We start from the raw sequence: 56,942 nt of genomic DNA on the forward strand, positions 1-56,942 counted from the left end.
CAGGTTGTGCAACTCGACTGCGGAGTGGACGCGATCCTTCGGGTCGGTCTCGTCTGCCGGTACGAGCGCGAGCGAATCGTAGGTGCAGACCGCCGACCGCCCATCGTCGTCGATCACACACTCCTGCGGCGGTCGGGTGAACGTCACCTTCTCCGGCAGTCGCAACGTGACCCGGACGCCGCTGACCGCCTTCTCGCCCTGGTTGACGATGCGGTACCGCACCGCGCCGGTCTCGCCCGGGTTCAACGTTCCGGTGGGTTCGAGTTTGCCGCCGGCACCGACGCGTACCGACTGCTTGACGTCCGGCGCCACCACCGCCAGGTCGGCCTCGGCATCGTCGACGAGGGCGAGCTTGAACTCCCTCCGGTCGGTGATCCGCTCCGCGCTCTCGCCCCACATCATGCTGACCTCGACGTGGAATTTGCCTTCGAAGGGCTCCGGCCTCCCCGTGGTGTAGATGTCGATGGGGATGTCGGCCGTTCCGCCGGGGGCTGGCCGCAGGTCAGGACGAGCGTGCTGATAGATGGTGCAGTACCAACCGTCGAAGTCGCCGTCGCACTCGCCGGAGCCCGCGGTCTGAGTTGCCCACTTGAGGTAAGCCTTGTCGATCCAGTAGTCCTCCGGTGTGAGAACAGGCCGAACGCGGAACTCGACAACGCTCGGGGTCTCGTCGGTCAGGTTGGTCACCTTCAGGTAGGCCCTCTTCGTCCTGACCCCCGACGTGATCGTCGTGCCGGTCATGTCGAAGGTGAAGCTCGGCTCCGGCTCCGCTGCGAGGGTGGGAGCTGCGGGGACCGCGACCCCGGCAAGCAGAAGCAGCGCGGCAGCGGCTGTCCGGGACAGCCATCGACGGCGAACGGCCACGGCGGGATCCTTCGGGTGTGCAGACGGTGTGGTTGAGGACACTATCCGCAATGAGCCCGCGAGGGTACTACCCCGTTCAGCCGGAGCGTGCCACCCGGAAGCCCACGTCGTCGACGGTGAAGGTCGGATGGCTGCGGCGGCGTACCGAGGCGCGGCAACTCCAGTGCTCGTCGAACCAGCCACCGCCGCGCAGCACCCGGTAGCTGCCGTAGACCTCCGCGTCGTAGAGGTCCCAGCACCAGTCCCACACGTTGCCCAACATGTCGTACAGGCCCCAGGCGTTGGGCAATCGGCCGCCGACCTCGTGAATGCTCCCGTCGGAGTTGTCGCGGTACCAGGCGATCTCATCGAGCGGCCCGTATCGCGGACCGGTGGCGCCGGCCCGGCAGGCGTACTCCCACTCCGCCTCGGTGGGCAGCCGGTAGCCGTCGGCGGAGCGGTCCCAGTCGACCCGCTCGCCGTCGACCCGGTACGCCGGCCGCAGCCCCTCGCGTTCCGAGCGGGCGTTGCAGTAGCGGATCGCGTCCCACCAGGAGACGCTCTCGACGGGTAGCCGGTCACCGGCGGAGGCACTGGGGCGTTCGCCGGTGACCTGCGCGTACTCGACCTGGGTCACCGGATACGCGGCGAGCCGGTACGCCCCGACCTCCACCGCCCAGCGACGCTGGGTCCGTCGATCGGAGAGCAGCACCCGCCCGGCGGAAATGGACACCATCACCCGGGCAGTGTCGATGACGTCCGCCACGTTCCCTCGCACGGGGCAACGCCACGAGGGCGACCGATGTAAAACTCCCGGTGCTAGGTCGTAGGTCGCTACACGCACGTCGGAGGAGTGAGCGGTGCGCTGGCGCAGTTTCGTCGCGGTCGGGGACAGCTTCACCGAGGGCCTGGACGACGCCTACCCGGACGGCAGCTTCCGGGGCTGGGCCGATCTGGTGGCGACCCGGCTCGCCGCCGAGGTCGGCCCGGACTTCACGTACGCCAATCTGGCCATCCGGGGACGGACCTTCCCCAGCGTGGTGGCCGAACAGGCCCCCGCGGCGCTGGCGATGAAGCCCGACCTGATCAGCTTCGCGGCGGGCGGCAACGACGTGCTGCGCCGTAGCTTCGACCCGGACGCCCTGGTCAGCCGCTTCGACGAGGTGGTCGGTCGGTTGCGCAGCGGGGGTGCCGACGTATTGCTGTTCCGGTTCGCCGACGTGATGGCGCGACTGCCCGGGCAGCGGCTGATCGCGCCCCGGGTGGCCCTGCTCAACCGGGCCGTCGGGGAGACCGCCGAGCGGCACGGTGCCATCCTGGTCGACCTGTACGCCGACGACACGTACCTGAACCCGCTGCTCTGGAGCACCGACCGGCTGCACCTGTCCCCGGCCGGGCACCGCCGGGTCGCCGGTCAGGTGCTGACCGCCCTCGGGGTCGGCTGCGACGAGGAGTGGCTGCTGGTGCCGCCGCACCCGGAACCGACCCCCTGGCTCTCCGCCCGCACCGCCGACCTGCGCTGGGCCGGCAAGCACCTGGCCCCCTGGCTCAAGCGCCGCCTCACCGGCCGCTCCTCCGGCGACACCCGAACCGCCAAACGCCCCACCCTCACCCCCCTAACCGACTAACCCCACCCACCCCCACCCCACCTCTTCTCGTTGATCATGAAGTTGTTGCCCAATTTATAGATCGAACAAGGCAATAACCTCATGATCAACGGGGCGGCGGGGTGGATCGGGTGGGGGAGGTCAGTGGAGGTGGCGGGTCCAGGTGCGGGTGTGGGTGGGGCCGGTGCCGAGGGTGGTGTCGGTCGGGGTGGTGACGACGATGGTGTCGTCGGGGAGCACCTGGACCGACGGGGGTTGCTCGCCGTTGCCGAGGCGGCGGCGGAGTTCGGGGGCGTCGAGGTAGCGGTCGCCGGTCCAATAGCCCACGCTGCCCCACGTGTTGGTCACGGCCAGCAGACCACCGTTGAACGCGGCCACCGAGTAGGTGTCCGGCGGCAGCCCGGTCCGCTCCTGCCACCGGTTGCCGATCAACTGCCAGACGCGCTTGCTCTCCGTCATGCCGAAGTCCGTCTCGGACATGCTGACCAGCCAGAGGTGATAACCGTCCGGGGAGACCAGGAGGCGGGCGGCGCCTCGCACGGTGGGCAGCTGCCGCCAGGTCGACGCCGCGTCCCTGCTGACCACCACGTGCAACCGGTCAGCTTCCTGGACGGTCACCCAGAGCCGACCGTCGCCGCCCTCGATGAGCTGGCGGGCGGCATCGCCCCTCAGCACCACCGGAGGTTGGGTCAGGGGAAGGGCACTGACCTCGCCAACGACCTCGGGATGGGCAGGTGTGATCTCCCTGCCGATCCGGTCGAGCCGGTAACGGGAGCACGGGATGTCCTGCACGCCAGTACCGTCCGGACACCGCAGCAGGTAGCCGTTCCGGGTGGCCACGCCGAGCCGGGTGACCTCGGACGGGGAGTCCCGTGGATGCTCGGTGAAGGAGGCACCGCCGTCGGTGGTGACCAGGTAGCCGTCGGGCAGGACCACGGTCAGGGTCCGGCCGTCCACCGGCAGCAGGTAGTACGGCCCGGCCCACCGGGGGTTGTTCGCCGTGTCCGGCAGCGGCCTGCGCTGCCAGGTCTCACCCCCGTCGGCGGTACGGGCGAGGTCGAGCCGACAGCCGATCCGGTCGCTGTCCTCGGGACCGCAGGTGTCGAAGAGGGCCCAGCCGTGCCGGGCGTCGACGAAACGTAGTTCGGCCAACCTTCCGGCGACCCCTACCGGGTTCACCTTCCGCTCGATCACCTGACCGTCCGGCACCGGTGACGGGGTCGGGTCGGGTGGGTCGCGGTCGGCGTCCAGACCGGCGGTGGCGTAGACGCCCGGCCCGGTCAGCAGCAGCACGACCAGCCCGGCCAGCAGGCTCCGCCAACTCCGGCGGCGGCGCATCCGGCGTTGGAGGTCCGAGATGCCGGGCGGGCGGAAGGTCGGTGCGGCGGTCGCCTCGAAGTCGGTGAACAGCTGGTCCAGGTTGATCTCACGCACGGCCGGCCTCCTGCCGCTCGGTGAGGTGGCGGGCCAGGGCCGTGCGGGCCCGGGAGAGCCAGGACTTGACGGTTCCCTGCGGTACGCCGAGCTGTTCGGCGATCTCCGCGACGGTGAGCTGGGTCAGGTGGTGCAGGACGATCGCCCGGCGCTGGGCGGCGGGCAGGATGGCCAGGGCCTCCAGCAGCACCACCCGGTCCGGGCTCGGGCCGGGGACGTGCTCCTCCCGTTGCCGGGCGAGATGGCGGACGGCGGTACGGACCCGACGCAGCCGGCTGGTGGCCAGGTTCCAGGCGACCCGGCGGACGAACGCCGACGGATCGTCGTACCCGCTGATCCGGTCCCAGCGCTCCAGCGTCCGGCAGAACGCCTCCTGGGTGAGGTCCTGCGCCTCGGCATGGTCGCCGAGGTACGCGTAGAGCTGCACCGCCACCCGCTGGAAGTGCGCCTGGTAGAACTCGCTGAAGTCCACCGGTGGTGGGTCGGCCCCTGGTGGCGCTGAGGTCATGGCGGTCCTCGGTGTTCGGCGGCAGTCAGGAGTGTCACGCCCGACGGGCCACATTCGCTGCACCCGAATTCCGATGGCCGCCCGAAGCCCGGCGTACCTTGGGGATCATGTCTGTGCCCAACGATCCCGATCCCCGACTCCAGTCGTACGCGGACCCGCAGCGACTGGTCACCACCGACTGGCTGGCCGAGCACCTGGGCGACGACGGTCTCGTGGTCGTCGAGTCCGACGAGGACGTCCTGCTCTACGACAGCGGCCACATTCCCGGTGCCGTCAAGGTCGACTGGCATCTCGAGCTGAACGATCAGGTGACCCGGGACTACCTGGACGCCGAACGGTTCGCCGAACTCTGTGCGGCCAAGGGCATCGGCCGTGACGACACGGTCGTCTTCTACGGCGACAACTTCAACTGGTGGGCGGCGTACGCCCTCTGGGTCTTCACCCTCTTCGGCCATGCGGACGTGCGGCTGCTCGACGGCGGCCGGCAGAAGTGGATCGCCGAGGGGCGGGAGCTGACCCGCGACAAGCCGACCCGGCCCCGCGCGGACTACCCGGTGCCGCAGCGCGACGACGCGCCGGTGCGGGCGTTCCGTGAGGAGGTGTCGGCGCACGTCGACGCAGGTCGGCCGCTGGTCGACGTGCGGTCGCCGGGTGAGTACACCGGCGAGATGCTGCACATGCCGGACTACCCGCAGGAGGGCGCGCTGCGCGGTGGGCACATCCCGGGGGCGGTGAGCAAGCCGTGGAAGTCCGCCGCCAACGACGACGGCACCTTCAAGTCGGCCGACGAGCTGCGGGCCATCTACGCCGACCAGCTCGGCCTGAGCCCCGACGACGACGTCATCGCCTACTGCCGGATCGGCGAACGCTCCAGTCACACCTGGTTCGTGCTGCGGCACCTGCTCGGCTACCCGAAGGTACGCAACTACGACGGCTCCTGGACCGAGTGGGGCAACCTGGTCCGCGCCCCCGTCGTGAAGGGCCCCGACCCGAGGTGATCTCCTAATTGATCATGAGGTTAGCGGTCGAAATGGAGATCAAACGTGCCGCTAACCTCATGATCAACGGGAGGGGATCAGCCCGGGGCCGGGTCGCGTAGGTAACGCTGGATGGTGGGGGCGAGCCAGTCGATCAGGTCGGCTTGGGAGATGTCGACCATCGGGGGCAGGCGCAGGACGTAGCGGGTCAGCGCGACGCCGAGCAGTTGGCTGGCGACCAGGCCGGCGCGCCGTGGGGCCTCCTCCGGGTCGGCGACCATCCGGGCGACCGCCGGGCCGAGCTGCGTGGCGAAGATGTCGCGTACCCGGTCCGCCCCGCTCGGGTTGGTGCTCGCCGTGCGCAGCAGCGCCGGCAGGGTGGTGTCCCCCTCCCACCTGGTGAAGAAGTAGCTGACCAGCGCCGCGCCGAGGCGGTCGGCCGGCACACCGCTCAGGTCGGGTAGCCGCAGGTCGAACTCGGCCGCGGTGGCGAACAGGTTCTCCTTGCTGCCGTAGTACCGCATCACCATCGACGGGTCGATCCGCGCGTCCGCGGCGATGGCCCGGATCGTCGCCCGGTCGTAGCCGTCGGCGGCGAAGCGGTCGCGGGCGGCTCGCAGGATGGCGGCGCGGGTCGCCGCCGAGGTGCGGCGTCCGCCACCGGCCGCCAGCTCCGAGTCGCGGCGTCCGCCGCCGGCCGCTGCCAGCGCCGCCTCGCGGCCTCCGCCACCCGCCGGCTCCGTGCTGCGGCCCCCGCCACCCGACGGCGGATCCGCGTCGCGGTGTCCGCGGTCGGCCGCCGGCTCCGCGACCGGTTTCCGAGCCCTTCCGGGTACGCCCTCCGTCATGTGACCGACGGTATGCCAACGACTGTTGACTTCTCGATCCGGGGCGTCCTAGCGTTGCCAACAAGCGTTGGCCAACATCTGTTGGCATTCTCCCTGAGGAGGGTCGCCATGCTGCCCGCACGAACGGACGTCCTGGTCGTCGGTGCCGGTCCGACCGGGCTCACCGCGGCGCTCACCCTGGCCCGGCGAGGGGTCGAGGTCACCCTCGTCGACCAGCGGGGGGAGCCCGCGGTGACCTCGCGGGCGGCGGTCGTGCACGCGTACACCCTGGAGGTGCTCGACCGGATCGGAGTCGGCGCGACCCTGGTGGCCCGGGGGCTGCGCTCGGCCCGGTTCAGCGTCCGCGACCGGGACCGGGTGCTGGTCACCGTGCCGTTCGACGGGCTGCCCAGCCGGCACCGGTACGCGCTGATGGTCTCCCAGGCGGTGACCGAGGAGGTGCTCACCGAGCGGCTGGCCGAAGCCGGCGTCCGGGTGCTGCGCCCGTACCGGCTCACCGGGCTGCACCACGACGGCGACGGTGCGATGGCGGACTTCGACGGCACCACCGTCCACGCCGGGTGGGTGATCGGCGCCGACGGCATCCACAGCACCGTGCGTGAGCTGTCCGGCATCACCTTCACCGGGCCGGCGGACTCCGCGGAGTCTTTCGTGCTGGCCGACGTACGCGTCGACAGCAGCCTGCCCCGCGACGGCGCGTCGATCTTCCTCGCCCGAGGCGGACCGCTGGTCTGGGCGCCCCTGCCCGACGGGCGGGTACGCCTCGTCGCCACCGTCGCCGACCCACCCGCCGAGCCGGACCCGGCCTACCTGCAACGCCTGCTCGACGAGCGCGGGCCCCGACGTCGACCGGACCGGGTGCGTGAGGTGCTCTGGTCGTCACGGTTCCGGCTGCACCGACGGGTCGCCGGGACGTTCCGCTCCGGGCGGGTGCTGCTGGCCGGCGACGCCGGACACGTGCACAGCCCGGCCGGTGGGCAGGGCATGAACCTGGGCATCAGCGACGCGGTCGACCTCGGTGACACGCTGGCCGACGTGCTCGCCGGAGCCGCCGAGACCCGGCTGGACGAGTACGCTGCCCGCCGTCGCCCGCTCGCGCACGAAGTGGCCAGCTTCGCCGACCGGCTGACCCGCCTCGCCACCGTGCCGTCCGCCGCCCGTCCGGCCCGGGACGTGCTGCTGCGCCTGATCTCGGTACTGCCGCCGGTGCGGCGGCGGATCGCGCTACGGCTCTCCGGCCTGAACCAGGTTCCCGGCAATCGGACTGGCGGGTAACCACGGCTCCACGCCGTCGACAGCCGGGTCTACGCTGGCCCGGTGACGGTGGAGCAGCAGGCCCGGAGCGCGAACGGCGGGGCCACGGGGGCGGGACGACGCCGGTCCCGCAAGGACGAGATTCTCGAGATCGCGGTGGGTCTGTTCGCCTCCCGGGGCTACCACGGCGTGTCGATGGACGACATCGGCGCGGCAGCCGGCGTGACCGGCCCGGCGCTCTACCACCACTTCGCCGGCAAGGAGGCGATGCTGGTCGCCGCGCTGGTTCCGGTCAGCGAGGGGCTGCTCGAAGGCGGCCGGCAGCGTTCCGCCGCCCATCCCGGCGACCCACGGGCGGTGCTGGAGTCGCTGATCGACTTCCATGTCGACTTCGCGCTCGCGAACCCGGCGGTCATCGCGCTGCACCTGCACGAACTGGACCGGCTGCCGGAGGAGCCCCGCCGGCGCATCCGCCGGCTCCAACGGCTCTACGTCGAGGAGTGGGTCACCGTGCTGACCGTCCTGCACCCGGGGCTCCCCGACGGCGAGGCGCGGGTGCTGGCGCACGCCGCGTTCGGCCTGATGAACTCCACCCCCTTCCTCGGCGGCGAGGTTGACCATCGGCGTCGGGCAGAGCTGCTGCGCGCCGCGACGCTGGCCGCGCTGCTCGCGCCCACCGAGCCCGCCTGATCGTCGCCGTCCGCCGACCCGCGTTCCAGCCCGGCACGGCCAGGAACGGTGTGTTTCCTCACATCCGGCTCGCCGCCGCCGTGCCGGCTGCACCGCCCCGTGGCCGCCGGCCCGCTGCGGCGCAGCCGTGCGTCGCCGTCGGCTGGCGCGTTAAGAAGGGGCCCTTGTTCTACCGCAGGCGTTAACAGGGGGCCCTTCCTTGTACCCGGGGCGGCGTGGTTCCCTAGCACGCGTTCCCACCATCTGGACGCCGGAGGAAGCATGATCGAGTCGCTGCTGGTCGCCAACCGTGGCGAGATCGCCCGCCGGATCATCCGTACCGCCCGGCGGCTCGGGGTGCGCGCAATCGCGGTGCACTCGGAGGCCGACGCCGATCTGCCGTTCGTCGCCGAGGCCGACGAGGCCGTCTGCGTCGGCCCGGCCAACCCGGCACAGAGCTATCGCAACGTCGAGGCGATCCTCGCCGCCGCCCGTTCGACCGGTGCGCAGGCGATCCACCCGGGCTACGGGTTCCTGTCGGAGAACGCCGACTTCGCCCGTACCGTCGAGGCCAGCGGCCTGATCTGGGTCGGGCCCGGCGCGAACGCGATCAGCGCGATGGGCGACAAGATCAATGCGCGGAACCTGATGGCGGCGGCCGGCGTGCCGGTGGCCGCCGGGACCACCGAGCCGGCGGCCGACCTGGTGGCGGCGGTCGCCGCAGCGGCGGAGATCGGCTACCCGGTGATGGTGAAGGCCGCCGCCGGTGGCGGTGGCATGGGCATGGGCGTGGCGGTCGACGAGGCCGCGCTGCGCACCGAGTACGACAAGGTGCGGGCCTTCGCCGAGCGGATGTTCGGCGACGGTTCGGTGCTGCTGGAGCGGTACTTCCCCCGGGTGCGCCACGTCGAGGTGCAGATCCTCGGTCTGGCCGACGGCCGGGTGGTGGCGCTGGGCGAGCGGGAGTGCTCGGTACAGCGGCGCAACCAGAAGCTGGTGGAGGAGTCGCCCTCCCCGGCGGTCTCGCCCGAACTCCGGTCGCGCCTGCTTGCCGCGGCGGTACGCGCCGGTGAGGCGGTCGACTACCGCAACGCGGGCACGGTCGAGTGCCTGCTCGACCCGGCCTCCGGGGAGTTCTTCTTCCTGGAGATGAACACGCGACTCCAGGTGGAGCACCCGGTGACCGAGCTGGTGCACGGCATCGACCTGGTCGAGGAGCAGCTACGGGTGGCCGCCGGCCTGGCGCCGACCTTCGACCCGGACGCGCTGACCCCGCGTGGGCACGCCATCGAGTTGCGGGTCAACGCCGAGGACCCGAAGCGGTTCCTGCCCGGCCCGGGGACGATCAGGACCTGGGTGGAGCCGACCGGCGAGGGGGTACGCGTCGACTCCGGTTATGTCGAGGGGAACACCGTCACCCCGTTCTACGACAGCCTGATGGCCAAGCTGATCGTGCACGGCCGGGACCGGAACGAGGCGATCGCCCGCGCCCGCACGGCGGTGGCCGCCTTCGAACTGGCCGGCCCCAAGAACAACCTCCCCTTCTTCGCCGACCTGCTGGAGAACGAGGAGTTCCTCTCCGGCGACTACGACACCACCATCGTCACCCGCCTCCGCTGACCCACCCGGCGTCGCCTGGTTGATCATGAGGTTGTTGTCGTCCGCTCCGGCGTGGCGGGACAACAACCTCATGATCAACAGGGTGGGGGGAGGGTGGGTGGTGTGACATGCTGGGAGGGTTGGCGACGGGTGGTGTCACAGTGGGGTGATGCGTGATGGCGGATCTGCCGGGTGCGGTGTCCATTCGTGAGGTCGGGCCGCGCGACGGGTTGCAGAACGAGGCGCCGATCCCGACCGACGCCAAGGTGCGGCTGCTCGACGCGCTCTCGCGCACGGGCGTACGACGGATCGAGGCCGTGTCGTTCGTGCACCCGAGGGCGATTCCGCAGATGGCCGACGCCGACGAGGTGTGGCGACGGGCGCAGCGGGTCGACGGGGTGCGCTACTCGGCGCTGGTGCCGAACACGCGCGGCGCGCAGCGCGCCCTCGCCGCCGGATTCACCGAGATCGAGGTGGTCGTCTCGGCCAGCGACACGCACAACCGGCGCAACGTCAACCGCTCCACCGACGAGTCGCTGGACGACATCGCCGAGCTGATCGACCTGCTGCACGGCGCGGGTGCCAGCGCCGAAGTGATCGTCGCGACCAGCTTCGGCTGCCCCTACGAGGGTGACATCGATCCGGCGCGGGTGGCCGCCATCGTGGACCGGGTGGTCCGCGACGGCGCGGACCGCGTCGCGTTCGGCGACACCACCGGCATGGGTACGCCCCGACGCGTCCGTGACCTGCTCACCGCCGTGCGGGACCGCAACGCGGACGTCCCGGTGCTGCTGCACTTCCACAACACCCGGGGAACCGCGTTGGCCAACCTGCTGACCGCGCTGGAGCTCGGGGTGACGGAGTTCGACGCCAGCGTGGGCGGTCTCGGCGGCTGCCCGTACGCCCCCGGGGCCAGCGGCAACCTGGCCACCGAGGAGGCGGTGCACATGCTGCACGACATGGGCATCGACACCGGCATCGACCTGGACGCCCTGATCGAGGTGGCCGAGCTGGCCGAGGAACTGACCGCCCGCAGTCTCCCCTCCGGCGTCCTCCGCGCCGGCCCCCGCACCCGCCTGACCCCCCACTAGCCCCCCACCCCCACCCCCAACCCGGCCTCGCGATCTTGCAATTTCGGTCGGGACAGATCCCCTCTTGTCCGGCATCTCGGCAACCGAAAGTGCAAGATCGCGCGGGGTTGGGGTAGCCTAACGATCGTTCAGGTTGCTTGGGGTGGGGAGCCGCGGTGACGGTTGACGGTGAGGCGCTGGAGCAGCTGCGCAAGCGGGTCCGTGCCGGCGGCGCGGAGAAGTACCACGCGGCGAACGCGGCCAAGGGCAAGCTGTTCGCCCGGGAGCGGGTCGCGCTGCTCGTCGACGAGGGCAGCTTCGTCGAGGACGGCCTCTACGCCAACGCCCTGGCCGAGGGCCTGCCGGCGGACGGCGTGGTCACCGGCACCGCCACCGTCGAGGGCCGTCAGGTCTGCCTGATGGCCAACGACTCCACCGTCAAGGCGGGTAGCTGGGGTGCCCGTACCGTGGAGAAGATCATCCGGATCATCGAGCGGGCGTACGACACCGGTGTACCGATGGTCTACCTGGTCGACTCGGCCGGTGCCCGGATCACCGACCAGGTCGAGCTGTTCCCCGGCCGGCGTGGTGCCGGGAAGATCTTCTGGAACCAGGTCCGCGCCTCCGGATCGATCCCTCAGGTCTGCGCGCTGTTCGGACCGAGCGCCGCCGGCGGCGCCTACATTCCGGCGTTCTGCGACGTGGTCGCCATGGTCGAGGGCAACGCCAGCATGTACCTCGGCTCGGACCGGATGGTCGAGATGGTCACCGGCGAGAAGACCACCCTCGAAGCGATGGGTGGGGCGCGGGTGCACTGCGCCGAGTCCGGCGTCGGACACTTCCTCTGCAAGTCCGAGGCCGAGGCGCTCGACGTGGTCAAGCGCTACCTGTCATACCTGCCGGCGAACTGGACGCAGCAGCCGCCCACCGTGCCCGCCGTCGAGCCACCGGCCAAGGCCGACCTCGCCGCGCTGGTGCCGGCGAGCGAGCGGCAGGCGTTCGACATGCGGCGTTACGTCAAGGGCCTGCTCGACGAGGACAGCTTCTTCGAGATCCAGGCGCTCTGGGCCAAGGAGCTGACCATCGGTTTCGGCCGACTGAACGGCGAGGTCGTCGGCGTGGTCGGCAACAACTCGATGTTCAAGGGTGGGGTGCTCTTCGTCGACTCGGCCGACAAGGCCACCCGTTTCGTGCAGCTGTGCGACGCATTCAACGTGCCGTTGCTGTTCCTCAGCGACGTGCCCGGGTTCATGGTCGGCAGCGCGGTGGAGAAGCAGGGCATCATCCGGCACGGCGCGAAGATGATCACCGCGATCTCCGAGGCGACCGTACCCAAGATCTGCGTGGTGGTCCGCAAGGCGTACGGCGCCGGCCTCTACGCCATGGCCGGACCCGGCTTCGAGCCGGACGCCACCATCGCCCTGCCCACCGCGAAGATCGCGGTGATGGGTGCGGAGGCCGCGGTGAACGCCGTGTACGCCAACAAGATCGCCGCGATCGGGGACGAGGCCGAGCGGGCCGCGTTCGTCGCCGCCCGGCGCGCGGAGTACGAGCAGGACATCGACATCGTCCGGTTGGCCAGCGAGCTGGTGGTCGACGCGATCGTCGAGCCGCAGGAGCTGCGTGCCGAGCTGGTCCGCCGGTTCGCCGCGGCCCGCGGCAAGCAGCGGCACTTCTCCCGTCGACGGCACGGCGTCACCCCGGTCTGAGCCGCCGATCCCGGCACCAGCACGATTCCGTCCCGGCGTCACGAGCGCCCGGCGAACCGTCCACACAGGAGGAAACCCGATGGACTTCCGGCTCACCGAGGAGCACGAGGCGCTGCGCGACAGCGTGCGGGACTTCGCCCGCGAGGTGGTCGCGCCGGTCATCGCCGAGCACTACGAGCAGCACACCTTCCCGTACGAGATCATTCGCCAGATGGGCAAGATGGGTCTGTTCGGCCTGCCCTTCGCCGAGGAGTACGGCGGCATGGGCGGCGACTACTTCGCCCTCTGCCTGGCCCTGGAGGAACTCGCCCGGGTCGACTCCAGCGTGGCGATCACCCTGGAGGCGGCGGTCTCGCTCGGCGCGATGCCGATCTACCGGTTCGGCACGGACGAGCAGAAGGCCCGGTGGCTGCCGAAGCTGCTCAGTGGCGAGGCGCTGGCCGCGTTCGGGCTCACCGAGCCGGGCTTCGGCTCGGACGCGGGCGGCACCGAGACCCGGGCGGTGCTGGACGAGGCCACCGGCGAATGGGTCATCAACGGCGCCAAGGCGTTCATCACCAACTCCGGCACCGACATCACCGCTCTGGTGACCGTCACCGCCGTGACCGGAACCCGGCCGGACGGCTCGAAGGAACTGTCCACCATCATCGTGCCCAGCGGGACGCCCGGCTTCACCGTCGCGCCCGGTTACTCCAAGGTCGGCTGGACCGCCTCCGACACCCACGAGCTGACCTTCGACGACTGCCGGGTGCCGGCGGAGAACCTGCTCGGTGAGCGTGGTCGCGGCTTCGCCCAGTTCCTGCGCATCCTGGACGAGGGTCGGATCGCCATCGCCGCGCTGGCGGTGGGCCTGGCCCAGGGCTGCGTCGACGAGTCGATCAAGTACGCGAAGGAGCGGCACGCCTTCGGTCAGCCGATCGGCAACTACCAGGCGATCCAGTTCAAGATCGCAGATATGGAGCTGAAGGCGTACACCGCGCGGCTGGCCTACTACGACGCGGCGGCCCGGATGCTGGCCGGCGAGCCGTTCAAGCGGCAGGCGGCGATCGCCAAGCTGCACGCCAGCACGATCGCGGTGGACAACGCCCGCGAGGCGACCCAGATCCACGGTGGGTACGGCTTCATGAACGAGTACCCGGTGGCCCGGTTCTGGCGAGACTCCAAGATCCTGGAGATCGGCGAGGGCACCTCCGAGGTGCAGCGCATGATCATCGCTCGCGACCTGGGGATGTGATCCCGGCCGGTCAGCGCGCCGCTCCGGCCGGGGCCAGCCACGAGCGCAGAAGGTCTCTGCCGGCCGGGTCCGTCGGTCCTTCGATCCGGCTGAGCACCTCGCGAGCATCGACCAGCGTCCCGTCCGGCCCGACCAGCACGCCCCGCACGGCCGGGTGCGCCAACCGCCAGCCGCGCCGCATCAGGTTCGCCTCGACCAGCCACACCAGCGCCTCGGGTGGCTGGTCCGTCTCGTAGTCGCGCGGATCGGCCGACAGTTCACTCACCGGCACGTCCATCGCCGCCGCCAGCACTTCCCGGGGGCGGTTCCGGACCACCTCGAACACCTCCAGGTCGTCGGTCGGATTCCGGCCCAGCACCCTCGCCACGTCGGCCCGTACCGAGTCGGCGTCACGGGCCGCGCGTCGGCGCCACCAGTCCTGCGGTGAGTCGGCGAAGGTGAACCACCGGATGTAGCGCGGCCGGGGAATCTCCATGAGCTGGCGTACCAACCGGCGCCGCTCCCGTTCCGCCAGCGGCGCGATCGGCACCGGGTCCGCGGTGCGGGTCGGCAGCAGTGGCTCGGCACCAAGTGCCCGCAGCGCGACGGAGAGCCGGGGATGGACCGTGGCCAGCACCCGCGCGTCGTCGGCGTCCCACTCGGAGTCGGCGAGGCCGTGGCGCAGCACGTGACGCCAGCCCTCGTCGACGTCGCTGATGCCCACCTCGACCGCGCGCCACCAGCGGTGCTCCGGCACTCCGGCGTGCTCCAGGTAGTCGGTGTACCCGTCGGAGACGACGCTGGCCAGTGCGAACGCGCGGGCCGCACGGTCCGTTCCACCGGCCGCGCGTACGGCCGCCTCGTCGGCGTCGCGCTGCACCTCGGTCGCGAAGCCGTCGAGCCTGCTCCGCAACTCGGTCGCCCGCCGCAGGCCGCCACCCTCCTCGTACGACTCCGCCCGTACGGCGTCGGTCCACAGGTCGAGCAGGCCGGCAACCAGACCGGTGTGCCGGTACCGGAGCAGCGCGAGCCGGTGACCGACCAGGGCGCGCAGCTCGTCGGCGGTGAGGCAGTCCAGCAGCGGCAGCCCGATCAGCAGATGACGGTGCCGGTACATCACCGCCAGATCCACCATGGGCGCGGCGGTGAGCAGGATCCGGTCGGGCATCGGGGTGTCCGACTGCCGCGCGGTCCGCTCCACCAGCGCGTACAACTCGGGGTTCCGGTCGGGGGTGACCGGCACCCCGCCTCGGTTGCCGAGGCGGACCGTGCCGGCGTCGAAGAGCGCGAGGACCGCACCCCACACCAGCACCGCCGGCATGACGACCGCCAGCGCCAGCGGGTAGAGCAGCGTGCCGAGCAGCCCGTCGTGACGCGCCAGCAGCCAGCGGGCCTGCCAGGTCCCGAGACCACCGGGCATCCGGTCGTACGACATGGGCGGCATTGTCACCGCCGATCGGAGGTCTCATCAATGGCTGTTCGTCTTGTGCCGGCCACCGCCCGGGCGTTGTCAGGTTTCGGCACGGCACCGTCGGGTGGCCGACGATCCCGTGTCCGGTGTCGGGCCTGGCCCGTATTGTCCGTGCCCATGGCTCCCGGTCATGATCGTCAATCTGGTCCGCCGCACGCCGGTCTGCCGGAGCTGCTGCGGGCGCATCGGCTGGCGGCCGGCGCCACTCAGGCCGAGCTGGCGGCGCGTGCCGGTATCGGGGTTCGGACGGTCCGTGACCTGGAACGCGGGCGTTCCACCCGGCCGCAGCGCACCACCGTCGAGCTGCTCGCCGAGGCGCTCGGGCTGACCGGCACGACCCGGTCGGCGTTCCTGGCCGCCGCCCGGGGCGGCGGCACCACGACCGCACAACCAGAGGCGGGTACGCCCCTGGGGCTGCCGCCACCACCGGAGCTGATCGGCCGGGAGCGCGACGTCGCCGAGCTGGCCGAACTGTTGAGCGACCCGCGGGGTCCCCGGGTGGTGAGCCTGGTGGGACTGGCCGGCGTCGGCAAGACGGCGTTGGCGTTGGCTGCGGTCCACGCCGCCGCTCCCGCCCACCCCGGCGGTGTCGCCGGCGTGCTGATCGGTGCCGGATCGGACGCCGCCGACGTGCTCGCCGCCGCCATGACGGTCTTCGGCGTGGCCCGGGACACCGAGTTGGCCGCGCGGCTCGGTGACCGGCGGGCGCTGCTGCTGGTGGACGCCGTGGAGCGGGCACCCGACCCGGTGGCCGGCACCCTGCGTCGGCTCGTCGGCGCGGTGCCGACGCTGCGGGTGCTGGTCACCGGCCGGCACCCGGTCGGGCTGCCGGGTGAGTGGGTGCGCCCGGTCTCCCCCCTGGAGGTGCCGCCACCCGACGACACCGACCCGGTCGCCCTCGCCGGTTATCCGGCGGTCGCCCTGTTCACCTCGCGACTGGCCCAGGTCCGGCGGGAACCGCCGGCCGACGCCGAACTGCCGGCGCTGGCCGCGCTGGTGCGGCGGCTGGGTGGGCTGCCGCTGGCCCTTGAGCTGATGGCGGCGCGTGGCCGGCTGCTCGACCTGACCGAACTGCTCGACCGGTACGGCGACCGGGTGCTGGATCTGGACACGTCGGCCGCCACCCGTAGCGGGTGGGAGACGCGGCCACCGGGTGACGACGCCCGCACGGCGGTGGCGGAGACGCTACGCGACGCGGTGGCGACCAGTTATCGGCTGCTCGCCGTCGAGGAGCGGGCCGCGCTTCGCCGGCTCGCCGCGTTCGGCAACCGGTGGTCGGTCGAACTCGCCGAGGAGATGCTCGCGGGCACCGGGGTTGATCCGGTGCCGCTGCTGAACCGCTTCCTCGATCTCGGGCTGCTCAGCGTACGAGGCGGCGGTTCATTCCGGTTCCGGCTGGTCGACGCCGTTCGGGACTACGCCGTCGAACAGGCGTCCGGGGCCGGCGAGTCGGCTGTGATCCGACGTCGGCACGCCCGACTGGTCACCCGGTTGGTGGAGCGGACCGCCTCGGGACTGACGGGTGTCGGTGCCGGCGCTGCCGCCCACCGTCTCGACGAGGTCACCGGTGACATCAGCTCGGCGTTGGCGTACGCGGCGGTCGACGACCCGTTGACCGCCCTACGCCTCGCGGTGAGCCTGCCCCGGTGGTGGCGGCTGCGCGGGCGGGACGTGGTGGGCCGGCAGTGGCTGCTGCGCCTGCTGGCCGATCCGCGTACCGCCGATGCGGACCCGGCCCTGCGCGCGTGGGCCTCGGTCGGTGTGGCGATGCTCGCCGCGGAGCACGGCGCGGCCGCCGCTGAGCTGCCGACGGCCCGCGCGGCGCTGGCGGAGTTCCGCCGGCTTGGCGACGTGCCGGGCGAGCTGGAGGCGCGTACGGTGCTCGGCGTCCTGCTGGCCGCGACCGGCAGCCCGGGGCAGGCGCGGGAGCAGGCGGAGGCGGTGCTGGCTCTGGCCACCGAGCAGGGCCTGACCCGTCAGACGGCGGTCGCCCACCATCATCTGGCGTGGCACGAGATCAGACTAGGCGACCTGACTTCGGCCCGCCGCCGGCTGGCCGTGGTGGACCGGCTCGGCGGCCAGTGCGCGGAGCGGTGGCTGCGAATGCTGGCCCGGGGCACCGTCGCCGAGGTGTTCCGCCTGGAGGGCCGGTACGCCGACGCGGTCGACGAGGCCCGCCGGGTGCTGACCGTCTTCACCGACGTGGGGACACCGCGCCACCGGCGCCAGGTGCTGGGGACGTTGGGGCTGGCCCTCGCGCAGGACGGGCGGGCCGCCGAGGCCGCCGAGGTACTCGCCGAGCTGCGTCCGCTCGACGGCACCGGTGCGCTGATCGAGGGCCACCTGGCGTTGCATCGGGGCGATCGGGAGGTCGCGGCGGAGTGGTTCACGGCCGCAGCCGATCCGGAGAGCGCCGATCGGGAAGGGCGTACGGTGGTGGAGGCGCTGGTGGGCCTGGCGGCGAGTACCTCCGACCCGGCAGTCCTCGATCGGCTGGACCTGGCCTGTCGGGAGAACGGCATCCGGTTGCTGGGCCATGAGGAGGAACTGCTCTACGTGCTGTCGGTGTCCCGGACCGGGCCGACGGTGGACGGGCGGTGAGAGATCCCGGGCCGGAGCGCACCGGTGGCGGGGACGGGGGCGGCGCGGGCGAGGAAGCCCCCTGTTGCACCCCTCGCTCATCGCCCGCGCCGGTGCCCCCCGCTGCGCCCCCGCCGCTGCGACATTAGCGAGGAGTTGCCAGCCCGTCTGTCGGGTTTGGTGGACTATCGCCCATTGATCGATTGGTTCTGCCGGTCTTTCTGCCGGTGACGTGACGCTCGGCTGCTCGGGTGGGCACCCAGGGTCGGCGATTCGTCCGATGCCCGGAATCAGCGACGGTCCGGCTCGCCGTCCGACGCCGAACGCACCACCGCCTCGTCGTCGCAGGCCACGGCGTTGCCGCTGCCGGCGGTCGCGCAGGGATGCACGGCGTCGCGTACCCGGCGCAGACCGTCGAGGAGTGCTTCCAGCGCCACCGGGTCCAGCTGGCCGGTGAACCAGTCCTCGATGAGCTGAAGGTGCCCGGGCAGGCTCTCGTCGAGGCGGCGCAGCCCTGCGGGCGTCACGACCGCGTACGAGCTGCGCCGGTCGGATGGACAGGCGCGGCGGGTGATCAACCCGTCCCGCTCCATCCGGTCCACCACGCGGGTGACGCCGCTGGTCGAGAGCGAGGTCTGTGCGGCGAGATCGGTCATCCGCAGCTGGTTGGCGGGTGACCTGGTGAGTCTGGTCAGCACCTCGAACTCGACCGGTGACAGACCGTGCTCCTCCAACTGTGCGGCGAATCGCGCCGCCAGCCCTGCATGTACCTCGAAGAGCAGGCCGACGGCCGTGATCCGAGGGTCGTCGAACGCGTTCGGTTTCACCACTCCATAGTACCAGTACTTGACAGCTGGAATATTGCCGACGCTATAGTTGCTGACGCAGACGTTGGGCTACTAAACAATCTCTTCCGGAGGGTAGTTTCTCATGACCAGCAGCACCGAGCCGGTTACCCGCGAGTGGAACGGCCTCACCATCCCGGCGGCCGGCACCTACCTGCTGGATGCGGCGCACAAGCGGGTCGGCTTCGTCGCCCGGCACATGATGGTGAGCAAGGTACGTGGCGAGTTCGCCGACGCGAGCGCCACCATCACCATCGCCGATGAGCCGCTGGAGTCCACGGTCTCCGCCACCATCCAGGCAGCCAGCATCAACACCGCGCAGGCGGACCGGGACGCGCACCTGCGCAGCCCCGAGTTCCTCGACGCGGAGAAGTTCGCCACGCTGGAGTACCGCAGCACCGGCGTGAAGTCGCACTCGGGCAACGAGTTCGTCCTCACCGGTGAGCTGACCATCAAGGACGTGACCCGTCCGGTCGACCTCAAGGTCGAGTTCGAGGGCGTCGGCCGCAGCCCCTTCGGTCAGGACATCTTCGGCTTCTCCGCGAGCGCCGAGATCGACCGCGAGGACTTCGGTCTGACCTGGAACGTCGCCTTGGAGTCCGGCGGCGTTCTGGTCGGCAAGAAGGTCAAGATCGAGATTGAGGGCGAGGCCATCCGGCAGTCCTGATCCCGTACGCCCCGACAGGCCCGCGCCCGCACCGCGCGGGCCTGTCGGCCGTTCGGGGGCGGCCTCGCGTTCCCGCACCTTGTTGGTGCGAATTGTCACAACTTGTTCGCTGGCGGCCACCAGGTTCGGGCGGTCCGGCTGGGTAGGAGATCCGGTGGGAGCGACGGGCCTGGTCAGGTCGACGGCGATCGGCCTCGGCGGCGGGGTGGACTGCGGCAATGGACCGATCTTCGGGGCGGCTGGGCTCGGCGCTTCCAACGAGTATGGTTCACAGTGCGCTCCGGAGCGGCACCGTTCCGTGGCGTCGCGCGCCGGGAGGAAACATGGGCAGGGACGTCGATCGAGCCTCCTTCTCCCGTGAGGATCGAATCCGGTACCGACAGAAGGTCCGTCGCTGCCTGGACGTGTTCGCACTGATGCTGGACGACTTCGGCTTCGACGCCGACCGGCCGATGACCGGGCTGGAGATCGAGCTGAACCTGGTCGACCCGGCCGCCGAACCGGCCATGCGCAACGAGGAGATCCTCGCCGCGATCGCCGACCCGTTGTTCCAGACCGAACTGGGGCAGTTCAACCTGGAGCTGAACGCCAACCCGCGGCTGATCTCCGGCAACGGCTTCGCCGACTACGAGCGTGACCTGTGCGCCAGCCTCAACCGCGCCAACGACCGCGCGGCCCGGTCGGACACCCGGATAGTCCTGGTCGGCATCCTGCCCACGTTGAACGAGCGGCACCTGGTGGCGGACAACCTCTCCACCAACGAGCGGTACCGGGTGCTCAACGACCAGATCGTCGGAGCCCGGGGCGAAGACATCGAACTCGACATCCGGGGGGTCGAGCGGCTGCGTACGCACAATGACTCGATCGCGCCGGAAGCGGCCTGCACCAGCCTCCAGTTCCACCTGCAGGTGGCGCCGGACAGCTTCGCCGACTACTGGAACGCCTCCCAGGCGATCGCCGCCGTCCAGGTGGCGGTGGGCGCCAATTCACCCTTCCTCTACGACCGACAGCTCTGGGCAGAGACCCGCATCGCCCTGTTCGAGCAGGCCACCGACACCCGGCCGGACGAACTGAAGGCCCAGGGCGTGCGGCCCCGGGTCTGGTTCGGCGAGCGGTGGATCACCTCGATCTTCGACCTGTTCGAGGAGAACGTCCGCTACTTTCCGCCGCTGCTCCCGATCTGCGAGAGCGAGGACCCGGTGGAGGTCCTGCACGCCGGCGGGGTTCCCGAACTGGCCGAGCTGCGGCTGCACAACGGCACGGTCTACCGGTGGAACCGGCCGGTGTACGACATCATGAACGGCCGCCCGCACCTGCGGGTGGAGAACCGGGTGCTGCCGGCCGGGCCGACCGTGGTCGACATGCTGGCCAACGCCGCCTTCTACTTCGGGCTGGTGCGGGGCATGGCCGAGGCCGACCGGCCGATCTGGAGCCAGCTCACCTTCAGCTCGGCCGAGGAGAACTTCCACGCGGCCGCCCGCCGGGGCATGGACGCGGTCCTGCACTGGCCTCGGCTGGGCGAAGTCCCGGTGACGAAACTGGTACTCGACCTGCTGTTGCCGATCGCCGCCGCCGGCCTCGACGCCTTCGGCGTCGCCCCGGCCGAACGGGACCGGCTGCTCGGCATCATCGAGCAGCGCTGCCGTACCGGGCGCAACGGTGCGGCCTGGCAGACCGCCACGGTGTGGGCCGCCGAACGGCAGCTCGGTCTGGACCGCCGCGCCGCCCTGCACCACATGCTCCAGCGCTACGCGGAGTTGCAGTACACCAACGAGCCGGTACACACCTGGCCGCTCGACTGAGCGTCCGGCCGACGTCGGCAGTTCCTGGAACGAGATCGCCCCTCCGGGGGCCGTTTCGGGCCAAGATCCAGCTAGCGGCCTCTGGTCGACCTCTCCGGCTTCGGCGTTGCCGGCTTCGACGCCGGTTTGGGCGTCGCGGGTTTGGGTGCTGCCGGCTTGACCGGTGTCGGTTGCGGCGTGGTGGATCCCGCTGCGGTCCCCGTCGCTTCGCCGGCTGCTGTCCGGTCAAGCCGCTGGGCGTCCGGCTCGGGGCGGTGCGCGTCCGGCTGGGACCGGTCGGCTTCGGCCCCGGGCCGGTCGGCGTCCGGCCCGGACTCGCGCGCGAGCCGGTCGGCGTCCGGCTGGGACCGGTGGGCGTCCGGCCCGGACCGGTCGGGCCCGGACTCGGACGCGACTCGGTCGTCGTCGCCGACCCGCTGCCGAGGCAGCACCGGGGCGACGCCGGCGCTGCTCGACCGGCTCTGCGCGAGCCGGGCCGAACGTTGGGCGAGCGCCGCCACCAGGACGGAACCGCCGATTCCGACGATCACCGCGTACGGGGCGATGAGATGTGCGGACACCTGTTCCGGGCTGATCGCCGTGAGCCTCGGCACGGCGAGGAAGTAGGCGATGGCCACCAGCAGCGGTCCGGCGGCACCCGAGGCGGTGGCGCCGACCCGCCGGTCGGTCGTGCGGACGCCGGTGCGGGCGGCCAGCGCGCCGATCACCAGTGCCGAACCGAGCGACAGGACCGCGCCGGGCCAGTAGAAGTAGTCCCGGACCCAGAACTGGTCGCTGTCCGAACTGAGCTGCCAGATGCCGAGCTGCGCGGTGGTCAGCCCGCGACCGGCGAGCACCGAGTCGACGACGGCGATGACCGCGAGCAGCCAGAGCCAGCCGGCGGTGGCGATGACGTTGACCGCGGCGGCGCGGCAACGCAGGGCCCAGACCGCCACGAGCGTCCCGACCAGCAGGCCGACAGCCGCGTATCCGGCGGCCATGTTCCGGGGTGACGGCGTGTCCGGCACCTCCGCGACCCGCGCCGGCACGGCGACCAGCAGCACCGTGATCAGTGCGCCGAGGCCGGCGGCCACGGCCAGCGCGACCCCCCACCACCCGTCACCGGCTCGTCTGGCGGTGGCGGACGACGGTTCACCGGTGGGCGGAACCGAGGCGTCGGACGCCGCCGGCCCGTCGGCCGTGGCTGCCCCGTCGGACGGGTACCCGGTCCGGCGGCGGTCGTGCAACCGCTGGGCGCAGACCGCACCGAAGATGGTTGACGTGGCGGCGATCCAGGTGGCCCAGATCAGGCTGGCCACCCAGGCCGCGGTGCCGGCGGTCGCCTCGGTGGGCGCCCAGTTGAGAATGCCCAGGCCGTACCCGAAGCCCAGTTGGGCGGCCCCGGCGCCGGCTGCCACGCCGGCCGCGGTGGCGATCGATCCTCCCCAGCCCTGTCTGGCCATGCCGGGCAGCGTAACGTCCTGTGGTCGGTGCGGCGAGTCGTGCGCGGCACCCGCAGGGCGACGGTTACGGACAGTGCTTGGCCCCGGTGGCTAGGGTCGCCGGTGATGAGGCGGTGGGCGGGATGACGGACGGGACCACGGACGGACGGCCGGGGCGCGGTGACGCCGGCTCCGACCGGACGAGGTTGATCCTCGGCGGCGGGGCCGCCGCCGTACTGCTCGCGATCATCGGTGCGGCCGGCGGCTGGGTGCTGGCGGGCGACCAGGTGGGGCCGGAGACGGTGTCGTCCGGCGTGACCGGCACCCCCGCGCCCAGCCCCACGGTCCGGTCCTCGCCGCCGCGTGAGCGGCCGACACCCGCGACGCCGAGCGGCAGTCCCAGCCCTTCCCGGCCGGCCGGCCTGACGGTGCCGGATCTGGTCGGCGCGGACTTCGAGGAAGCCCGGGAGGAACTGCGGAAGCGGGGCCTGGGCTGGCAGCTCGTGTTCGGCAGCGGGGACAGCTCCAGCGTGCGCGGCACCGATCCGGCCCCGGGCACACCGGTGCGACGCGGCGTCACCGTCAAGATCTTTGTGGTCGGGGCCGCACCGCCGAACGAGGTACCGGATCTGGTCGGTGAGACGTGCGGCAGGGCGGGCGAGGAACTCGTCGACGACGGGTTCTCCCCTCGCTATCCGAGCGGGCGATCCGGCACGGTCACGAACCAGCAACCGACGGGCGGGACGGTCGGCAGATGGAACGACGTGGTGCAGATCTGGTGCGGCACGCCGCCGAGTGAGGAGGCGAGCGCCCCGGCGCCGTGACGCGCACCCGACACGCTGGTGCCGGCCGATGGCCGGCAGAACCGCTAGGTTGACCGTCAGGGCCCTGCTGCCCGCCCGGCCGGCGGAAAGGACGTGCGATGAGCGACGACCGCCAGGAGCCCGACGGGCAACCGGACGACCGGACCCGTCCGATTCCGCCCGCCGCCGACAACCCGGAGGAGACCGCGCCGCTCGGGCGTACCCCGGAGGAGACCGCGCCGCTCGGGCGTACCCCGGACGAGCCGGTAGATGTCCCCGACCGGACCGCGCCGATGGACCGGGTCGCCGGGGAGCCCACGGCGCCTGCGGATGCGACCGCGGCACTGCCTCCGGCGCAGCGGACAGGGCCGGCGGCCTGGTCGGGGCGCGCGGAGGTACCGTCGATCCGGCCGGGCGCGGACCGTGAGTTGGCCGGCGGCGAGTGGTACGCCGACGAGCAGCCGGGTCGGCCGTGGTGGCTGCCGATCCTGTGGGGCGTCGTGCTGTTGCTCCTGCTCGGCCTGATCGGGGTCGGCATCTGGCTGGCTCGACAGGGGCTCGACCGGAACGGGCCGGCGTCGGAGTCGCCCTCGCCCACCACGCAGGCCCCGCCGACCACGGCGTCGCCGTCCCCGACCACCGCGTCCCCGTCACCGCCACCGACGACGAGTGCCGCCCCGGCCCAGGTGCCGGTACCGCCGCTGGTCGGTCTGCCGGAGGCCGCAGCCCGCGCACTGCTGGACGGGCTCGACCTCGACTACCGGGTGGAGTACCGCCCATCGGACCAGCCGGAGGGGACCGTCATCGCCACCGACCCGGAGGCCGGCGAGCTGGTCGAGGCCGGTGATGAGGTGCGGCTGGTGGTCGCGGAGGCCAGCCCGAGTCCATCGCCGACGACGGGTGAGCCGACCACGGATCCGACGGTGACGGTGAGCCCCACGGGGTGACCGGCGCGATCACCACATGCGGCGTCTGGTACCGACCAGCCCCAGCCCGGCGAGGGAGATCGCCAGTCCGAATACACCGGACCAGAACAGCGAGCGGCTGAGTTCCTCCCGGCTGTGGTCGCCCCCGGCCCGAGCGGACGTGTCCCGCTCCGTCGGGTACGTGGGCTGGTCGGAGCCGCCCCGGATCTCCGCCGGATCGTCGGCCGGTTGGTCGACGAAACCGCCGGGCGCGAAGGTGTCCCAGTCGCCGAAGGGAGCGTCCGGCTCGACCGGTTCACTCTCGATGACGGTGATCTCCGGAGCCGGTACGGGCTCGGCCAGCCGGGTGGACGACAGGGCGGGATCGCGGACCAGCACCACCAGCGTGGTGACGGCACCGAGAAGCGCCAGGAGTCCGAAGGCATAGGCGATACGGGACCGTCGTGGCTCCCGCGCGGACAGATTGACCATGGCCATCCCAGAGTCGGGGTCCGGGAGGCGCGGGGTGGAGACATGCCGGGGTGGGCACACCGATTCTATGGCGGCGGCGTGCCCCCCGAATCCTTTTCAGCCTGAACGCCAGACTGCCGTCGCGATGCTCAGCCCACCCGGACCGGCGTCCGGACGCTCGGCCGGCGGGCTGGACGTACGGTGTGCGGACGCGGTTGCGGGGCGGCCTGGACCTGCCGCAACCCGACCCGCTGGACGAAGATCGACCGACGGTTGACCGCGTCCCCCGCCGCGTTCAACTCGTAGCCTTCGAGCCAGAGCCAGCCGTCGTAGGTGGGCCGGTCGAGCACCCGGATCACGCGGAACAGGATGGGCTTGCGGAACTGGACACTCGCCGCGCGTGTCACGTGCAGCACGTCACCGGAGCGGGGAAGCACATGGGCTCCTGGAAGGTTCGGCCGGCGGGGAAGGGCCGGCAAGAGGTGATGGGGGTTTGGGTCGGCTCCGGGCGACGAGGTCGTGTCTCGGGGACCGGGGTCGGGGACGCAGTCCGTCGGTGTCGGAGCTGCTGTTGGCGGAACTCCGGCCAGCTCGGTCGGCTGGTCAGGAGGTGTCGCCGCAGCTGTCGCCGTCGGACGTGGGCGAGCGGCTCCCCATCCCGGGGGCCGTGCCGGGCACTGATGACCGGGAGCGCTCGTGACCCGCTTCTCCAGAGCAGTGATCACTCCTGGAGACGAAGCGGAGACGATCGGTAACCCGGGTCATACGGACAGAGTGCATCAGGACCGTGCTTCATGCAAGTTGCACGTCGACTTTTGCCGATACGTGAGCGGCTCGCACGAAACGGCGCTTGAACGTGCCGCCACCCGGCGGCACACTGAGGGCCGGTTTCGCCCGCCGCGGTCGGTCGAGACCGGCACCACCCCAAGCCGCGAACGTTCGCCGGGGGAGGAACGCGCCGTGGGCGGGCGGTTACAGCGGCGCGTCGAAACGAAGAGGTGACACGGTGAGCGAGCGGCGCAGCCCGACCATCCGGCGGCGCCGGCTCGGCGCGGAACTTCGTCGTCAGCGCGAGGCCGCCGGGATCACCATCGAAGCCGTGGCGGAACAGCTGGAGTGCTCGGCCTCCAAGATTTCGCGCATCGAGACCGGCCACACCACCGCGACTCCACGGGATGTGCGGGACATGCTCCGGATCTACGGGGTGGTCGGTGCCGAGAGCGACGAGTTGGTACAGATCGCCCGCGAGGCGCGGCAGAAGGGCTGGTGGCATCCCTACAGCACGGTGCTGGTCGGGGCGTACGTCGGCCTGGAGGCGGCGGCGAGTTCGATCCGCGCGTACGAGCAGCAGGTGGTGCCGGGGCTGCTGGAGACCGAGGACTACGCCGGCGCGATGATCCGCGCGGCCCGCCCCGACTTCACTCCCGAACAGGTTCAGCAACGGGTGCGTGTCCGACTGGGCCGTCAGTCGTTGTTGACCCAGGATGATCCGGTCGATCTGTGGGTGGTGCTCGATGAGGCGGTGTTGAGCCGTCCGGTGGGCGGGGACACGGTCATGCGTGACCAGCTCAGACGGTTGGTGGAGGTGGCCCAACTGCCGAACGTGACGCTGCAGGTCCTGCCATTCGAGGTGGGGGCGCACGCCGGCATGGACGGCACCTTCACGATCCTCAGCTTCCCCGAACCCGGTGATCCGGATGTCGTGTACGCGGAGAACGCCACGGGTGGGCTCTTCCTGGAGAAGAGTGACGAACTACAGAAGTACAGCTTCATCTTCGATCACATTCGAGCAGCGGCCAAGCGTCCGGAGGAGTCCGTCGAGTACATCGCGAGACTGACAGAGGAGCCGTTGTGGAAGTGGCGACGCAAGGATTCTCCGTGAACCTGACGCAGGCGACATGGTTCAAGAGTTCGAAGAGCGGGCCGAACTGTGACAACTGCGTGGAGGTGGCGTACGTGACCGGGGCGGTCGGCGTCCGGGACTCGAAGGACAAGGCCGGACCGGCCCTGGTCTTCGCACCGGGTGACTGGCACGCCTTCGTCGCCAGCACCAGGGACGGCGCGTTCGTCCGGGCCTGACGCCCGGGACGGTGACGACGAATCCCCGTCCGGCCGGTGGCCGGACGGGGATTCTGCTGTCGTGCGGGGGCACGCATCCCGGACGCGTGCTCCACCGGCTGCCGTCGCCACATCGTGCCCGTCTCGTTGTACCTCTCGGTACGCGCTGGTCGACATCCCCCCGGCAGGGCGGGTAACCGAGCGAGGCAGGCGAGACGGATGACGAGTATCGGGTCGGAGAACCTCACCAACGGACCGGGAAAGCCGGAACGGTTCGGCGGCAAGTACCGCGGGGCCCGGCGGGACACCGTACTGACCGAGGTGGTGTCGACGGAGGCCGAGCACGCGGGCCGGGAGAGCCCGACGGCGACGGAGGTGGCCCCCTCGCCACTCACCCTGCCGTCGCTGGACCCGAACCCGCTCACCGAACCTTCCTTCCCGGCCTCCGGCTGGTCGACGGCGGACGACGGCTCCCTCGTGGATCATCCGTTGCTGCGCGGTCTGTTGATGGAGCTGCCACCGAAGGGCAGCGTGCCACCCCCTGGTTGGTTGGACTGCTGGTTCGAGGCGACCCGGGCGATCCTGGAGCTCCTATACGTGCAGGGCGCTGGCCGGGCGCGGTGACGTCACCCGCTCCGGCATGGCCCGTTCGGCGAGCCGGTTGTGACGCAACGCGTGGCGTACGCCGATCACCGCGACGCCGAGCGCCCCGACGGTGATCGCCGGCCCGGTCGCCGCCGGTCCGAACAGATGGCTGGCACCGCTCGCCGCGATCAGGGCAGGCAGCAGCGCCAACCCGGTCACCTGCAACGGGAGTCCGATCAACGGGTGGGCGGCGGCGGCCCGCAGTCCGTGTGGTGCCGGCGTCCCGGAGGCGACGGCCAGGGCACCCGCGCCGGCCCGGAGCCGGCGCAGCCGGCGCACCGTGCAGAAAGCCACCAGCACGGCTGGCACGGCGGCGAGCGTCAGCCCGCTGGCGGCCCGGTCCGCCAGAGTGGTCCCGACCGTGGCCAGACCGGCGGTCGGCAGGGCCACCGTCAGGCCGAGGCCGGTCAGCGTCAGCGCGAGCAGCCATCCGGTGTGCCGGCGCAGCTCGCGGGCGTGGGTCAGGCGGGGCAGCCCGTCCGCGAGGTAGCCGGCGGTCCACCAGACGGCGGCGACCGGAAGCAGGAGGGCGAGGTGGCTCTGCATGCCCATCAGCCTTGCCCGATTTCCGGCCCGCCGAATCCGGGCCCACCCCCCGTTCGTCCCGTACCCGTCCCCCGTAGGGGAACCATCTCGTCGATGTTATGAGGGATCCGACATGTTTAACTGCGCGCACGCGTCCAACTACCCTCACCTTGATCGGCATTCATCGATCAATCTGCCACGAGCAGGTGGACGGTCGATGCCGCTCGGAGGGAGGTAGGAAGATGGTTCTTCCACAAAGATCCGTGCTCGTCGGGCTGGCCACGCTGGCCATGGTGGCGGCGGCCACACCGGCCATGGCGGCCGAACCCGTCGGTACCGTCCGGAGCGCCGGTGGGGCGACCGCCGTCGAAGGCAGCTACATCGTCGTGTTCAAGGACAGCGAGGTCAGCCGTACGGCCGTCGGCTCGTCGGTGGACCGGCTGCTGCGCCGGCACGGCGGTACGACGGCCCGGACGTACAGCGCGGCCGTCCGGGGCGCCGAGTTGCGCGTCAGCGCCCGGGCCGCGGCGCGGATCGCGGCGGACCCCGCCGTCGCGTACGTCGAACAGAACCACGTCGTCTCCATCGCCGGCACCCAGACGAACCCCCCGTCCTGGGGCCTGGACCGGATCGACCAGCGGAACCTGCCGCTGAACAACTCCTACACGTATCCGAACACGGCCACGAACGTGACCTCGTACGTCATCGACACCGGCATCCGGACCACGCACTCGGACTTCGGCGGTCGCGCGACCTGGGGCACCAACACGGTCGACTCCAACAACACCGACTGCAACGGCCACGGCACGCACGTGGCGGGCACCGTCGGCGGCTCGGCGTACGGCGTGGCCAAGGCGACCCGCCTGGTGGCGGTCAAGGTGCTCAACTGCTCCGGCAGCGGCACCAACGCCGGCGTCATCGCCGGTATCGACTGGGTCACCGCCAACGCGGTCAAGCCGGCGGTGGCCAACATGAGCCTCGGCGGTGGGGCGAACACCGCGGTCGACAACGCGGTCATCAACTCCATCAACTCGGGCGTCACGTACGCGGTGGCCGCCGGTAACGGCAACGCTCTCGGCCAGCGGCAGAACGCCTGCAACTACTCGCCGGCCCGGGCCGCTCCGGCGATCACCGTAGGCGCCACCCAGAACAACGACGCCGCCGCGAGCTTCTCCAACTTCGGTACCTGTGTGGACATCCTCGCCCCCGGCGTGAGCATCACGTCCGCCTGGCACAGCAACGACAGCGCGACGAACACCATCAGCGGTACCTCGATGGCCTCGCCGCACGTCGCCGGGGTGGCGGCGCTGGTCCTCTCGGCCAATCCCTCGTGGAGCCCGCAGCAGGTCCGCGACTACCTGGTGAACAACTCCACCCCGAACGTGATCTCGAACGTCGGCACGGGGACCCCGAACCAGCTGCTCTACGTGGTCAACGGCACCACCCCGCCGCCGGTCAACGACTTCTCGGTCGCGGTCTCGCCGACCTCCGGCTCCACCGCACCCGGTGGCTCGGTGACGGCGACGGTGGCCACCGCCACCACCAACGGCTCGGCCCAGTCGGTCAGCCTGTCGGCCAGCGGCCTGCCGTCCGGGGCGACCGCCTCGTTCAGCCCGGCCACCGTCACCTCGGGCGGCTCGTCCACCCTGACCATCAGCACCTCGGCCGGCACCCCGGCCGGCACGTACCCGATCACCGTCACCGGCACGGCGGCTTCCGGCACCAGGAGCGCGACCTACACGCTCACGGTGACGGGCAGCGGTGGCGGCGGCTGCTCCGGAACCAACGGCACCGACGTGCCGATCCCGGACGCCGGCTCGGCGGTGACCAGCTCGATCACGATCTCCGGCTGCAACCGGAACGCCTCGTCGGCCTCGACCGTCGCGGTGAACATCGTGCACACCTACCGCGGTGACCTGGTCATCGACCTGCTCGCACCGGACGGCTCGTCCTACCGGCTGAAGAACAGCAACCTCTTCGACGGTACGGACAACATCAACACCACCTACACGGTGAACCTGTCCAGCGAGGCGGCGAACGGCACCTGGCGCCTTCAGGTGCGCGACGTCTACGGCGGTGACACCGGCTACATCAACACCTGGACGTTGGCCCTCTGACGTCACGACGAAGAGCGGGCCCCGGGCATCGCACCGGGGCCCGCTCCGCCGTGCCGGGTGTCAGACCGCGAACTCGGTAGGGCGCTCGGTGGCCGGCGCGGGCGGCCGGGCCTTCCACAGCCCGGTCTTCTGCGCGAACAGGCGTCCCAGGTACGCGGGGTTCAGGATCACGTAGCGCCGCCACAGGCGCTTCGGCTCCAGGCCGAGGCGCCAGAACCACTCCAGGCCGGCGCGCTGCATCCACGGCGGCGGCTGGCGCAGCAGACCGGCGTGGTAGTCGAAGGCCGCGCCGACCGCCATCAGCGGCATGTCCAGCAGCGGGCGCATCGCGTACGTGAAGATCTCCTGCCGGGGGCAGCCCAGCCCGACCAGGACCAGTCGGGCGCCGCTGGCCTTGATCCGGTCGGCGATCTCGACGTCCTCGCCCGGCTGTACGCCGCGGAACTTGGACGCCTCCACTCCGGCGATCTTGAGCGCCGGGAACATCCGCTCCAGCGCCGGGATCAGCCGGGCGAGGGTCTCCTCGGTCGAGCCGTACAGGTAGACCGGCAAGCCCTCGTCGGCGAAGCGGGAGAGCACGTGCAGGGTCAACGTCGGCCCGTAGACCCGGTCGGTGAGTCCGGCCCCGTGCAGCAGGTTCAACGCCCAGCGCACCGGCTGCCCGTCCGGGGTCACCACGTCGAAGGAGTTGAGTCGGGCGTTGTGCGCCCGGTCCAGCACTCCGGTCATCACGCCGTGCACGGCCAGCGCGGTCAACGCCAACGGTCGGCGGTCCTGCGCGGCGGCCACGACCTGCTCGGTGGCCCGGGCGTAGTCGGTCGCGTCGACCAGGACCCCGAGCACGTTCTTCTTGGTCATGCTCCCGGCACCCACTTGTCCACATTCGCCTCGTAGATCTCTCGCATGATCATGGGTACGTCGTAGATCTGCTTCCAGTCCGGGTAGTCGGCCTGGAACGCCTCGTTCGAGCCGATCCACCACTTGTGGTCGCCGATCCGGTTGGCCTCGACGTACTCGGTGATCATTTCCTGGCCGGTGATCTGCTCGGCCAGTGCGAACGCCTCGCGGTTGGAGGTGTTCGAGTGCCGGCCGCCGCCGAGGTTGTAGACGGCGGCCGACCGGGGACTGCGGAAGAACGCCTCGAACGCGGAGACCACGTCCGAGCTGTGGATGGCGTCCCGGACCTGCTTGCCCTGGTAACCGAAGATCTTGTAGGTGCGGCGCTCCATGTTCGCCCGCATCACGTAGCCGAGGAAGCCGTGCAGCTCGGTGGCCGAGTGCGCCGGCCCGGTCAGCGTCCCGCCGCGGAAGCAGGCCGTCTTCATGCCGAAGTAGCGGCCGTACTCCTGCACCATCACGTCCGCCGCGACCTTCGAGGCACCGAAGATCGAGTGCAGGCAGGCGTCGATCGACATGTCCTCGCGGATGCCCTGCTCGTACGGGTGGCCCGGCTCGATCTCCCAGCGGGTCTCCAGTTCCACCAGGGGCAGGCTGTTCGGCCGGTCACCGTAGACCTTGTTGGTGGAGCAGTGGATGACCGGGGCGTCGATGCAGTGCTCCCGGACGTTCTGCAGCACGTTCAGGGTGCCGGCGGCGTTCACGTCGAAGTCGGTGAACGGGTCGCGGACCGCCCAGTCGTGCGAGGGCTGTGCGGCGGTGTGGATCACCACAGCCACGTCCCGACCGTACCGACCGAACAGCGCGTCGAGTGCCGCCCGGTCCCGGATGTCGATGCTGTGGTGGGAGTACGCGTCACCCAGCTCGTCGGTGAGCCGGCGCACGTTCCACGCGGTGGACGCCTCCTCGCCGAAGAACTCCTGCCGCATGTCGTTGTCGATGCCGACGACGTCGAGACCGAGGCCGGCGAAGTGCCGGACCGCCTCGGAGCCGATCAGCCCGCCCGACCCGGTCACGAATGCGACACTCACATGCCACTCCTGGTGCGTCGGAGGCAGAAACCATCGGAGCATAGCGTGACGTCCGGCACGCCCCGATACGGAGCGAGGGCCCCGCATGCCGCGGAGCCCTCGTCTGTGGTGGGGAAGGGGGGAGTTGAACCCCCACGTCCTTTCGGACACACGGACCTGAACCGTGCGCGTCTGCCATTCCGCCACTTCCCCGTGGCCCGACCTCGGAAAACGTGGCCTGGACCGGACGCCGCCGGTCACCGGCGGGCCTCCGTCATACTACGTGACCTTGGTCTGCTGCCGCGAATGGCTTTCGCTGCTCGCAGCGGTTACCGTTCGTGGCGGACGAAAGAGTAGCACGACAATCCGGAGCCGTCCGAACGGGCCGTGGCCTGCCGGCAGAGCGGCGTGTGAGCTGCGTGCGCTCTGGACGGATACCATCATGTCCTCGGGACCCGAGGAGGAGCCGGTGAGCGTGCTGCAACGCTTCGAGAAGCGTCTGGAAGGCCTGGTCGAAGGGGCTTTCGCCAAGGTCTTCAAAGGGGTGGTCCACCCCGTGGAGATCCTCAACGCCATGCAGCGGGAGGCCGAGGCGCACAAGGCCATCCTGGCCGGTGGGCGCACGTTGGTGCCCAACCGCTACGTGATCGATCTCTCGCCGTACGACCACAGTCGGCTGGCGCCGTACGCTGCCGCGCTGGCCCAGGAACTGGCCCAGTCGCAGGCGGAGTTCATCGGCGAGCAGGCCTGGACGGTCTACGGAGACGTGATCGTCGAGATCGAGCGCGGTGAAGGACTGGACACCGGTATGTTCCGGGTCACCGCGGAGGTCTACACCGGTGGCGAGGTCGCCCCGGTCTCGGCGCCCGGCTACGACGCCGGCCCGCCCGGCTATCCGTCGTACGACCAGGGTGGTGGCTACGGCCCGCCGCCGGGTCACGGTGGTGGCCGCAACATCCGGCTGGTCTCCGGTGACGGCCGTACCTACCCGCTCCAGATGGGCTCGACCGTGATCGGTCGTGGCGACCAGGCCAACCTGCGCCTGCCGGACGTCGGAATCTCCCGGCGACACGCCCGGCTGGACTTCGACGGTGGGCAGGTCGTGCTGACCGACCTCGGCTCGACCAACGGCACCATGGTCAACGGCCAGCGGGTTTCCGCCGTGGCGTTGAACCCCGGTGACATGATCCAGCTCGGTACGACCACCCTGACCTTCCGCGTGGACGGCTGATCCGCCTTGCCGGAACTCGTCATCACCGTCGCCCGGTTCGGATTCCTCGTCCTGCTGTGGATCTTCGTGTTCACGGTGGTCGGCGTCATCCGCCGGGACCTCTTCGCGGGGGCCCGCTCGGGCCGACTGGTGGCCGCACCCCGGACGGTGGGTGCGTCGACCGGTCAGGCGACGGCGAAGCCGGCGAAGGTGAAGCGGGGGCGGGCGGCGCATCAGCTGGTCGTGACCGCGGGGCAGTTGGCCGGCACCCGGATCACGTTGGGTGAGGCGCAGATAACCATCGGTCGTGCCGAGGACTCCACCCTCGTCATCACCGACGACTACGCGTCGGCGCGACACGCCCGGCTCGTGCCGCGGGACGGGCAGTGGTTCGTCGAGGACCTCGGCTCGACTAACGGGACGTACCTGGATCGCGCTAAGGTCACCGGACCGACCCCCGTCCCCCTCGGCGTGCCGATCCGGATCGGCCGCACCTCTCTCGAATTACGGCCATGACTCTGACCCTGCGCTATGCGGCCCACAGCGACCGCGGTCTGATCCGAGACGGTAATCAGGACTCCGTCTACGCCGGGCCGCGGCTACTCGCCGTCGCCGACGGCATGGGCGGCATGGCCGCCGGTGACGTCGCCAGCAACATCGTCATCGGTGCCATGGCGCCGTTGGACGAGGACGTCCCAGGTGACGCCCTGGTCGACGCGCTCCGCTCCGCCGTCGGCACCGCCAACCAGCAGCTCCGCGAGACCGTGGAAGCCAACCCCCAGTTGGAGGGGATGGGCACCACGCTGACCGCGACCCTCTTCTCCGGCAGCAAGCTGGGCATGGTCCACATCGGCGACTCGCGGGCCTATCTCCTGCGCGACGGTGAGTTCGCGCAGATCACCAAGGACGACACCTACGTCCAGATGCTCGTCGACGAGGGCCGGATCAGCCCGGAGGAGGCGAGCAGCCACCCACAGCGTTCGCTGCTCACCCGGGCCCTCGACGGCCGCGACATCGACCCGGAGTACTCGGTCCGGCAGGTGCTGCCCGGCGACAGGTATCTGATCTGCTCCGACGGGCTCTCCGGAGTGGTCAGCGCCGAGACCATCGCCGAGACGATGCGGGAGTACGCCGACCCGCAGCAGTGTGTCGAACGGCTCGTCCAGCTCGCCCTGCGCGGCGGCGGTCCGGACAACATCACCGTGATCATCGCCGACGCCACCGACCGGGACATCGTCGAGGCGGCGCCGATCGTCGGTGGTGCGGCGGCCCGCGACCGGGGCATGGCGACCTCGGCGGACGTCTCCACCCCGGCGGCGCGTGCCTCGGCGCTCTCCGCCCCCCGGCCCGCGGCCCCCGACGACTCCGCCGCGAACGCCGACGACGAGCCCGAGGCACGCCGACGCCCGCTGCGCGCGCTCGCGATGACGACCGCTCTGATGGTGATCATTGGCGGTGGTGCCTTCGCCGGCTGGAGCTACACCCAGCGCCAGTACTACGTGGGCGCGACCGAGGACGGCCAGGTGGCGGTGTTCCGCGGCATCCAGGGCCAGATCGCCGGCATGGACCTCTCCAGCGTGCACTCCAAGAGCGAAGCCCAACTGGACGACCTCACCCTGGCCGCGCAGGAGCAGGTCAAGCAGGGCATCCCGGCCAAGAGCGAGCCGGACGCGGAACGGCGGCTGGCGGAGCTGACGTTCGACAGCCCGACCAACGTGAATCTGAAGCCGCTCTGCCCGCCGACGCCGAGCCCCACCCCCTCGCTGGATCTGTCGTCGCCGACCCCGAGCGCGCCGGCGGGCTCGCCGAGTGTGCCGGCCGGCTCGCCGAGCCAGGTGAGCGGCTCGCCGTCACCGCAGGGCGGGTCGGCGGCCGCGCCGAGCGGCACGCCCGGCGACGCCTCTGCCGCCCCGGACAGCACACCCGACGCGCCGCCCGTCGACACCTTCACGCCCACGGTCGATCCGGCGGCCTGCCGGTCGCCCCAGTAGGCACCGGCTCCGACCCGAGGATCATCGTGACCGCAGCGGCCACTCCGGCACCCTCGCCCGCGACCGCGGGCGAGCGGCCCGGCGTACGCCTCGCCCGCGCCCGGCGCAACGCCGAGCTGTCGCTGCTGCTGTTGGCGATGGCGCTGGTGGCCGCGTACGGGGCGATGGTCGAGGCGAACGTGCTCGACACGGTCACCCCGAGCTTCTGGGTGCCGGCCGCCGCGCTCACCGCGGTCTTCCTCGGCATGCATCTGGTGATCCGGTTCCTCGCGCCCTTCGCCGATCCGGCTCTGCTGCCGGCGGTGGCCCTGCTCAACGGGCTCGGGGTCGGCTTCCTCCGCCGGCTCGACCTGGCCAAGGCACCCCCCGAGGAGCGCGTCGACCTCGCCATCTTCGCCGGCACCGGCGGGCGGCAGCTGGCCTGGACGTTGGCGTCGGTGATCCTCGCCGCCGGGCTGCTGGCCCTGATGCGCGACCACCGGTCGATCTCCCGGTACGCGTACACGCTGGGTCTGGCGGGCATCGTGCTGGTCATGCTGCCGGCGGTGCTGCCGGCCAGCATCTCCGAGATCAACGGTGCCAAGCTCTGGGTACGCATCGGCAGTTTCTCGATCCAGCCGGGCGAGTTCGCCAAGCTCGCCCTGCTGGTCTTCTTCGCCTACTACCTGGTGCGCAAGCGCGAGGTGCTGTCGCTGGCGAGTCACCGCATCCTGGGCATCGACTTCCCGCGCGGGCGCGACCTCGGCCCTGTGCTCGTCGTCTGGGTGATCAGCCTGCTGGTGCTGATCTTCGAGAAGGACCTGGGCACCTCGCTGCTCTACTTCGGCATGTTCGTGGCGACGGTCTACATCGCCACCGAGCGGGTCAGCTGGCTGCTCATCGGTCTGGTCCTCTTCTTCGGTGGCGCCTATCTCGCGTACGTGCTCGGCGAGTCGATCGGCGGACCGTTCGCGAACTTCTACCTGCGGGCGCAGATCTGGCTCGACCCGTTCGCCAAGCCCTACGACGACGGCTACCAGCTGGTGCAGGGACTGCTCGCGCTCGGCTCCGGCGGGTTGTTCGGCGCCGGGCCCGGCGGCGGTCAGCCGCTGCTGCTGCCCGAGGTGCAGAACGACTTCATCTTCGCCGGCATCGGTGAGGAGATCGGGCTCTTCGGCCTCTCCGCGCTGCTGGTCATCTACCTGCTCATCGTCGAGCGGGGCCTGCGGGCCGCCCTGGCGGTCCGGGACTCGTTCGGCAAGCTGCTCGCCGGTGGGCTGGCCTTCACCCTCGCGCTCCAGGTGTTCGTGATCGTCGGCGGGATCAGCAAGCTCATTCCGCTCACCGGCCAGACCACGCCGTTCCTCTCCGCGGGTGGTTCCTCGCTGATGGCGAACTGGCTGCTCATCGCGGTGCTGCTGCGCGTCTCCGACGCCGGGCGTCGGCCGGTCGGTGGCGCCGGTGGCAAGGTGACCCGACCCTCCGGCGGCCCGCCCGAGCAGTTGCACGGTGCCCCCACGGAGGTGATCAAGCCGTGAACGCACCCCTGCGCCGGGTCGGCGTCGTTGTCATCGTCCTGTTCGGCCTGCTCTTCGCGAACCTCAACTGGATCCAGGCCTACAAGGCCGACGAATACCGCACCAGCGACTACAACGGCCGGGTCCAGGTCGCCAAGTACGACCGCAAGCGCGGCAACATCGAGGCCAGCGGCACCGCCCTGGCGGTCAGCAAGGAGACCGACGGCGAGCTGAAGTACCTGCGTACCTACCCGGGTGGCGCGAAGTACGCCCACGTGCTCGGGTACGAGCCGGTCAACGGCTCCGCGACCGGCCTGGAACGGGCCGAGAACGACTTCCTCGCCGGCACCAGCGACCAGCTCATCGTCAACCGGTTGCGGGACATGGTCACCGGTGACACCACCGCCGGTGGCAACGTGCTGCTGACCCTCTCCAAGCGGGCCCAGGACACCGCCTACGACGAGCTGCGCAACAACAACCGTGGGGCGACCAAGGGCGCGGCGATCGCCATCGACCCGGCCACCGGGGCGGTGCAGGCGCTGGTCTCCATGCCCAGCTTCGACCCGAACCCGCTGGCCAGCCACAACACCAACGAGGCGACCACCGCGTACAACAGGCTCGACAGGGACCCGGCACGGCCGCTGCGGAACCGGGCGCTCGGCGAGGTGCTGCCCCCGGGCTCCACCTTCAAGATCGTGGTGGCCGCCGCCGCGCTGGAGAACGGGATCGGCAAGGAGACCAACATCCCCGCCGGGCCGAGCTACACCCCGCCCACCTCAGGGGAAGCGATCACCAACGCCGTGCCGTCGATCTGCCCGCAGTCCCAGGTCACCCTGATGAAGGCGGTCACCGACTCGTGCAACACCGGCTTCGCCAAGCTCGGCGTTCAGCTCGGCCCCGACGTGCTCAAGCAGAAGGCCCAGCAGTTCGGGTTCGAGCAGGAGGACCTGACCGTCGGCCGGCTCGGCGAGGGCGGCCTGGGCGTGGCGGCCAGCCGCACCGGCAGCATCGAGAACCCGGACGGCGGTCCGGACCCGGCGGCGCTGGCCCAGTCCTCCATCGGCCAGCGTGATGTGCGGATGACCCCGTTGCAGGGCGCGATGATCGCCGCGGCGGTGGCCAACGGCGGTAGCCAGATGCGGCCGTACCTGGTGCGCCAGCTGCTGGCACCGGACCGCACCACCGTCTACGACACCGCCAACCCGCGCGAGCTGCGCCGGCCGGTGAGTGGTCAGGTCGCCGCCGACCTGCGGGACATGATGGTCAGCGTGGTGGAGAACGGCACCGGCCGCAACGCCCGGATCAACGGCTACACGGTCGGCGGCAAGACCGGCACCGCCCAGTCCGCGCCGGAGCGGCCCGACCACGGCTGGTTCATCGGTTTCGCCCTCGACTCCGACGGCAAGCCGGTCTCCGCCGTCTGCGTCGTCCTGGAGGAGGCGGGCAGCGGCGGCAGCGCCGAGGCCGCCCGGATCGCGGGGCAGATCATGCGGGCCGCCATCGCCGAACCCGGGGGGCGCTGACATGCTCAGTCCCGGGGTGCAACTCGGCAACCGCTACCGGCTCGACGAGCGGATCGCCAGCGGCGGCATGGGCGACGTCTGGCGCGGCACGGACCAGGTGCTCGGTCGTACGGTCGCGGTCAAGAGCCTGCTCCCGGCGTTGCTGGACGAGCCGGGCTTCGCCGAGCGCTTCCGGGGCGAGGCCCGCACCATGGCGACGATCAACCACCCGGGTGTGGTCGACGTCTACGACTTCGGCAACGACCAGCAGATCGCCTTTCTGGTGATGGAGTACGTCGAGGGCGACCCGCTGTCGGCGACACTCAGCCGGGTCGGCCGGCTCACCCCGGCGCGGACCATGGCGCTGGTCGCCCAGGCCGCGGACGCGCTGCACGCCGCCCACGTGAAGGGCATCGTGCACCGGGACGTGAAGCCGGGCAACCTGCTGGTCCGGCCCAACGGCACGCTGGTGCTGACCGACTTCGGCATCGCCCGCTCGGACCTGGTCGGGCAGCTCACCGCAGCCGGCTCGGTGCTCGGCACCGCCTCCTACATCTCGCCGGAGCAGGCCACCGGCCAGGTCGCCACCCCCGCCTCCGACGTCTACGCGCTCGGCGTGGTCGCGTACCAGTGTCTCGCCGGACGACGGCCGTTCGAGGGCGACAATCCTCTCGACATCGCCATGCGGCACGTGCGGGAGACGCCCCGCCCGCTGCCGGCCGACATCCCGCCCCAGGTCCGCGCGCTGGTCGAGCGGGCCCTGGCCAAGGACCCGAAGGACCGCTGGCCGAGCGCCGCCGCGCTGGCCGGTGTGGCGCGCCAGCTGAAGACCGCGCTGTCCCGGCAGGCTCGGGCCGGCGGTCAGGCCGCGCCGATCTCCGCCGCGCCGGCCTCACCGGCACCGGGTCGTGCGCAGGTTCCGCCGCCGCAGCCGCCACGTCCGGCGGTGGCGCCGCACTCCCCGGCCCCCTCGCACCCCCAGGCTGTGGGGCACCGACCGCCACCGGCCCATCCGTCGGCCCGCCCGCCGGCGGCTCCGCACCGCCCCACCACTGTCGCGCCGGCCGTCGCCGGCTATCCACGCGGTGCGGCCACGGTCCCACCCGGGTACGCTCCGCCGCCCGGACCGTCACGCCCAGTGCCACGACGGTCACGATCCGGGATGGTGTTCCTGGCTATCGTGCTGGGCGCACTGGTCCTCCTCTGCTCCGGCGTGATTTCCTACCAACTGCGGAGCAACCTCGGCGCGGGCACGCCGGGTGGGGCGTCCGTGCGAGCGGTTACGTCCGACGCGCTGCGGCCCGACGGACGAGACGATCCGGCCGGTACGGCGTACCGTCGACTGGATCAGCCCCGACCGGGCGGCGACGAGACGACGACGAGCGAAGGACGACAGACGCGATGACAGCGCAGGCCCGCCTGCTCGGTGGCAGGTACCAGGTCGGCGAGCTGCTCGGGTACGGCGGCATGGCCGAGGTGCATCGCGGTCGTGACCTGCGGCTCGGTCGGGACGTCGCGATCAAGATGCTCCGGGCGGACCTGGCCCGGGACGCCACCTTCCAGATGCGTTTCCGGCGGGAGGCGCAGAACGCCGCCTCCCTGAACCACCCCGCCATCGTCGCCGTCTACGACACCGGTGAGGAGCAGGCGCCGACCGGCGAGACGCTTCCGTTCATCGTGATGGAGTTCGTGAACGGGCGCACGTTGAAGGAGGTGCTCGGCGCCGAGGGTCGGCTGCAACCCCGGCGGGCGCTGGAGATCAGCGCCGACATCTGCGCCGCGCTGGACTTCAGCCACCGGCACGGCATCATCCACCGCGACATCAAGCCGGGCAACGTGATGCTCACCCAGACCGGCCAGGTCAAGGTGATGGACTTCGGCATCGCCCGGGCGTTGGCCAGCGGCGCCACCACGATGACGCAGACCAGCGCGGTCATCGGCACCGCCCAGTATCTGTCGCCGGAACAGGCCCGCGGCGAGGCGGTCGACGCCCGCTCCGACGTGTACGCCGCCGGTTGTGTGCTCTTCGAGCTGGTCTGCGGGCATCCGCCGTTCGTCGGCGACAGTCCGGTCAGCGTCGCCTACCAGCACGTGCGGGAGGCTCCGCCGACCCCGAGCGACCTGAACCCGGACGTCAACCCGGCGGTCGACGCGATCGTGCTGAAGGCGCTGTCGAAGAATCCGCTGAACCGCTACCAGAGCGCCGGCGAGATGCGGGCGGACCTGCTCCGCGCGGCGGCCGGCCGGCCGGTGATGGCGACTCCGGTGATGCGCGAGGACGAGACCGTGGCGATGGCCGCGGCCGGCGGCTCGGGCTACCCGTCGGCGGGTGCCACGCAGACCCGGCAGATTCCCGCCCGGGTGGGCGACCCGCGCCAGCGCAAGGCATCGTCCTGGCTGATCGCCACGTTCGCCGCGCTCGGCGTGCTCGCGGTGATCGCCCTCGTCGCCGCGCTGCTGCTGAACCAGCGTGACGATCCGCAGGACGCTCCGGTGCCGACGGTCACCGGGCTGAGCCAGGCCGACGCCTTCGCCCAGATCGAGCGGGACGGCTTCGTACCGGCGCGCGGCGAGCCGGAGTTCACCTCGGACTGCCGGGAGGGGACCGTCACCAGCCAGTCCCCGTCTCCGGGTGAGCGGGCGGCCCCGAACAGCACGGTGACCGTGCGGATCTGCGGCGGCAAGCCCGAGGTGACCATCCCGCCCGGCCTCGTCGGCAGCACTAGGGAAAGCGCCGAGACGCAGCTCAAGAACCTCAAACTCGTGGTCGAGGTCGACGAGGTCGACAACGCGGCGCCCAAGAATCAGGTGCTGAAGGTCTCCCCGCCGTCGGGAGAGAAGGTCGCGGAGGACACCGAGGTCACCCTCACCGTCTCCAAGGGCAACGTCGTTCCGGTCCCGTCCGTGGTCGGCCTCAGCGAGGCGGAGGCGAAGCGGACCCTGGAGCGAGCGGGTTTCCGGCACAACGTCGAACTCGGCCCGGAGGTCCCCGCCGACCAGGCCGGGCGGGTGGTCGACCAGAGCCCGAACGCCAACACCGAGCGCACGAAGAACAGTGTGGTGACGATCGTCGTGTCGGTGCAGGAGCCGGAGGACACGGATCCGCCGACCCAGGCGCCACCGACCAGCGCGCCGCCGACCACTCCGCCGCCGGATGACGACGACGATGGCGGCGGTGGCAGCGGCGGTGGGATCCTGCCCTCCCTCTCCCCGTTCCGCCTCGGCGAGGAGTGACGGGACCGAAGCCGCCGGCCGCCCGGGTGAAACGACGGCTGCTCCGGTTGGCCGTGCCCGGCCTGGCTGTCCTGCTGCTCGCCAGCCTGCCGTGGATCTGGACGACCGTCGGTGCCCACGGTCACCTCCATCCGGCGGCCGAGGCGCCGACCGCCGACGTCGTGATCGTCCTGGGTACGGCCGTGACGGAGGACGGCCGGCAACCGGGCGTCCGGCTGGCCGGCCGCCTGGAGACCGCCGCCGAGCTGGTGCGCAGCGGGCGGGCCCGGGCGGTGCTGGTCTCGGGCGACGGTGCCGGCGAGTCCGGTGACGAGCCGGCGATCATGGCCGCCCACCTCACCGAGCGGCTCGGCGTCGATCCGGGGCGCGTCGTCGCCGACCCGCACGGGCTGGACACCTACGACAGCTGCCGGCGGGCCCGCGACGTCTACGGGATCGAGCGGGCCCTGATCGTCACCCAGTCGTACCACCTGTCGCGGGCGGTGACGCTCTGCCGGCACCTCGGCATCGACGCCGACGGGGTGACCGCCAACTGTTCGGGCTGCGGCACCGGCCTACTGGTGCGGAAGGCGGCTCGGGACTACCTGGCCAGCGGCAAGGCCGCCTGGGACGCCATCCGCGACCGGCCACCCGCCGTCAGCTCACCCGCCGACCCCGGCATCTCCGACGCGCTGGCGCGCTGACCGCTCCCGAAGCTGGCTCAGGTGGTGGCGAAGGCGGCGCGGCGGCGGGCGTCGACCTCGGCGGCCAGCGCCGGGGCGCGTTCCAGCGCTTCCGGATGGCCGCAGGCGGCGAGCCAGTTGGCCAGCATCAGGTGACCGCCCTCGGTCAACACCGACTCGGGATGGAACTGGACGCCCTCGATCGGCAGCGTGCGGTGGCGCATCGCCATCACGATCCCGGAGGCGGTCCAGCCGGTCACCTCCAGCTCGGCCGGCAGGGTCTCCCGCAGCACCGCGAGCGAGTGGTAGCGGGTCGCCGTGAACGGGTCGGGCAGGCCGGCGAGGACACCGGTGTCGTCGTGCCGGACCTCCGAGGTCTTGCCGTGCAGCAGCTCCGGGGCGCGGGCGACGGTCGCCCCGAACGCCTCGCCGATGGCCTGGTGACCCAGGCAGACCCCGAAGATCGGCAGCTCGCCGGCGTACTCGCGGATGACGTCGAGGCAGATGCCGGCGCGGTCGGGCGTGCCCGGGCCGGGCGAGAGCAGCACGCCGTCCGCGCCGACCCGGCCCACCTCGGCCAGCTCGATCTCGTCGTTGCGTCGTACCTCGCACTCCACGCCGAGCTGGCCGAGGTACTGCACCAGGTTGAAGACGAACGAGTCGTAATTGTCGATCACCAGGACGCGCATCGGGCTCACTCGTCCTCGTCGGGCGGCGGGGTGTTGTTCCGGTCGGTGTCGTACGGCAGGTCGTGCTCGTCGCCCGGCGGGGCGTCGTCCACCGCGCCGCCGTCGTCGCCGGGCACGACGTCGCCACCCCCTGGCACGCCGGAGTCCTCCTGGGTCACCTGCACGTCGTCGAAGGGAAGCAGCGGTTCCGCCCAGGGAAACACCACGTACCACAGCAGCGCCACCATCGTGGTGGCGAGCACCAGGCTGCCGACGAGCTTGCCGGGCAGCCCGAAGGGCAGCTTGCGCCAGATCCAGGCGTACATCGTCAGGTCCCCAGCTCCGCCGGGCGTCCCTCGGCCTTGGGCTGGGTACGCGTCATCTCGGCGTGAATGATCAACCGCTGATAGTTGTCGAACTTCGGATTGCAGGTGGTCAGGGTCAGCATCCGTTTGGTCGGCTTCTCACCCGGTCGACCCGGCACCGGGGCCACCACCTCGACCTGCGTCGGCTTGACGATCAGGCTCTCGGTGACCTGGTAGACGTACCACTCGTTGCGGCCCTCGACGACGATCGGATCGCCCTTGCGCAACTCGTCCAGTCGCCAGAAGGTCGCCCGGTTCCGGTGCCCGGCCACCGAGAAGTTGCCCACCTGGCCGGGCAGGGCGCTGTCCGGGTAGTGGCCCGGCGCGTACCGGATGTCCTGCTGGCTGACGCCCTCGACGACGATCCATTCCTTGTCGAACTTGGGAATGTAGAGGCCCGCGATCGGGGTGCCGTGCACCGCCGGCTTCGGCTTGGCGGAAGGGCTGGCTGACGCTGCCACCGTCGGGTCCGGCTCGGGTGCCCACGCCTGGGCCAGTTGCTCGCTCAGCTCGCCCTGGTGGGCGTCGACGATCGCCGACTTGCCCCAGATCTCATAGCCGGCGAAGAGCAGCACCACCAGGCCGAAGGTGATCAGCAATTCGCCACTGACCCGGAGGCCGGTGCGCACCCGGGACCACACCGACGGGCGGGTCAGCTCCGAGTAGACGCTCTTGTAGCCCTCACCCGTCTGGTGGGGGCGCAGTTGCACCACCCGATCGCCGCGCCGCGGTTTCGGCGCCTCGGCGGGCTGGTCGGCTCCGTCGGCGGGCTCCTCGCCCTTCGGCGGCCGGGGTACGGCACCCATCAGGGCGGTCGAGTCCATCGGGGGCGGCGTAGCCGGCCGGGCCCCGGTGACCGCCGGGATGAGGGCGGTGGCCCCCGGGTCGGCCGCTCGGCTCGGTGCAGCCGGCTGCACCGGGGTTGGCGGCTGACCGGACGCGGTCGGGCGGGGGTGCTGACCCGGAGGGAGGCCGTTCTGGGCGACCGGGCGCTCCGGAGTCGCCGGGCCGTTGGCGGCAGCGGGCTGTGCGTTCGTCGTCGGGGTGGCCGCCGGGTTCGGTCGGGCCGGCTCCGTCGCCCGGCCGGCTGAGTCGCCGACCTTCGGCATGAAGGCGGTAGGTCCCTCGCCCGACCAGTCCTGCCCGGGTCCTGCGGGGCCGGCCTGCCCGGAACCGGGACGGGAGGCGTACTCGCCGTACGCGGTCCCGGTCTGCGGAGTTGGCGTCGCCTGCCGAGGCTGAGGTGAGTGGCCGGGGGACGGCATGGCCGGTCGTAGGGCGGCGGGGTGGGCCGCCCCGGCGGCCGGGGGCGTCGACGCGCCGTCGAGCCACGTCGCACCACCGTTCGGCTGCGCCGGTCCGGTCCCGGCCCGGGCCGGCCCGGCCGGTTGGCTGCCGGGCCAGGGCGGCGGGGTGCCGGTGGCCTCGCCGGTGCCCGGCCGGGCACCGGCCGCATCGGCCGGCGGAACCCGACCCGGCTGACCCGCGACCCCGGTGACGCCGCGCTCACCGGAGCCGGAACGGCCGGCGTCCACGACGTCGGGCCGGTTGCCGGTCGGCTGCTCCGTGGTGCCCCTGCTCGGCTGGAAGGCACCGCGCCACGGCGTCGGCCCGACCGGAATGTCCGGTTGGCCGGACGGCAGGGGTACGCCGTGCCACTGGTCGTTGCTCCCGGTGCCCTGCTGCCGACCCGCGGTGCCGTGACCCGGATCCGGCGCGCGGTCCCACTGGTCGGCCGTACGGCCGGAAGTCGCCGTTCGCTCGGCGGTCGGTGCCGGGTCCCACTGGTTCGCGGCACGACCGGCTGTCGCCGGGGCATCCCACTGGTTCGCCCGGTCGGTGGCCGGCGGCGGGTCCCAGCGGCCCGTGGAGGCGTTCTGTTGTTCCCGACCGGGGCCGGTGCTCTGTTGGTCTGCCGTCGGCGCACCGGGGCGCTCCGGTCCCGGGGGCGCGCTCCAGCCCGGCGCGGCCGTGCTCCGAGCGTCCGCTGGCGGTGGGGCGTCCCACCGGCCGGGCACGGCCGGCACAGTCGCGTCGGCGAAGCCGTCGAAGCGGCCGGAGTTCGTCGACCGCTGGCCGTCCGGAGTGCGGCCGCCGGAGTGCGGCTGGTCGCCCGGACGCGGGGCTCCGGTCGGCGGCAGATCGTGTGGCGAGCCGGCCGCGCCCGACCGGGTGGGCAGCACCGGGTCCGGCCAGGCTCCCGCCGGACGGGGGGCGCCGGACTCGGCTCGCTCGACCTTGGGCAGGAAGGCGGTGGGCTCGTCGGTCTGGTCGCGGTGCCGACCGTCGGACTGCGGGCTCACTGCGGCCTCACTGCGGCACCGTCGCGGAACGCAGGGTGGTGGAATCCTCGAATGCGGGCACGGTGACCGTGCCGGAGGTCTCTGAGTAGCCGAGCTGGTAGTTTGCGACCGCGTCCCTGAACCACCGGACTCCCTCGGAAGCGGCGAGGGCCTGCCGGAGTGCGGCGGGATCGCCAATTGCTACGATCTTGAAAGGCGGGGAGTACACCCGGCCGTGCAGCAGCAGGGTGTTACCCACGCAGCGTACCGCGCTGGTTGCCAGCACGCGCACGTTCATGATTGACATCGCCTCGGCACCACCGGCCCAAAGGGCGTTGACCACCGCCTGGACGTCGCCCTGATGGACGACCAGGTCGTCGTTGGTGGCCCCTTCGGGCAGATTGCTGAGCTGGGGCGCGTCGTTGAGCTCGACGGTCAGACCGGGGCCGGTGAGGGCGGTGAAGCCGGCATCGGCCCGGCTGGCCGCGGCCCGCTGCTGCTGCTCCCTGATCGGCCCGTCGGAGTTGGCGAGGACGGCCGTTCGACTCTCGACCTCCCCACGCAGCGACGCGGCCCGCTCCTCGTTCGCCGCCACCTGCTCGCGGCGGTCCTCGATGAGTTCGGTGAGCTGGGGCCGGCGGTCCTCGCGCAGGGCGGTACCACCCGCCGTGGTGGCCGTGGTGGTGAAGAGCAGACCGGCGGCGAGGGCGATCAGCGGTACGCCGATCGACCAACCCGGCCGGCGTTGACGCGGTCGACCGGGCAGCAACCCGGCGACGAGTCGTCGCAGCGCCTTCTGCCACGACGCCGCGCCGGAGGTGTACTCCACGGACCGTCCCCCCTTGTTGTCGCGCTCCGACGCCGCCCGGTGCGGGCCGGAGCGCTCGTTTTCCGGTGCTGCCCGGTACCGGTCTCGCCCCATTCGTGGCTTGGACGGGTCTTCCGGACTACGCTAGCTGTCGAACATTATTGGCCATGGACCGTCGCCCTCGCGCCCGGTTGCAGGCCGGACGAGGTCGTAACCCCTCTGGAGAGCGTCGTGCCCAAGTCTCAGGTCCGCAAGAAGAAGGTGTACACCCCGCCCACGGACGTCCGCCCCCCGGCGACCGCGGCAACCCGCAAGCCCAGCCCGGTGTGGCTGCCGATCTCTGCGGTGTCGCTGATCGTCTTCGGCATCGGCTGGCTGGTGGTCTACTACCTCTCCGAGCAGCAGTACCCGGTCATGGAGCTGGGGTACTGGAACCTGGCGGTCGGTTTCGGCGCGATGGTCGCCTCGCTGGTTCTGCTCTCCCGCTGGCGCTGACCCGCAGCTCAACGCCGTGACCGCCGACGGTCGCCGGCGGCCCGCCCGAGCGGTGTTGCCGCCGGCCTCCTAAGGTGTGCGCAGGGCAGCGTGGCCCAGGGTGCGAGAAGACTCACGTTACTGCTGGGTAACCTTGCGCGTAGGCTGCACTGCATGACCGAGCGGAGCGAGGTCATCGACCGGTCAGGTTGAGGTGCGGCGGCGGTGGGTCGACCGATCGCACCGACGCCCCGGTCGCCGAGCCGCTCGACAGGCAGCAGACCGGGAGGCCAACTCGATGGGCAGCGTCCAGATCGTCACCACGATCCTCGCGGCCGCCATCACCGCCGTTGCGGTGTGGCTTGCGGTACGCGCGGTCTCGAAGATGGTGGCCGTCATCCGGCTGGGTCAGCCCGACCCGACCCGCTCCGGTGACAAGGTCAGCCGCACCATGACCATGCTGGCGGAGACCGCCGGGCACACCCGGATGCTCCGCTGGAGCGTGGTGGGCGCGGCGCACTGGTTCGTGATGGTCGGCTTCATCGTGCTGTCGCTGCTGGTGCTCGAGGCGTACTTCGAGGTCGTGTCGCCGACCGGCGGGCTGCCGCTGATCGGCGGCTGGGCGCTCTACGGCCTGGTCACCGAGTGGATCGGCATTCTGGGCGTGATCGGCATCGTGGTCCTGATCGCGATCCGGCTGGCGAACCGGCCGAACCGGGCGGGACGCCGATCGCGGTTCACCGGCTCCACCATGTGGCAGGGCTACTTCGTCGAGGCGGTCGTCCTCGCCGTACTGGTCATGGGTTTCCTGATCCGCGGCTTCAAGGTGGCCACCGACCACTTCGAGTACCCCGTCTGGGCCACCCCCCTCAGCCACGCGGTCGGTTCGGTGCTGCCGGGCTGGGAGTCCGGAGTCAGCGTCGCCGCCCTCATCAAGATTTCGATCTCGATGACCTGGGTCATCGTGATCGCGCTGAACGTGACGATGGGCGTCGCCTGGCACCGCTTCCTCGCCTTCCCCAACATCTTCTTCAAGCGCAGGCCGGGTGCGGCCGGTTCCGGCCTCGGCGCGCTGCGGCCGATGATGAGCGATGGCAAGCCCCTCGACTTCGAGGAGGCCGACCCGGAGAAGGACCAGTTCGGGGTCGCCCAGGTCGAGCAGTTCACCTGGAAGGGGCTGCTGGACTTCAGCACCTGCACCGAGTGCGGTCGCTGCCAGTCGCAGTGCCCGGCGTGGAACACCGGCAAGCCGCTGTCGCCGAAGCTGCTGGTGCTCAGCCTGCGTGACCACGCGTACGCCAAGGCGCCCTACCTGCTGGCCGGCGGTGGCAAGGACCTCACCGGCGAGGAGAAGGCCACCGCCGCGCAGCTCGCCCACGTCGACGTGCTGGCGCTGGCCGAGGCGGAGAAGCCACTGATCGGCGATGCCGAATCCGGCGGCGTCATCGACCCCGACGTGCTCTGGTCCTGCACCACCTGCGGTGCCTGCGTGGAGCAGTGCCCGGTGGACATCGAGCATGTCGATCACATCGTCGACATGCGCCGTTACCAGGTGCTCATCGAGTCCAGCTTCCCCTCGGAGGCCGGCGTGATGCTGCGCAACCTGGAGAACAAGGGCAACCCGTGGGGCGCGCCGCAGAACACCCGGGAGGACTGGACCAAGGGCCTCGACTTCGAGGTGCCCCGGGTCGGCGAGGTCGAGGACTTCGAGTACCTCTTCTGGGTGGGCTGCGCCGGGGCGTTCGAGGACCGGGCGAAGAAGACCACCCGGGCCGTCGCCACCCTGCTCAACGAGGCGGGTGTCTCCTTCGCCATCCTCGGTGAGGGGGAGACCTGCTCGGGCGACCCGGCCCGGCGGATCGGCAACGAGTTCGTCTTCCAGATGCTCGCCCAGCAGAACGTGGAGACCCTCAACGAGGCGTTCGAGGGCCGCGAGAAGGCCAAGCGCAAGATCGTCGCAACCTGCCCGCACTGCTTCAACACCCTGGGCAACGAGTACGGCCAGCTCGGCGGTGAGTTCGAGGTCGTGCACCACACCCAGTTGCTGGCCCACCTGGTCGCCACCGGCAGGCTCACCCCGGTGCAGCCGGTCGACGGCGGGGTGACCTACCACGACCCGTGTTACCTCGGACGGCACAACCGGGTGTTCACCCCGCCGCGCGAGGTTCTCGGTGCCGCCCTCGGCGGCGGGCAGAACGGCGGGTCCGGCGAAGGCATCGTCGAGATGCCCCGCAACAGCGAGCGTTCCTTCTGCTGCGGCGCCGGTGGCGCCCGGATGTGGATGGAGGAGCGGATCGGCAAGCGGATCAATGTGGACCGGGTCGAGGAGGCCATGTCCACCGGGGCGAGGACGGTCGCCGTCGGATGCCCGTTCTGCTCGACGATGCTCACCGACGGGGTGAACGGCAAGGGTGCCGGCGAACAGGTCGAGGTCGTCGACGTGGCGAGCGTCCTGCTCCGGTCGGTCAAGCCCGAGCGGACCGCGGGTGCCGAGGAGACGCCGGTAGCCGGCTGAGCGGCGCGTACGTCCGGCGCGGGCGGCACCTTCCACCGGTGCCGCCCGCGCCGGTTTTTGTATTGGCGAACGTAACTGTAACGAAATGGTGGACACCCTTTGTGTGCGCGCCGTCGCGCAAAGGTGAATGAGCCGTTGGTCGCCTTGATTCCCTACCCGGCCTTCCCTAATGTGGGGCACCGACCACCGTGGGCCGTCTGTCCCCGCCCCATACCGCTCGCGGGACGCCCGGTGGTCGGTTGCAAAGGAGACGCTGCCGGTGGCAACCATGCCCCTCCATCGTCACGCGCCGGGACGATTCCGTCCGGGCGGCCTGCGTCGGGCCGCTCGTGGGCTGGTCGTCCTGGTCGCCGCCGCCGCGGTCGGCGCCGGCCTGCTCGCCGCCCCCGCGTACGCCGAGCCCTCGGTCGACGAGATCGAAGCCCAGATCGACAAGCAGTGGCGTCAGCTGGAGCCCACCATCGAGCAGTACAACAAGGTGCGCGCCCAGTTGCGGGTCAACCGACAGAAGTCGGAGAGCCTGGAGAAGAAGATCCAGCCGCTGGCGCTGGAGACCGAACTGGCGATGAACCGGGTGGCCGATCTCGCCTCCCGCTACTACATCAGCGGCCCGTCCCAGGAACTCGGCGCGGTGCTGCTCAACGCGAAGCCTGACGAACTCGGTGAGCAGATGGCCCTCCTCGACCGGCTCGCGGCGCAGGAGCGCCGCGAACTCGAGGGCGTCATGAAGATCCGCAAGAAGTACGACGACCAGAAGGCCAAGCTCGACGCCCTGATCGCTTCCCAGGAGAAGCAGGAGAAGGATCTGGCGACGAAGAAGAAGAAGATCGACGCGGAGATCAAGCGGCTCGAACGGTCGTTGCCGGTGACGACGGTCAAGACGACCAACTGCCCGACCATCAACGGTGTGGTCAGCAACGCCGCGCGGACCGCCATCAGGACGGCCTGCGCCCAGGTCGGCAAGCCGTACGTCTGGGGCGCCACCGGGCCCAACTCGTTCGACTGCTCCGGGCTGACCCAGTATGCCTACCGGGCTGCGGGTATCTCGCTGACCCACTTCACCGGTGCCCAGTGGAACGAGGGCAAGGCCATCTCCCGGTCCGACGCCCGCCCCGGTGATCTGGTGTTCTTCTTCAGCGACCTGCACCATGTGGGGCTCTACCTGGGCAACAACCAGATGGTGCACGCGCCACGCGCCGGTAAACCGGTGAACGTCTCGTCCATCACCACCATGCCGGTCGCCGGCTTCCGCCGACCCGGCTGATTCACCACCAGCGTCGGCTGAGCGGACGCGCAGGAACGCCCGAGGGCCCCCGGTCAAGTCGACGGGGGCCCTCCTCGCTGTCGGATGTCAGCACCCACAGTGACGGTGCGGTAATGTTGCGTATCGACGTCGATCGTCCCTACGCTGGGCAATCGTCGGCCGCTGGCAGATCCGTCCACCCGGGGCGGTAACGGTCCGACACCGCCGAGTCGCTCGTGAGCGAGCCGGGGGCCCAGGTACCCGGGGTGAATCCGCGAGGGTCGCGGTAGGGCGTCCCCTTCCCGCCCGAACCCGTCAGCTAACCCGGTAGGCGGTACGGGAAGAAGGAGTACGGAGCCCGGTGGCACACCATGCCCAGCGGCCGCCGTCGCAGCGGCCGGAGCTGTCCGGCCCACCGACGGCAGCGCCGCGCTTCCGCTGGTACCGCTGCACCACCGCAACAGGGCGCCTCAACTCGGCGAGACACGTCCTGGTCGCCCTGGCCGCGACCGCCGTGATCCTGACCGGTGGCGCGACGGCGGCCCAGGCCGACCCGACGGTCGCCGACATCGAGCGCCAGATCGACGAGGACTGGAACCGGCTCGAACCCGTCATCGAACAACACAACGCCACCCGGCAGGACCTGGCCGTGAAGCGACGCGAGGCCGACGCCGTGGCGGCCCGCATCGCACCGTTGCAACGGCAGGTGGACGAGGCGATGGACCGGGTGGGCAAGCTTGCTGCCCGGGCCTACAAGGGCGAGCAGGTGCGGGCGGTCAACACCCTGCTCGGCAGCCGGTCGCCGGGCGAGGTCATCGAGCAGCTCGGCCTGCTGAACCGCTACGCCCAACACCAGCAGCAGGACGTACGGCACGCCAGTGAACTGCGCGATGAGCTGACCGCCGCCAAGGCGGGGCTGGACCGCACCATCGGTCAGCTCACCCGCACCGAGTCCGATCTCGCGGCGAAGCGACGGCAGATCGACGCCGAGATCGACCGGTTGCAGCGGCTCCGGCTGCGCGCGTACGGCAAGGGGGGTGGCGGTCCGCTGCGGCCAGCCCCCTGCCCGGCCAGCTATCCGGGCGGGCCGGCCGGCGAGGCGGTCACCTTCGCCTGCGCGCAGATCGGCAAGCCGTACTCGTGGGGAGCCGAGGGACCGAACGCGTACGACTGCTCCGGGCTAACCCTGGCCGCGTGGGCGCGGGCCGGCGTGGCGTTGCCGCACAACGCGGCGCGGCAGCGGCAGGTCACCGCGTCGGTCAGCCGTGGCGCACTACGCCCGGGCGACCTGGTCTTCTACTACCGGGACCTGCACCACGTCGGCATGTACGTCGGGGACGGCTGGGTGGTGCACGCCTCCCGGGCGGGTCAGCCGGTGAAGATGAAGCCGCTGGACAGCAGCCCCGTGCACAGCTTCGGCCGGCCCGGCTGAGGCGTCGAGGCGTACGACCGGGGCCCGCTCCTCGACCGGGGCGGGCCTCCGGCAGTGACCTCCGACGTCAGCGGGTCGGCCAGGTTCGCCAGTTCTGCCAGGCCCGGCTCGGCGTCGGCCCGCGCTGCCCCTGGTAGCGCGAGCCGTAGACGGCCGATCCGTACGGGTGCTCGGCCGGTGAGGAGAGCCGGAAGATGCAGAGTTGGCCGATTTTCATGCCGGGCCACAGGGTGATCGGCAGGTTGGCCACGTTGGACAGCTCCAGGGTGACGTGGCCGGAGAAGCCGGGGTCGATGAAGCCGGCCGTGGAGTGGGTGAGCAGGCCGAGTCGCCCCAGGCTGGACTTGCCTTCGAGGCGGCCGGCGAGCTGGTCGCCCAGCGAGATGACCTCCAACGTGGAGGCGAGCACGAACTCACCGGGATGCAGCACGAACGCCTCACCGTCGGGCACCTCGACCGCCGAGGTGAGGTCGTCCTGGCGGGTGGCCGGGTCGATGTGCGTGTAGAGATGGTTGTTGAAGACCCGGAACAGTTTGTCCAGACGTACGTCGATGCTGGAGGGCTGCACCAGCGTGGGCTCGAACGGTTCGAGCGCCAGGGTGCCCGCCTTGATCTCGGAGACCAGGTCGCGGTCGGAGAGCAGCATCGCCACACCATAGCTGTCCGGGTGCGACCTGCGTGTCGGGCTATCCCATTCGAACGTGTGTTCGATAGGATGTCCGTATGGCTTCCTGGTCCGAATTCGCCGCTGACGAGCCTCGGCTCGCCGACGGGATCCGCCTTCTCATGCATCAGTACGGCCCGGGCTTCGGCTACCTGGCCACGGTCCGCGCCGACGGCGGGCCCCGGGTGCACCCGGTCTCTCCGGTGATCACCGACGACGGTCTCTACTGCTTCGTCATCGACTCACCCAAGCGGCGCGACCTGGAACGCGACGGGCGTTACGCGCTGCACTCGTTCCCGCCGGAGGAGAGCGACGACGAGGCGTACGTCGCCGGCCGCGCCCGGCCTGTGACGGACGACGCCACCGTCGCCCGCCTGGCGCTCGCGGCGCGGGCCGCACCGCACGCCGGCTGGCGACTCTTCGAGTTCACGGTCGACGTGGCGATGCTGGCCCGCCGTGAGCACGCCGTTGTCGGTGGGCCGGGCGAGCCGGCGACCCGTCCGGCTGTCCAGGTCTGGCTCGACCCGTCCGGCTCCGCTTCCGAGGCCGTCCGTCCGGTGCCGGCCCGCGCGGGCCGGCACCACCGCCGCGCCGCCTGACCCGCACGCGCCGGTGCCGGCCCCGTTCCACGGAGCCGGCACCGGTGGTACGCGGTGCTGCGGTCGCGCTACGACGCGCGGTACGCGTTCCAGGCGTTGATCATCCGGGTGGCCTGCCCCGGGGTGAACTGGTACATGCAGGAGTCGTACGAGTAGTCCATGAAGTTGGTGATCGGGTCGAGGCCCGGGCTGGAGCAGGTGTCCCGCCCGGTCGGGCAACCGCTGGCCGGCGAGGCCTCGGCGGGGGTGTCCGCGACCTGGTCGCCGCTGCCCGAGCAGCCGCCCTGGAAGGTGTGGTACAGGTTCAGCCAGTGGCCGACCTCGTGGGTGCCGGTGTCACCCTGGTTGTAGTTGGTGGCAGTGCCGCCGGGCAGCGATTCGCTCAGCACGACCACGCCGTCCATCACGTTCAGGCTGGTCTGCGGGAAGGTCGCCCAGCCGAGCAGGTTGTTGCTCAGCGCGCCGAGGTAGATGTTGAGCGTCGCCTTGTTGCCCTGACGCAGCTGGGTCTTCATCTGTCGCTCGGCCGTCGAACCCTGCCGGATCGGGTACCACGACGTGTTGGTCACCCGGTTGATGCTCTGCAGCTGGAAGGCGAACGCGGTGGACGCCCCGCCCGTGGCTCCGCTGAACGACTGGTTCAACACGCTGATCTGCGACTGGATCATCGAGTCGGGGATGTTCCCACCGGCCCGGGTCGTGTCCCGACGGATCACGTGGACCACGACCGGGATGGTGACCGTGGCCGCCGCGGCCTGGGTGCTCATCGTGCGCTGGCCGACCCGCTTGGCTCGCTCCTGCAGGATGTCGGCGAACTCGGCCTCGCGCTGGTGCACCTGGGCGAGGGTCAGTTGGTTCGGGTCGTGCTCGACGGCGGTGCCACCCTTGGCCCGGGCCAGGGTGCCCGTCGGATCCTCGCACACCTCGTCAGCGGTGACGGCGGCCGCCGCCGGGGCGGCGGTCGTGGTGGCGGCCGGCAGCAGGCCGACCGTTGCCACGCCGAGCACCAGGGCGAACGACGTCGATGCGATGCCGGCCATGCGCCGGTTCAGCAGGACGGGACGCAGTCCCATAAGCCCACCTCTTTCTGGCGACGCGACCGGGGGTTGTGTCGCGCCGTGCGGAAAACGTGGGGCAGACGTTACAACCCATAGACAGATTTGAACATGGCCATATGTTGCGATGATGAAACCTTTTCCCGCCCGCCCGCCCGCCCGCCCGCCCGCCCGCCCGCCCTGCGCCGCGCGCCGCCCGAAGTCCAAGATCCGTGCAACTTCGGGGATGTTGCTGCCTCCGACGGCGGTGAGGCAGCAACTTCGGGGATGTTGCTGCCTCCGCCCCGCCGCGATGCGCAACGGGCCGGCGGGGTGGAACCCTGGATGCGTCAGGGTGGGTGACTCGGGTAGAGTGATCCCGCTTGCGGGTGTAGTTCAATGGCAGAACATCAGCTTCCCAAGCTGACAGTGCGGGTTCGATTCCCGTCACCCGCTCCGATCCGAAGGCCCTGGTCAGGACGCAAGTCTGAGCCGGGGCCTTCGATGTTCCACCAGCCCCGAACGCCTGACGGGCCATCCCGGGTCACTCGCTAGCCGTTCGGTATCGTCGGCAACGCCGTAGACACGTGGCCCGCCGGTTTCCCTGCTCTCTGGCGCTCGGATCGCGCCGCATCGGATGGCTCATTGCCTCAGCTGCCTATCCTCTCGGCCGTGGGAGCTGTCAAGCCGTGGCACCTGTTCGTCCTGACGCTGTGCTGCCTGTTGCCGACTGCTGCGGCGGTCGCTGGCGGTGTCTGGGCGGTCAGTCGATCTCGTAGCCGTCGCTGAGCCGCTCCCTCAACGACAGCGGTGAGACCCTGCCGTCGGGGCCCTGCCGTGCACGCGCGCGATGGGCATGTCGCACCACGTACCCTGGCGATCATGAGGGTGGGCATCGTGATCCTGCCGGACCAGCGCTGGTCGGTGGCGCGGCACCGGTGGCGGCAGGTCGAGGAGTGGGGTTTCGACCACGCCTGGACGTACGACCATCTGGGTTGGCGTGATCTGGTGGACGGGCCGTGGTTCGACTCCATGGCCACGTTGACCGCGGCGGCGTCGGTGACCTCCCGGGTCCGGTTGGGGACTCTCGTCGCCTCGCCGAATTTCCGGCATCCGGCGGCCTTCGCCCGGCAGGTGACCGCACTCGACGACGTCTCCGACGGGCGGGCGTTGCTCGGGCTGGGCGCGGGCGGCATCGGGTTCGACGCGGCCGTGCTCGGCGGCGGAACGCTTGCCCCTCGGCAGCGGGTGGACCGGTTCGCCGAGTTCACCGAGCTGCTCGACGCGATTCTGCGGCAGGACGGCATCACGTGGCGGGGTGACTGGTTCGCGGCGGTGGACGCGCGGAGCAATCCGGGCTGTGTCCAGCAGCCTCGGGTGCCGTTCGTGGTGGCCGCCAACGGGCCCCGGTCGATGCGGATCGCGGCCCGCTTCGGTCAGGGCTGGGTGACCACCGGACCCGCCGTCGACGACCTGGGCGACTGGTGGAGCGGGGTGGCCGAACTGACCACCCGGCTCGACGCGGCACTGACGGCCGAGGGGCGTGACCCGGCCACCCTGGACCGCTATCTCTCGCTGGACTCGGCACCGGTCTTCTCGTTGAGCAGCGCGCAGTTCTTCGCCGACCAGGTCGGTCGGGCGGCGGGACTCGGTTTCACCGATGTGATCACCCACTGGCCGCGCGAGAGCAGCTGGTACGCCGGCGACGAGGCGGTCCTGACCGACGTCGCCACCCGCCTGCTGCCCGAGCTGCGCGGCTGACCCACCTGGGCGTCCGGGCCCGTCAGGTGCCGAGGTCGCCGGCGGGTACGTCGCCCTGCCCGGCCGACACCAGGCGGAAGCGTAGGCAGACGATGTCGCTGTCGTCGGTCACCGGGGTGCCGACACGGGCCCAGTACGCGGCGTGCCCGGCCCGCCACTCCTCGATCGAGCGGTCACCCTCCCCCTCGGCGCGGGCGAAGTCCCACGGCACCTCGGCGAACCGGGCCACCTCGATGCCGGTCACCTCGACTATCGCCACCAGCGCGTCCGCGTCGTCGACGAGGGCCAGCCGCTCTCCGACATGCTCCAGTTCCTCGCCCTCGTCGGCGTACTCGCTGATCAGGCCGGCGGTCGCGGTCTTGACGCCGGCCAGCACGAGGGTGTTGAGGCGTGTCCGTAACTCTCCGGGAGTGCCGAGGGCGAGCGCGCGGAGACCGCCGATCCGTGGCCACATCCTTGCGAGGCTACCGCCCGCTCGGTGGCACCTGCTGGAGCTTCGGTCGTCCCGCAGGGGTCTGTGAGGGGGTACGGTCGATGGCCGACGACAAGGAGATGTCCATGGCGGACCGACGTGCGGTGCTCATCCCGGGACGCGGGTACGACACCCGGTATCCCCTCTTCCTCTATCTGGGTGAGGCGCTGCGCCGGGTCGGTTTCGGGCTGCACGGGATTTCCTGGCAGGTCCCCGACGACTTCGACGTCGACACCATCGGCGGGTGGGTGTGCGACCAGGTCGCACCGACCCTGCACGAGCGAACGGACCTGCTGGTCGGCAAGTCGCTCGGCGCCCTCGCCGCGCCGCTCGCGGCCCGCCGTGGGCTGCCCGCCGTGTGGCTCACCCCATTGCTGCACCGGGCCGACCTGGTCGACGCGCTGCGCCGGGCCACGGCGCCGTTCATCCTGGTCGGCGGCACCGCCGACTCGTCCTGGGACGGCGCGGTCGCCCGGCGGCTGACCCCGCACGTGCTGGAGTTCCCGGGCGCGGACCACGCGCTGATGGTGCCCGGCCCGTTGGCCCGTTCCGCCGAGGCGCTCGGCCAGGTCTGCACGGTGG

Annotated in this window: 51 protein-coding genes, 2 tRNA genes, 1 pseudogene and 1 riboswitch (1 of these 55 only partly in view); of the genes and pseudogenes, 33 read left to right on the forward strand and 21 right to left on the reverse strand. The window is 71.2% G+C overall.

All coding sequences use genetic code 11. The annotated features are described in order from the left end of the window. A pseudogene (locus tag SM447_RS04315) lies at window positions 1-864 on the reverse strand (hypothetical protein); the annotation flags it as partial. A 76-nt stretch (window positions 865-940) separates the two neighbouring features. After that, on the reverse strand, window positions 941-1,579 hold the full coding sequence (locus SM447_RS04320) for a formylglycine-generating enzyme family protein (RefSeq protein WP_474571886.1): 639 nt from the start codon (window positions 1,577-1,579) through the stop codon (window positions 941-943). A 124-nt stretch (window positions 1,580-1,703) separates the two neighbouring features. On the opposite strand from SM447_RS04320, the gene SM447_RS04325 reads away from it, so the two are divergent. Further along, window positions 1,704-2,471 carry an SGNH/GDSL hydrolase family protein gene (locus tag SM447_RS04325; protein WP_474571405.1) on the forward strand — a complete coding sequence of 256 codons (768 nt, stop codon included), beginning with the start codon at window positions 1,704-1,706 and terminating at the stop codon, window positions 2,469-2,471. 120 nt (window positions 2,472-2,591) lie between these two features. Here SM447_RS04325 and SM447_RS04330 read toward each other — a convergent pair whose 3' ends face one another. Beyond that, on the reverse strand, window positions 2,592-3,884 hold the full coding sequence (locus SM447_RS04330; RefSeq protein WP_474571406.1) for a WD40/YVTN/BNR-like repeat-containing protein: 1,293 nt from the start codon (window positions 3,882-3,884) through the stop codon (window positions 2,592-2,594). Then, window positions 3,877-4,392 (reverse strand): RNA polymerase sigma factor, encoded by a 516-nt coding sequence (locus tag SM447_RS04335; protein WP_474571407.1) that lies wholly within the window; start codon window positions 4,390-4,392, stop codon window positions 3,877-3,879. Before SM447_RS04335 ends, SM447_RS04330 begins: the two co-directional genes overlap by 8 nt. A gap of 107 nt (window positions 4,393-4,499) precedes the next feature. Here SM447_RS04335 and SM447_RS04340 point away from each other — a divergent pair, with 107 nt between their 5' ends. Further along, a complete protein-coding gene (locus tag SM447_RS04340; protein WP_474571408.1) occupies window positions 4,500-5,390 on the forward strand; it encodes a sulfurtransferase in 891 nt (296 codons plus the stop codon). A gap of 77 nt (window positions 5,391-5,467) precedes the next feature. Here SM447_RS04340 and SM447_RS04345 read toward each other — a convergent pair whose 3' ends face one another. Beyond that, a complete protein-coding gene (locus SM447_RS04345) occupies window positions 5,468-6,217 on the reverse strand; it encodes a TetR/AcrR family transcriptional regulator (protein WP_474571409.1) in 750 nt (249 codons plus the stop codon). Window positions 6,218-6,325: 108 nt separating this feature from the next. Between SM447_RS04345 and SM447_RS04350 the strand changes: the two genes are divergently transcribed. The 6 genes from SM447_RS04350 to SM447_RS04375 all read left to right on the forward strand — a co-directional run bounded on the left by SM447_RS04350 (window position 6,326) and on the right by SM447_RS04375 (window position 13,752). Beyond that, entirely contained in the window at window positions 6,326-7,492 is a 1,167-nt protein-coding gene (locus SM447_RS04350; protein ID WP_474571410.1) for an FAD-dependent oxidoreductase, read from the forward strand. Between the two features lie 42 nt (window positions 7,493-7,534). Next, window positions 7,535-8,161 (forward strand): TetR/AcrR family transcriptional regulator, encoded by a 627-nt coding sequence (locus SM447_RS04355; RefSeq protein WP_474571411.1) that lies wholly within the window; start codon window positions 7,535-7,537, stop codon window positions 8,159-8,161. Between the two features lie 261 nt (window positions 8,162-8,422). Beyond that, complete coding sequence (locus SM447_RS04360) at window positions 8,423-9,760, forward strand: acetyl-CoA carboxylase biotin carboxylase subunit (RefSeq protein ID WP_474571412.1); 1,338 nt, start codon at window positions 8,423-8,425, stop codon at window positions 9,758-9,760. 155 nt (window positions 9,761-9,915) lie between these two features. Next, window positions 9,916-10,830 carry a hydroxymethylglutaryl-CoA lyase gene (locus SM447_RS04365; RefSeq protein ID WP_474571413.1) on the forward strand — a complete coding sequence of 305 codons (915 nt, stop codon included), beginning with the start codon at window positions 9,916-9,918 and terminating at the stop codon, window positions 10,828-10,830. Between the two features lie 155 nt (window positions 10,831-10,985). Continuing rightward, a complete protein-coding gene (locus SM447_RS04370; RefSeq protein WP_474571414.1) occupies window positions 10,986-12,518 on the forward strand; it encodes an acyl-CoA carboxylase subunit beta in 1,533 nt (510 codons plus the stop codon). Between the two features lie 79 nt (window positions 12,519-12,597). After that, complete coding sequence (locus tag SM447_RS04375; protein ID WP_474571415.1) at window positions 12,598-13,752, forward strand: acyl-CoA dehydrogenase family protein; 1,155 nt, start codon at window positions 12,598-12,600, stop codon at window positions 13,750-13,752. A 10-nt stretch (window positions 13,753-13,762) separates the two neighbouring features. Here the strand turns inward: SM447_RS04375 and SM447_RS04380 are convergent, their stop codons facing one another. After that, on the reverse strand, window positions 13,763-15,166 hold the full coding sequence (locus SM447_RS04380; RefSeq protein WP_474571416.1) for a M48 family metalloprotease: 1,404 nt from the start codon (window positions 15,164-15,166) through the stop codon (window positions 13,763-13,765). A gap of 153 nt (window positions 15,167-15,319) precedes the next feature. Between SM447_RS04380 and SM447_RS04385 the strand changes: the two genes are divergently transcribed. Then, the gene (locus tag SM447_RS04385; RefSeq protein WP_474571417.1) at window positions 15,320-17,803 is read left to right on the forward strand and encodes an ATP-binding protein; all 2,484 of its coding nucleotides are present in this window, start codon (window positions 15,320-15,322) and stop codon (window positions 17,801-17,803) included. A 269-nt stretch (window positions 17,804-18,072) separates the two neighbouring features. Here SM447_RS04385 and SM447_RS04390 read toward each other — a convergent pair whose 3' ends face one another. Next, window positions 18,073-18,609 (reverse strand): MarR family winged helix-turn-helix transcriptional regulator, encoded by a 537-nt coding sequence (locus SM447_RS04390; RefSeq protein WP_474571418.1) that lies wholly within the window; start codon window positions 18,607-18,609, stop codon window positions 18,073-18,075. Between the two features lie 103 nt (window positions 18,610-18,712). Between SM447_RS04390 and SM447_RS04395 the strand changes: the two genes are divergently transcribed. Both SM447_RS04395 and SM447_RS04400 read left to right on the forward strand, forming a co-directional pair. Beyond that, the gene (locus tag SM447_RS04395) at window positions 18,713-19,294 is read left to right on the forward strand and encodes a YceI family protein (protein WP_474571419.1); all 582 of its coding nucleotides are present in this window, start codon (window positions 18,713-18,715) and stop codon (window positions 19,292-19,294) included. A gap of 323 nt (window positions 19,295-19,617) precedes the next feature. Further along, a complete protein-coding gene (locus tag SM447_RS04400; protein ID WP_474571420.1) occupies window positions 19,618-21,096 on the forward strand; it encodes a glutamate-cysteine ligase family protein in 1,479 nt (492 codons plus the stop codon). 71 nt (window positions 21,097-21,167) lie between these two features. Here SM447_RS04400 and SM447_RS04405 read toward each other — a convergent pair whose 3' ends face one another. Then, window positions 21,168-22,538, reverse strand: coding sequence for a hypothetical protein (locus SM447_RS04405; protein ID WP_474571421.1), 1,371 nt, complete (start codon window positions 22,536-22,538; stop codon window positions 21,168-21,170). A gap of 122 nt (window positions 22,539-22,660) precedes the next feature. On the opposite strand from SM447_RS04405, the gene SM447_RS04410 reads away from it, so the two are divergent. Both SM447_RS04410 and SM447_RS04415 read left to right on the forward strand, forming a co-directional pair. Then, complete coding sequence (locus tag SM447_RS04410) at window positions 22,661-23,341, forward strand: PASTA domain-containing protein (RefSeq protein WP_474571422.1); 681 nt, start codon at window positions 22,661-22,663, stop codon at window positions 23,339-23,341. Window positions 23,342-23,439: 98 nt separating this feature from the next. Continuing rightward, the gene (locus SM447_RS04415) at window positions 23,440-24,267 is read left to right on the forward strand and encodes a PASTA domain-containing protein (RefSeq protein ID WP_474571423.1); all 828 of its coding nucleotides are present in this window, start codon (window positions 23,440-23,442) and stop codon (window positions 24,265-24,267) included. A gap of 9 nt (window positions 24,268-24,276) precedes the next feature. Here the strand turns inward: SM447_RS04415 and SM447_RS04420 are convergent, their stop codons facing one another. After that, window positions 24,277-24,723, reverse strand: a complete 447-nt coding sequence (locus tag SM447_RS04420) for a hypothetical protein (RefSeq protein ID WP_474571424.1) — start codon at window positions 24,721-24,723, stop codon at window positions 24,277-24,279. Between the two features lie 122 nt (window positions 24,724-24,845). Then, a complete protein-coding gene (locus SM447_RS04425) occupies window positions 24,846-25,133 on the reverse strand; it encodes a hypothetical protein (protein WP_474571425.1) in 288 nt (95 codons plus the stop codon). A gap of 569 nt (window positions 25,134-25,702) precedes the next feature. Between SM447_RS04425 and SM447_RS04430 the strand changes: the two genes are divergently transcribed. From SM447_RS04430 to SM447_RS04440, 3 genes are all read left to right on the forward strand, one after another. Continuing rightward, the gene (locus SM447_RS04430; RefSeq protein WP_474571426.1) at window positions 25,703-26,578 is read left to right on the forward strand and encodes a helix-turn-helix domain-containing protein; all 876 of its coding nucleotides are present in this window, start codon (window positions 25,703-25,705) and stop codon (window positions 26,576-26,578) included. Beyond that, window positions 26,554-26,775, forward strand: a complete 222-nt coding sequence (locus SM447_RS04435; RefSeq protein ID WP_474571427.1) for a DUF397 domain-containing protein — start codon at window positions 26,554-26,556, stop codon at window positions 26,773-26,775. Before SM447_RS04430 ends, SM447_RS04435 begins: the two co-directional genes overlap by 25 nt. A gap of 198 nt (window positions 26,776-26,973) precedes the next feature. Further along, window positions 26,974-27,378 (forward strand): hypothetical protein, encoded by a 405-nt coding sequence (locus tag SM447_RS04440; protein ID WP_474571428.1) that lies wholly within the window; start codon window positions 26,974-26,976, stop codon window positions 27,376-27,378. On the opposite strand, the gene SM447_RS04445 is transcribed toward SM447_RS04440, so the two are convergent. Continuing rightward, window positions 27,346-27,945: a hypothetical protein gene (locus tag SM447_RS04445; protein ID WP_474571429.1), complete on the reverse strand. Its 600-nt coding sequence runs from the start codon at window positions 27,943-27,945 to the stop codon at window positions 27,346-27,348. The two genes, SM447_RS04440 and SM447_RS04445, sit on opposite strands and share 33 nt — an antisense overlap. 221 nt (window positions 27,946-28,166) lie before the next feature. Here SM447_RS04445 and SM447_RS04450 point away from each other — a divergent pair, with 221 nt between their 5' ends. After that, window positions 28,167-30,041 (forward strand): S8 family peptidase, encoded by a 1,875-nt coding sequence (locus tag SM447_RS04450; RefSeq protein ID WP_474571430.1) that lies wholly within the window; start codon window positions 28,167-28,169, stop codon window positions 30,039-30,041. A gap of 60 nt (window positions 30,042-30,101) precedes the next feature. Here SM447_RS04450 and SM447_RS04455 read toward each other — a convergent pair whose 3' ends face one another. From SM447_RS04455 to SM447_RS04465, 3 genes are all read right to left on the reverse strand, one after another. Then, on the reverse strand, window positions 30,102-30,899 hold the full coding sequence (locus SM447_RS04455) for a WecB/TagA/CpsF family glycosyltransferase (RefSeq protein ID WP_474571431.1): 798 nt from the start codon (window positions 30,897-30,899) through the stop codon (window positions 30,102-30,104). Next, entirely contained in the window at window positions 30,896-32,011 is a 1,116-nt protein-coding gene (locus SM447_RS04460; RefSeq protein ID WP_474571432.1) for an NAD-dependent epimerase/dehydratase family protein, read from the reverse strand. The genes SM447_RS04455 and SM447_RS04460 overlap by 4 nt, the downstream gene beginning before the upstream one ends. Window positions 32,012-32,075: 64 nt before the next feature. Further along, a tRNA-Leu gene (locus tag SM447_RS04465) sits at window positions 32,076-32,161 on the reverse strand. A gap of 229 nt (window positions 32,162-32,390) precedes the next feature. Here SM447_RS04465 and SM447_RS04470 point away from each other — a divergent pair. Genes SM447_RS04470 through SM447_RS04505 form a run of 8 tightly spaced genes read left to right on the forward strand, consistent with a single transcriptional unit; the run spans window position 32,391 to window position 42,064 of the window. Further along, on the forward strand, window positions 32,391-33,179 hold the full coding sequence (locus SM447_RS04470; protein WP_474571433.1) for an FhaA domain-containing protein: 789 nt from the start codon (window positions 32,391-32,393) through the stop codon (window positions 33,177-33,179). 6 nt (window positions 33,180-33,185) lie between these two features. After that, complete coding sequence (locus SM447_RS04475; RefSeq protein WP_013730762.1) at window positions 33,186-33,674, forward strand: FHA domain-containing protein FhaB/FipA; 489 nt, start codon at window positions 33,186-33,188, stop codon at window positions 33,672-33,674. Then, complete coding sequence (locus SM447_RS04480; RefSeq protein ID WP_474571434.1) at window positions 33,671-35,149, forward strand: PP2C family protein-serine/threonine phosphatase; 1,479 nt, start codon at window positions 33,671-33,673, stop codon at window positions 35,147-35,149. Before SM447_RS04475 ends, SM447_RS04480 begins: the two co-directional genes overlap by 4 nt. A gap of 26 nt (window positions 35,150-35,175) precedes the next feature. Further along, the gene (locus SM447_RS04485) at window positions 35,176-36,666 is read left to right on the forward strand and encodes an FtsW/RodA/SpoVE family cell cycle protein (protein WP_474571435.1); all 1,491 of its coding nucleotides are present in this window, start codon (window positions 35,176-35,178) and stop codon (window positions 36,664-36,666) included. Next, window positions 36,663-38,168, forward strand: coding sequence for a peptidoglycan D,D-transpeptidase FtsI family protein (locus tag SM447_RS04490; protein ID WP_474571436.1), 1,506 nt, complete (start codon window positions 36,663-36,665; stop codon window positions 38,166-38,168). The genes SM447_RS04485 and SM447_RS04490 overlap by 4 nt, the downstream gene beginning before the upstream one ends. A gap of 1 nt (window position 38,169) precedes the next feature. Further along, entirely contained in the window at window positions 38,170-39,552 is a 1,383-nt protein-coding gene (locus SM447_RS04495) for a serine/threonine-protein kinase (protein ID WP_474571437.1), read from the forward strand. Further along, window positions 39,549-41,381 carry a Stk1 family PASTA domain-containing Ser/Thr kinase gene (gene pknB / locus SM447_RS04500; protein ID WP_474571438.1) on the forward strand — a complete coding sequence of 611 codons (1,833 nt, stop codon included), beginning with the start codon at window positions 39,549-39,551 and terminating at the stop codon, window positions 41,379-41,381. Before SM447_RS04495 ends, pknB begins: the two co-directional genes overlap by 4 nt. After that, entirely contained in the window at window positions 41,378-42,064 is a 687-nt protein-coding gene (locus SM447_RS04505; RefSeq protein ID WP_474571439.1) for a SanA/YdcF family protein, read from the forward strand. The genes pknB and SM447_RS04505 overlap by 4 nt, the downstream gene beginning before the upstream one ends. A 17-nt stretch (window positions 42,065-42,081) precedes the next feature. Here SM447_RS04505 and SM447_RS04510 read toward each other — a convergent pair whose 3' ends face one another. The 4 genes from SM447_RS04510 to SM447_RS04525 form a co-directional block, all read right to left on the reverse strand. Beyond that, window positions 42,082-42,732, reverse strand: coding sequence for an aminodeoxychorismate/anthranilate synthase component II (locus SM447_RS04510; protein WP_474571440.1), 651 nt, complete (start codon window positions 42,730-42,732; stop codon window positions 42,082-42,084). 5 nt (window positions 42,733-42,737) lie between these two features. Then, on the reverse strand, window positions 42,738-43,037 hold the full coding sequence (locus SM447_RS04515; RefSeq protein ID WP_474571441.1) for a hypothetical protein: 300 nt from the start codon (window positions 43,035-43,037) through the stop codon (window positions 42,738-42,740). Between the two features lie 2 nt (window positions 43,038-43,039). After that, window positions 43,040-44,719, reverse strand: a complete 1,680-nt coding sequence (locus tag SM447_RS04520) for a class E sortase (protein ID WP_474571887.1) — start codon at window positions 44,717-44,719, stop codon at window positions 43,040-43,042. Between the two features lie 667 nt (window positions 44,720-45,386). Then, window positions 45,387-46,187 (reverse strand): DUF881 domain-containing protein, encoded by an 801-nt coding sequence (locus tag SM447_RS04525; RefSeq protein ID WP_474571442.1) that lies wholly within the window; start codon window positions 46,185-46,187, stop codon window positions 45,387-45,389. Window positions 46,188-46,397: 210 nt separating this feature from the next. Here SM447_RS04525 and SM447_RS04530 point away from each other — a divergent pair, with 210 nt between their 5' ends. The 4 genes from SM447_RS04530 (at window position 46,398) to SM447_RS04545 (ending at window position 51,830) form a co-directional block, all read left to right on the forward strand. After that, window positions 46,398-46,661, forward strand: coding sequence for a cell division protein CrgA (locus SM447_RS04530; RefSeq protein WP_474571443.1), 264 nt, complete (start codon window positions 46,398-46,400; stop codon window positions 46,659-46,661). Between the two features lie 277 nt (window positions 46,662-46,938). Then, window positions 46,939-49,155, forward strand: coding sequence for a (Fe-S)-binding protein (locus SM447_RS04535; protein WP_474571444.1), 2,217 nt, complete (start codon window positions 46,939-46,941; stop codon window positions 49,153-49,155). A gap of 253 nt (window positions 49,156-49,408) precedes the next feature. After that, the gene (locus SM447_RS04540) at window positions 49,409-50,419 is read left to right on the forward strand and encodes a C40 family peptidase (RefSeq protein WP_474571888.1); all 1,011 of its coding nucleotides are present in this window, start codon (window positions 49,409-49,411) and stop codon (window positions 50,417-50,419) included. A 192-nt stretch (window positions 50,420-50,611) separates the two neighbouring features. Continuing rightward, window positions 50,612-50,747, forward strand: a riboswitch (cyclic di-AMP (ydaO/yuaA leader). A gap of 12 nt (window positions 50,748-50,759) precedes the next feature. Next, window positions 50,760-51,830, forward strand: a complete 1,071-nt coding sequence (locus SM447_RS04545) for an NlpC/P60 family protein (protein WP_474571445.1) — start codon at window positions 50,760-50,762, stop codon at window positions 51,828-51,830. A gap of 67 nt (window positions 51,831-51,897) precedes the next feature. Here the strand turns inward: SM447_RS04545 and dcd are convergent, their stop codons facing one another. Further along, window positions 51,898-52,476: a dCTP deaminase gene (gene dcd / locus SM447_RS04550; protein ID WP_474571446.1), complete on the reverse strand. Its 579-nt coding sequence runs from the start codon at window positions 52,474-52,476 to the stop codon at window positions 51,898-51,900. Between the two features lie 77 nt (window positions 52,477-52,553). Here dcd and SM447_RS04555 point away from each other — a divergent pair, with 77 nt between their 5' ends. Beyond that, the gene (locus SM447_RS04555; RefSeq protein ID WP_474571447.1) at window positions 52,554-53,093 is read left to right on the forward strand and encodes a pyridoxamine 5'-phosphate oxidase family protein; all 540 of its coding nucleotides are present in this window, start codon (window positions 52,554-52,556) and stop codon (window positions 53,091-53,093) included. A 68-nt stretch (window positions 53,094-53,161) separates the two neighbouring features. Here the strand turns inward: SM447_RS04555 and SM447_RS04560 are convergent, their stop codons facing one another. After that, on the reverse strand, window positions 53,162-54,166 hold the full coding sequence (locus SM447_RS04560) for a zinc metalloprotease (RefSeq protein ID WP_474571448.1): 1,005 nt from the start codon (window positions 54,164-54,166) through the stop codon (window positions 53,162-53,164). A gap of 346 nt (window positions 54,167-54,512) precedes the next feature. Here SM447_RS04560 and SM447_RS04565 point away from each other — a divergent pair. Further along, a tRNA-Gly gene (locus SM447_RS04565) sits at window positions 54,513-54,583 on the forward strand. Window positions 54,584-55,009: 426 nt separating this feature from the next. Continuing rightward, the gene (locus SM447_RS04570; RefSeq protein WP_474571449.1) at window positions 55,010-55,888 is read left to right on the forward strand and encodes an LLM class flavin-dependent oxidoreductase; all 879 of its coding nucleotides are present in this window, start codon (window positions 55,010-55,012) and stop codon (window positions 55,886-55,888) included. Window positions 55,889-55,910: 22 nt separating this feature from the next. On the opposite strand, the gene SM447_RS04575 is transcribed toward SM447_RS04570, so the two are convergent. Beyond that, window positions 55,911-56,342: an ASCH domain-containing protein gene (locus tag SM447_RS04575; protein WP_474571450.1), complete on the reverse strand. Its 432-nt coding sequence runs from the start codon at window positions 56,340-56,342 to the stop codon at window positions 55,911-55,913. A 104-nt stretch (window positions 56,343-56,446) separates the two neighbouring features. On the opposite strand from SM447_RS04575, the gene SM447_RS04580 reads away from it, so the two are divergent. Then, window positions 56,447-56,942, forward strand: partial view of an alpha/beta hydrolase gene (locus SM447_RS04580; RefSeq protein ID WP_474571451.1) — the 5' portion only. Its footprint extends 20 nt past the window's final position; the window shows 496 of its 516 coding nt (coding positions 1-496); the start codon lies at window positions 56,447-56,449; its stop codon lies off the right edge, out of view.

Source organism: Micromonospora aridisoli (assembly GCF_056150025.1).

Coding starts and splice junctions, on each gene's coding strand:
- SM447_RS04460 (WP_474571432.1), bottom strand. CDS start 32,011: ATGCTCCGATGGTTTCTGCCTCCGACGCACCAGGAGTGGCATGTGAGT.
- pknB (WP_474571438.1), top strand. CDS start 39,549: ATGACAGCGCAGGCCCGCCTGCTCGGTGGCAGGTACCAGGTCGGCGAG.
- SM447_RS04400 (WP_474571420.1), top strand. CDS start 19,618: ATGGGCAGGGACGTCGATCGAGCCTCCTTCTCCCGTGAGGATCGAATC.
- SM447_RS04345 (WP_474571409.1), bottom strand. CDS start 6,217: ATGACGGAGGGCGTACCCGGAAGGGCTCGGAAACCGGTCGCGGAGCCG.
- SM447_RS04445 (WP_474571429.1), bottom strand. CDS start 27,945: ATGCAGAGCCACCTCGCCCTCCTGCTTCCGGTCGCCGCCGTCTGGTGG.
- SM447_RS04415 (WP_474571423.1), top strand. CDS start 23,440: ATGAGCGACGACCGCCAGGAGCCCGACGGGCAACCGGACGACCGGACC.
- SM447_RS04340 (WP_474571408.1), top strand. CDS start 4,500: ATGTCTGTGCCCAACGATCCCGATCCCCGACTCCAGTCGTACGCGGAC.
- SM447_RS04480 (WP_474571434.1), top strand. CDS start 33,671: ATGACTCTGACCCTGCGCTATGCGGCCCACAGCGACCGCGGTCTGATC.
- SM447_RS04570 (WP_474571449.1), top strand. CDS start 55,010: ATGAGGGTGGGCATCGTGATCCTGCCGGACCAGCGCTGGTCGGTGGCG.
- SM447_RS04350 (WP_474571410.1), top strand. CDS start 6,326: ATGCTGCCCGCACGAACGGACGTCCTGGTCGTCGGTGCCGGTCCGACC.
- SM447_RS04455 (WP_474571431.1), bottom strand. CDS start 30,899: ATGACCAAGAAGAACGTGCTCGGGGTCCTGGTCGACGCGACCGACTAC.
- SM447_RS04360 (WP_474571412.1), top strand. CDS start 8,423: ATGATCGAGTCGCTGCTGGTCGCCAACCGTGGCGAGATCGCCCGCCGG.
- SM447_RS04395 (WP_474571419.1), top strand. CDS start 18,713: ATGACCAGCAGCACCGAGCCGGTTACCCGCGAGTGGAACGGCCTCACC.
- SM447_RS04470 (WP_474571433.1), top strand. CDS start 32,391: ATGTCCTCGGGACCCGAGGAGGAGCCGGTGAGCGTGCTGCAACGCTTC.
- SM447_RS04335 (WP_474571407.1), bottom strand. CDS start 4,392: ATGACCTCAGCGCCACCAGGGGCCGACCCACCACCGGTGGACTTCAGC.
- SM447_RS04535 (WP_474571444.1), top strand. CDS start 46,939: ATGGGCAGCGTCCAGATCGTCACCACGATCCTCGCGGCCGCCATCACC.
- SM447_RS04555 (WP_474571447.1), top strand. CDS start 52,554: ATGGCTTCCTGGTCCGAATTCGCCGCTGACGAGCCTCGGCTCGCCGAC.
- SM447_RS04440 (WP_474571428.1), top strand. CDS start 26,974: ATGACGAGTATCGGGTCGGAGAACCTCACCAACGGACCGGGAAAGCCG.
- SM447_RS04575 (WP_474571450.1), bottom strand. CDS start 56,342: ATGTGGCCACGGATCGGCGGTCTCCGCGCGCTCGCCCTCGGCACTCCC.
- SM447_RS04380 (WP_474571416.1), bottom strand. CDS start 15,166: ATGTCGTACGACCGGATGCCCGGTGGTCTCGGGACCTGGCAGGCCCGC.
- SM447_RS04495 (WP_474571437.1), top strand. CDS start 38,170: ATGCTCAGTCCCGGGGTGCAACTCGGCAACCGCTACCGGCTCGACGAG.
- SM447_RS04560 (WP_474571448.1), bottom strand. CDS start 54,166: ATGGGACTGCGTCCCGTCCTGCTGAACCGGCGCATGGCCGGCATCGCA.
- SM447_RS04375 (WP_474571415.1), top strand. CDS start 12,598: ATGGACTTCCGGCTCACCGAGGAGCACGAGGCGCTGCGCGACAGCGTG.
- SM447_RS04405 (WP_474571421.1), bottom strand. CDS start 22,538: ATGGCCAGACAGGGCTGGGGAGGATCGATCGCCACCGCGGCCGGCGTG.
- SM447_RS04515 (WP_474571441.1), bottom strand. CDS start 43,037: ATGTACGCCTGGATCTGGCGCAAGCTGCCCTTCGGGCTGCCCGGCAAG.
- SM447_RS04320 (WP_474571886.1), bottom strand. CDS start 1,579: ATGGTGTCCATTTCCGCCGGGCGGGTGCTGCTCTCCGATCGACGGACC.
- SM447_RS04365 (WP_474571413.1), top strand. CDS start 9,916: ATGGCGGATCTGCCGGGTGCGGTGTCCATTCGTGAGGTCGGGCCGCGC.
- SM447_RS04450 (WP_474571430.1), top strand. CDS start 28,167: ATGGTTCTTCCACAAAGATCCGTGCTCGTCGGGCTGGCCACGCTGGCC.
- SM447_RS04420 (WP_474571424.1), bottom strand. CDS start 24,723: ATGGCCATGGTCAATCTGTCCGCGCGGGAGCCACGACGGTCCCGTATC.
- SM447_RS04410 (WP_474571422.1), top strand. CDS start 22,661: ATGACGGACGGGACCACGGACGGACGGCCGGGGCGCGGTGACGCCGGC.
- SM447_RS04385 (WP_474571417.1), top strand. CDS start 15,320: ATGGCTCCCGGTCATGATCGTCAATCTGGTCCGCCGCACGCCGGTCTG.
- SM447_RS04510 (WP_474571440.1), bottom strand. CDS start 42,732: ATGCGCGTCCTGGTGATCGACAATTACGACTCGTTCGTCTTCAACCTG.
- dcd (WP_474571446.1), bottom strand. CDS start 52,476: ATGCTGCTCTCCGACCGCGACCTGGTCTCCGAGATCAAGGCGGGCACC.